At 61.2% G+C, this 57,233-nt stretch carries 48 protein-coding genes and 1 tRNA gene (1 of these 49 running past the window's edge); 22 read left to right on the top strand and 27 right to left on the bottom strand.

Going from position 1 to position 57,233, the window contains the following annotated elements; all coding sequences use genetic code 11:
* Positions 1-167: the 3' end of a TIR domain-containing protein gene (locus tag AAEZ08_RS20700; protein WP_500125050.1), read on the top strand. It extends 724 nt beyond the left edge of the window; the window shows 167 of its 891 coding nt (coding positions 725-891); its start codon lies beyond the left edge, outside the window; the stop codon is at positions 165-167.
* A gap of 350 nt (positions 168-517) precedes the next feature.
* Here AAEZ08_RS20700 and AAEZ08_RS20695 read toward each other — a convergent pair whose 3' ends face one another.
* Together AAEZ08_RS20695 and AAEZ08_RS20690 are read right to left on the bottom strand one after the other, a co-directional pair.
* Positions 518-1,453: a hydroxymethylglutaryl-CoA lyase gene (locus tag AAEZ08_RS20695; RefSeq protein WP_014820607.1), complete on the bottom strand. Its 936-nt coding sequence runs from the start codon at positions 1,451-1,453 to the stop codon at positions 518-520.
* Between the two features lie 201 nt (positions 1,454-1,654).
* Positions 1,655-2,857: a CaiB/BaiF CoA transferase family protein gene (locus AAEZ08_RS20690; RefSeq protein ID WP_014820606.1), complete on the bottom strand. Its 1,203-nt coding sequence runs from the start codon at positions 2,855-2,857 to the stop codon at positions 1,655-1,657.
* A gap of 176 nt (positions 2,858-3,033) precedes the next feature.
* On the opposite strand from AAEZ08_RS20690, the gene AAEZ08_RS20685 reads away from it, so the two are divergent.
* The 3 genes from AAEZ08_RS20685 (at position 3,034) to acs (ending at position 7,418) form a co-directional block, all read left to right on the top strand.
* Complete coding sequence (locus tag AAEZ08_RS20685) at positions 3,034-3,933, top strand: LysR family transcriptional regulator (RefSeq protein WP_014820605.1); 900 nt, start codon at positions 3,034-3,036, stop codon at positions 3,931-3,933.
* A 146-nt stretch (positions 3,934-4,079) separates the two neighbouring features.
* Positions 4,080-5,078, top strand: a complete 999-nt coding sequence (locus AAEZ08_RS20680) for a TRAP transporter substrate-binding protein (protein ID WP_234175081.1) — start codon at positions 4,080-4,082, stop codon at positions 5,076-5,078.
* Between the two features lie 384 nt (positions 5,079-5,462).
* Positions 5,463-7,418, top strand: coding sequence for an acetate--CoA ligase (acs, locus tag AAEZ08_RS20675; RefSeq protein WP_500125049.1), 1,956 nt, complete (start codon positions 5,463-5,465; stop codon positions 7,416-7,418).
* Between the two features lie 106 nt (positions 7,419-7,524).
* On the opposite strand, the gene AAEZ08_RS20670 is transcribed toward acs, so the two are convergent.
* Both AAEZ08_RS20670 and AAEZ08_RS20665 read right to left on the bottom strand, forming a co-directional pair.
* A complete protein-coding gene (locus AAEZ08_RS20670) occupies positions 7,525-7,887 on the bottom strand; it encodes a YgaP-like transmembrane domain (RefSeq protein WP_181067309.1) in 363 nt (120 codons plus the stop codon).
* 292 nt (positions 7,888-8,179) lie between these two features.
* Positions 8,180-10,213 (bottom strand): S9 family peptidase, encoded by a 2,034-nt coding sequence (locus tag AAEZ08_RS20665; RefSeq protein ID WP_500125048.1) that lies wholly within the window; start codon positions 10,211-10,213, stop codon positions 8,180-8,182.
* 439 nt (positions 10,214-10,652) lie between these two features.
* Between AAEZ08_RS20665 and fadB the strand changes: the two genes are divergently transcribed.
* From fadB to AAEZ08_RS20640, 5 genes are all read left to right on the top strand, one after another.
* Positions 10,653-12,800, top strand: a complete 2,148-nt coding sequence (gene fadB / locus AAEZ08_RS20660; protein ID WP_500125047.1) for a fatty acid oxidation complex subunit alpha FadB — start codon at positions 10,653-10,655, stop codon at positions 12,798-12,800.
* An 18-nt stretch (positions 12,801-12,818) separates the two neighbouring features.
* Complete coding sequence (gene fadA / locus AAEZ08_RS20655) at positions 12,819-13,994, top strand: acetyl-CoA C-acyltransferase FadA (RefSeq protein ID WP_003285577.1); 1,176 nt, start codon at positions 12,819-12,821, stop codon at positions 13,992-13,994.
* Positions 13,995-14,128: 134 nt separating this feature from the next.
* Positions 14,129-14,362 carry a DUF1653 domain-containing protein gene (locus tag AAEZ08_RS20650; protein ID WP_003285576.1) on the top strand — a complete coding sequence of 78 codons (234 nt, stop codon included), beginning with the start codon at positions 14,129-14,131 and terminating at the stop codon, positions 14,360-14,362.
* A gap of 289 nt (positions 14,363-14,651) precedes the next feature.
* Positions 14,652-17,255 (top strand): type I DNA topoisomerase, encoded by a 2,604-nt coding sequence (topA, locus tag AAEZ08_RS20645; RefSeq protein ID WP_102819838.1) that lies wholly within the window; start codon positions 14,652-14,654, stop codon positions 17,253-17,255.
* A gap of 136 nt (positions 17,256-17,391) precedes the next feature.
* Entirely contained in the window at positions 17,392-17,910 is a 519-nt protein-coding gene (locus AAEZ08_RS20640; RefSeq protein WP_003285572.1) for a DUF6586 family protein, read from the top strand.
* Between the two features lie 16 nt (positions 17,911-17,926).
* On the opposite strand, the gene AAEZ08_RS20635 is transcribed toward AAEZ08_RS20640, so the two are convergent.
* Positions 17,927-18,766, bottom strand: coding sequence for a DMT family transporter (locus tag AAEZ08_RS20635; protein WP_003285570.1), 840 nt, complete (start codon positions 18,764-18,766; stop codon positions 17,927-17,929).
* 215 nt (positions 18,767-18,981) lie between these two features.
* On the opposite strand from AAEZ08_RS20635, the gene AAEZ08_RS20630 reads away from it, so the two are divergent.
* Positions 18,982-19,218 (top strand): hypothetical protein, encoded by a 237-nt coding sequence (locus AAEZ08_RS20630; RefSeq protein ID WP_058064459.1) that lies wholly within the window; start codon positions 18,982-18,984, stop codon positions 19,216-19,218.
* A gap of 74 nt (positions 19,219-19,292) precedes the next feature.
* Here AAEZ08_RS20630 and sulA read toward each other — a convergent pair whose 3' ends face one another.
* Together sulA and lexA are read right to left on the bottom strand one after the other, a co-directional pair.
* Positions 19,293-19,769 (bottom strand): SOS-induced cell division inhibitor SulA, encoded by a 477-nt coding sequence (sulA, locus tag AAEZ08_RS20625; RefSeq protein ID WP_003285565.1) that lies wholly within the window; start codon positions 19,767-19,769, stop codon positions 19,293-19,295.
* Positions 19,770-19,780: 11 nt separating this feature from the next.
* Positions 19,781-20,389: a transcriptional repressor LexA gene (gene lexA, locus AAEZ08_RS20620; RefSeq protein WP_482693359.1), complete on the bottom strand. Its 609-nt coding sequence runs from the start codon at positions 20,387-20,389 to the stop codon at positions 19,781-19,783.
* Between the two features lie 207 nt (positions 20,390-20,596).
* Here lexA and AAEZ08_RS20615 point away from each other — a divergent pair, with 207 nt between their 5' ends.
* The 8 genes from AAEZ08_RS20615 (at position 20,597) to AAEZ08_RS20580 (ending at position 27,570) form a co-directional block, all read left to right on the top strand.
* Positions 20,597-21,304: a TetR/AcrR family transcriptional regulator gene (locus tag AAEZ08_RS20615; protein WP_058064458.1), complete on the top strand. Its 708-nt coding sequence runs from the start codon at positions 20,597-20,599 to the stop codon at positions 21,302-21,304.
* Between the two features lie 39 nt (positions 21,305-21,343).
* The gene (locus AAEZ08_RS20610; protein ID WP_058064457.1) at positions 21,344-21,868 is read left to right on the top strand and encodes a L,D-transpeptidase; all 525 of its coding nucleotides are present in this window, start codon (positions 21,344-21,346) and stop codon (positions 21,866-21,868) included.
* Between the two features lie 15 nt (positions 21,869-21,883).
* The gene (gene nagZ / locus AAEZ08_RS20605; protein WP_483032031.1) at positions 21,884-22,882 is read left to right on the top strand and encodes a beta-N-acetylhexosaminidase; all 999 of its coding nucleotides are present in this window, start codon (positions 21,884-21,886) and stop codon (positions 22,880-22,882) included.
* A gap of 23 nt (positions 22,883-22,905) precedes the next feature.
* A complete protein-coding gene (locus AAEZ08_RS20600) occupies positions 22,906-23,643 on the top strand; it encodes an S-methyl-5'-thioinosine phosphorylase (RefSeq protein WP_500125046.1) in 738 nt (245 codons plus the stop codon).
* Between the two features lie 149 nt (positions 23,644-23,792).
* Positions 23,793-24,290, top strand: coding sequence for an LEA/WHy family protein (locus AAEZ08_RS20595; RefSeq protein ID WP_036992184.1), 498 nt, complete (start codon positions 23,793-23,795; stop codon positions 24,288-24,290).
* 7 nt (positions 24,291-24,297) lie between these two features.
* The gene (locus AAEZ08_RS20590; RefSeq protein ID WP_482693351.1) at positions 24,298-24,486 is read left to right on the top strand and encodes an SEC-C metal-binding domain-containing protein; all 189 of its coding nucleotides are present in this window, start codon (positions 24,298-24,300) and stop codon (positions 24,484-24,486) included.
* A 7-nt stretch (positions 24,487-24,493) separates the two neighbouring features.
* Positions 24,494-24,955: a DUF2489 domain-containing protein gene (locus tag AAEZ08_RS20585; RefSeq protein ID WP_003285555.1), complete on the top strand. Its 462-nt coding sequence runs from the start codon at positions 24,494-24,496 to the stop codon at positions 24,953-24,955.
* A gap of 77 nt (positions 24,956-25,032) precedes the next feature.
* Positions 25,033-27,570: a penicillin acylase family protein gene (locus AAEZ08_RS20580; RefSeq protein ID WP_500125045.1), complete on the top strand. Its 2,538-nt coding sequence runs from the start codon at positions 25,033-25,035 to the stop codon at positions 27,568-27,570.
* A 19-nt stretch (positions 27,571-27,589) separates the two neighbouring features.
* Here AAEZ08_RS20580 and tsaA read toward each other — a convergent pair whose 3' ends face one another.
* Together tsaA and trpB are read right to left on the bottom strand one after the other, a co-directional pair.
* A complete protein-coding gene (gene tsaA, locus AAEZ08_RS20575; RefSeq protein WP_003285552.1) occupies positions 27,590-28,297 on the bottom strand; it encodes a tRNA (N6-threonylcarbamoyladenosine(37)-N6)-methyltransferase TrmO in 708 nt (235 codons plus the stop codon).
* A 109-nt stretch (positions 28,298-28,406) separates the two neighbouring features.
* Positions 28,407-29,615, bottom strand: coding sequence for a tryptophan synthase subunit beta (gene trpB, locus AAEZ08_RS20570; RefSeq protein WP_482693347.1), 1,209 nt, complete (start codon positions 29,613-29,615; stop codon positions 28,407-28,409).
* A 402-nt stretch (positions 29,616-30,017) separates the two neighbouring features.
* On the opposite strand from trpB, the gene AAEZ08_RS20565 reads away from it, so the two are divergent.
* The 3 genes from AAEZ08_RS20565 (at position 30,018) to betA (ending at position 35,338) form a co-directional block, all read left to right on the top strand.
* On the top strand, positions 30,018-32,084 hold the full coding sequence (locus AAEZ08_RS20565) for a choline transporter (RefSeq protein ID WP_500125044.1): 2,067 nt from the start codon (positions 30,018-30,020) through the stop codon (positions 32,082-32,084).
* Positions 32,085-32,177: 93 nt separating this feature from the next.
* Complete coding sequence (betB, locus tag AAEZ08_RS20560; protein ID WP_500125043.1) at positions 32,178-33,650, top strand: betaine-aldehyde dehydrogenase; 1,473 nt, start codon at positions 32,178-32,180, stop codon at positions 33,648-33,650.
* Between the two features lie 14 nt (positions 33,651-33,664).
* Positions 33,665-35,338 (top strand): choline dehydrogenase, encoded by a 1,674-nt coding sequence (gene betA / locus AAEZ08_RS20555; RefSeq protein ID WP_427701766.1) that lies wholly within the window; start codon positions 33,665-33,667, stop codon positions 35,336-35,338.
* A gap of 121 nt (positions 35,339-35,459) precedes the next feature.
* Here betA and rimO read toward each other — a convergent pair whose 3' ends face one another.
* On the bottom strand, positions 35,460-36,782 hold the full coding sequence (rimO, locus tag AAEZ08_RS20550; protein ID WP_003285545.1) for a 30S ribosomal protein S12 methylthiotransferase RimO: 1,323 nt from the start codon (positions 36,780-36,782) through the stop codon (positions 35,460-35,462).
* A gap of 265 nt (positions 36,783-37,047) precedes the next feature.
* Between rimO and AAEZ08_RS20545 the strand changes: the two genes are divergently transcribed.
* On the top strand, positions 37,048-37,704 hold the full coding sequence (locus AAEZ08_RS20545; RefSeq protein ID WP_003285544.1) for a hypothetical protein: 657 nt from the start codon (positions 37,048-37,050) through the stop codon (positions 37,702-37,704).
* Positions 37,705-37,731: 27 nt separating this feature from the next.
* On the opposite strand, the gene AAEZ08_RS20540 is transcribed toward AAEZ08_RS20545, so the two are convergent.
* From AAEZ08_RS20540 to AAEZ08_RS20460, 17 genes are all read right to left on the bottom strand, one after another.
* Positions 37,732-38,802, bottom strand: a complete 1,071-nt coding sequence (locus tag AAEZ08_RS20540) for an acyltransferase family protein (RefSeq protein WP_500125042.1) — start codon at positions 38,800-38,802, stop codon at positions 37,732-37,734.
* A gap of 22 nt (positions 38,803-38,824) precedes the next feature.
* Positions 38,825-39,823: a glycosyltransferase gene (locus AAEZ08_RS20535; protein WP_500125041.1), complete on the bottom strand. Its 999-nt coding sequence runs from the start codon at positions 39,821-39,823 to the stop codon at positions 38,825-38,827.
* An 86-nt stretch (positions 39,824-39,909) separates the two neighbouring features.
* A complete protein-coding gene (locus tag AAEZ08_RS20530) occupies positions 39,910-40,119 on the bottom strand; it encodes a hypothetical protein (RefSeq protein ID WP_102819828.1) in 210 nt (69 codons plus the stop codon).
* A 406-nt stretch (positions 40,120-40,525) separates the two neighbouring features.
* The gene (locus AAEZ08_RS20525) at positions 40,526-41,731 is read right to left on the bottom strand and encodes a glycosyltransferase family 4 protein (protein ID WP_003285538.1); all 1,206 of its coding nucleotides are present in this window, start codon (positions 41,729-41,731) and stop codon (positions 40,526-40,528) included.
* A gap of 68 nt (positions 41,732-41,799) precedes the next feature.
* Positions 41,800-42,837, bottom strand: a complete 1,038-nt coding sequence (locus AAEZ08_RS20520; protein WP_181067294.1) for an acyltransferase — start codon at positions 42,835-42,837, stop codon at positions 41,800-41,802.
* A gap of 53 nt (positions 42,838-42,890) precedes the next feature.
* Positions 42,891-43,997: a glycosyltransferase family 4 protein gene (locus AAEZ08_RS20515; protein ID WP_058064442.1), complete on the bottom strand. Its 1,107-nt coding sequence runs from the start codon at positions 43,995-43,997 to the stop codon at positions 42,891-42,893.
* A 179-nt stretch (positions 43,998-44,176) separates the two neighbouring features.
* Positions 44,177-45,490, bottom strand: coding sequence for a hypothetical protein (locus AAEZ08_RS20510; RefSeq protein ID WP_500125040.1), 1,314 nt, complete (start codon positions 45,488-45,490; stop codon positions 44,177-44,179).
* A gap of 24 nt (positions 45,491-45,514) precedes the next feature.
* Complete coding sequence (locus AAEZ08_RS20505) at positions 45,515-46,813, bottom strand: hypothetical protein (protein WP_500125039.1); 1,299 nt, start codon at positions 46,811-46,813, stop codon at positions 45,515-45,517.
* Positions 46,707-48,017 (bottom strand): glycosyltransferase family 4 protein, encoded by a 1,311-nt coding sequence (locus AAEZ08_RS20500; protein ID WP_102819821.1) that lies wholly within the window; start codon positions 48,015-48,017, stop codon positions 46,707-46,709. The genes AAEZ08_RS20505 and AAEZ08_RS20500 overlap by 107 nt, the downstream gene beginning before the upstream one ends.
* A gap of 60 nt (positions 48,018-48,077) precedes the next feature.
* A complete protein-coding gene (gene rfaH, locus AAEZ08_RS20495; protein WP_500125038.1) occupies positions 48,078-48,587 on the bottom strand; it encodes a transcription/translation regulatory transformer protein RfaH in 510 nt (169 codons plus the stop codon).
* Positions 48,588-48,642: 55 nt separating this feature from the next.
* Positions 48,643-49,386 carry a WbqC family protein gene (locus tag AAEZ08_RS20490; protein ID WP_181067291.1) on the bottom strand — a complete coding sequence of 248 codons (744 nt, stop codon included), beginning with the start codon at positions 49,384-49,386 and terminating at the stop codon, positions 48,643-48,645.
* Between the two features lie 22 nt (positions 49,387-49,408).
* Entirely contained in the window at positions 49,409-51,619 is a 2,211-nt protein-coding gene (locus AAEZ08_RS20485; protein WP_500125037.1) for a polysaccharide biosynthesis tyrosine autokinase, read from the bottom strand.
* A gap of 49 nt (positions 51,620-51,668) precedes the next feature.
* Positions 51,669-52,601 carry a glycosyltransferase family 2 protein gene (locus AAEZ08_RS20480; protein WP_181067289.1) on the bottom strand — a complete coding sequence of 311 codons (933 nt, stop codon included), beginning with the start codon at positions 52,599-52,601 and terminating at the stop codon, positions 51,669-51,671.
* Entirely contained in the window at positions 52,570-54,132 is a 1,563-nt protein-coding gene (locus AAEZ08_RS20475) for a lipopolysaccharide biosynthesis protein (protein WP_500125036.1), read from the bottom strand. Before AAEZ08_RS20475 ends, AAEZ08_RS20480 begins: the two co-directional genes overlap by 32 nt.
* A gap of 23 nt (positions 54,133-54,155) precedes the next feature.
* Positions 54,156-55,337 carry a DegT/DnrJ/EryC1/StrS family aminotransferase gene (locus AAEZ08_RS20470; RefSeq protein WP_500125052.1) on the bottom strand — a complete coding sequence of 394 codons (1,182 nt, stop codon included), beginning with the start codon at positions 55,335-55,337 and terminating at the stop codon, positions 54,156-54,158.
* Positions 55,338-55,412: 75 nt separating this feature from the next.
* On the bottom strand, positions 55,413-56,171 hold the full coding sequence (locus tag AAEZ08_RS20465) for a hypothetical protein (protein WP_500125051.1): 759 nt from the start codon (positions 56,169-56,171) through the stop codon (positions 55,413-55,415).
* Positions 56,172-56,911: 740 nt separating this feature from the next.
* Positions 56,912-56,988 (bottom strand) — tRNA-Met (locus AAEZ08_RS20460).
* Positions 56,989-57,233 lie beyond the last annotated feature (245 nt).

The raw sequence follows: 57,233 nt of genomic DNA, 5'->3' as shown, positions 1-57,233 counted from the left end.
TCAAATGCAAAGATGATGATAGAATTATGTTCATTCGATTCGATAGTGCAGAAATAGATGGCTTATTTTCAATTGATGGCTATATTGATGCGAGCAAATTCTCAGAAGAAGAAGTTGCTCGGTTTATCCTGGAGCGCATACAGCTATCATCTAATATAAATGCCTAGAAGTTATCTCTGTGTTCCTCGAGCAATTGAAATTGCTGCCAGATTGCTAGGAAGGCAGCCCTGATAATTTTATGCTTTGCTGGAATTTTGGGGGTCGAAATGATCCTGCAGTGTCCTGGCTAGTCTGTAGTTCGTGCAGCAGGGGCCAAGCATTCAAACGATCACAGAGATAATCATTGTCTTATCGGCCTTGTTCTGCTGCAGGTCTCGCCTGTTCCGACAGTATTGCTTCACAACAAGAACCATCACCTCATTGTTCAATCCTGCCGTAAGGGGCGGCCTTGCGTTGTGCCAGTTCCGGCTTAAACACCGCTCATGCCGCCACCGTCCAACAGGCGCTCCAAATGCGGTCAAACGCCGGCTTCCTGCATCCACTTCGGTTTCGGATAACGGCGATCGGCCTTGCCGGCCTTGAGTACCGCGCCCGGCACGTCGTGGCCGACTAGTTGGGGCAGGTCGGCGGCGCATTGCAGCAGGCGATCGAGATCGACGGCGGTGTCTAGGCCCATGCGCTGGAACATATGCACCAAGTCCTCGGTACAGATATTGCCGCTGGCCCCGGGTGCGTAGGGGCAGCCGCCGAGTCCGCCGAGCGAGGCATCGAAGCGGTCGATACCGGCGTTCAGCGCTGCCAGCGCGTTGGCCAGGCCCATGCCGCGGGTGTTGTGGAAGTGTGCGGTGAATACTGCCTGTGGCCAGCTGTTCAGCACTTCGCGGCAGATGCGCTCGACCTGCGCCGGGTCGGCCATGCCGGTGGTGTCGCAGAGGGTGATGCCCTGCACGCCGATCTCCAGCAGGCGTTGCACCAGCTCATAGACGCGCCGCACGGGCACGTCGCCCTCGAAGGGGCAGCCAAAGGTGGTCGATAGCGAGGCGTTGATGAATACGCCACTGCCGCGAGTGACTTCGATGATTTCGCGGAACTGCACCAGCGACTGTTCGGGCGTCATGCGCAGGTTGGCCAGGCCGTGGGTATCGCTGGCCGACATCACCAGGTTGATCTCGTCCACCTCGCAGGCCAGCGCGCGCTCGCAGCCCTTCACGTTGGGTACCAGTACGGTGTACTCGACGCCCTCCACACGGCGGATGCCGCGCATCACGTCCTCGGCGTCGCGCAGGTTGGGGATGGCCTTGGGCGAGGTGAAGGAGGTGACCTCGATCTTCGCCAGCCCGGTTTGCGAGAGGCGGTCGATCAGGGCGATCTTGGCTTCGGTCGGCACGAAGTTCGCTTCGATCTGGAAGCCGTCGCGGGTGGCGACTTCCTGGATATACAGGCGTTTGCTCATGGGAGTCCTGTCGGTTGTGCCTGGGCGTAGGGTGGACGACGCTTTACCCATCCACCGTCGTGGCTTGCTGGCTGGTGGACAAGCTTCGCGTTGTCCACCCTACGTAGAGCTGTAGTTCGTAGGGTGGATGACGCTCCACCCATCCACCGTTTCGGGAATGTCGCGGTGGATGAAAAAGGCGTCATCCACCCTACGTGGCGTTCAGATGATCCCGCGTTCGCGCAGGCCCTGGCGTTGTTCTTCGGTGAGGCCGAGGCCGGCCAGCACATCGTCGGTGTGTTCGCCCAGCTGCGGGCCGCCTTCGCCGATGCGTCCCGGCGTGCGCGATAGCTTGGGCAGCACGCCCGGCACCTTGAGCGGGCCGGCAAAGGTCTGCACCTGCTCAATCATCTGCCGCGCCAGGTAGTGCGGGTCCTTGACGATATCGGCGGCGGTGTAGGGATAGCCGGCCGGCACGCGGGCGCCCTTGAGCGCTTCGATCACCTCGTCGCGGCTGTGCTGGATGGTCCATTCGCCGATGGCGGCATCGATCAGCTCGGCGTGCTGGGCGCGGCCGTCGTTGTGGGCGAAGCTCGGATCATCGGCGAGGTCCTGGCGGCCCATCAGGGTCATCAGGCGCTTGTAGATGCTGTCGCCATTGCCGGCGATCAGGACGTAGGCGCCGTCGTTGCACAGATAGGAATTGGACGGGGTGATGCCGGGCAGGGCACTGCCAGCCGGCTCGCGTACGTAGCCGAAGGCGTCGTATTCGGGCACCAGGCTTTCCATCATGGCAAACACCGACTCGTACAGCGCCACGTCGATCTCCTGGCCCTGGCCGCTACGGTTGCGCTCCTCCAGGGCGAGCAATACGCCGATCACCCCATACAGCGAGGACAGCGAATCGCCGATGCTGACGCCGACCCGCACCGGCGGCTGGCCCGGATAGCCGGAGAGGTGGCGCAGGCCACCCATGGCTTCGCCGATCACGCCGAAGCCGGGTAAGTCGCGATAGGGGCCGGTCTGCCCGTAGCCGGAGATGCGCAGCATGATCAGCCGAGGGTTGAGCTTCGACAGCTCGTCCCAGCCCAGGCCCCATTCTTCCAGCGTGCCGGGGCGGAAGTTCTCCACCAGGATGTCGGCTTCGGCCACCAGCTGGCGAACGATCTGCTGGCCTTCCGCGGCCTTGAGATCCAGCGTCACCGAGCGCTTGTTGCGCGACTGCACATGCCACCAGAGCGAGGTGCCGTCCTTGAGCTTGCGCCACTTGCGCAAAGGGTCGCCGACCTTGGGCGGCTCGATCTTGATCACATCGGCGCCGAACTCACCGAGCAGTTTGCTGGCAAAAGGGCCGGCGATCAGCTGGCCCATCTCGATCACCTTGAGGCCCTGCAGCGGCAGGTTCTTGTCTGTCTGTTCGCTCATCACGACACCTGTGCCGGTTGATTCATGGTGCCGAGCATGACCGACGCTTCGGCAGCGGACAATTGGCCGTTGGGCAAGTGAGGTTTCGCGCCTCACGAAGGCTAAGACGAAAGGCGCTTTGAATAGTGGGCGTGTAGCGGCGCATGCTTCGTCTACCGCGAATACGGGAATCCACTATGCGCCGCATTGATTTCATCACCCTACGCCTGTTCGTCGCCATCGCCGACGAGCGCAGCCTGACCCGTGCCGCCGAGCGCGAGCACCTGGCGCTGGCGGCGGTGAGCAAGCGCGTCAGCGACCTGGAAGGGCAGCTCGGCGTCAGCCTGCTCTATCGCCAGCCCAAGGGCGTCGAGCTGACGCCGGCCGGCCACGCGCTGCTGCATCACGCGCGCAACCTGCTGGACAACCTGCAACAGCTGGACGCCGACTTGAGCGAGTTCAGCCAGGGCGTGAAGGGCCATGTGCGCATCCACGCCAATACCTCGGCGGTGATCGAATTTCTGCCCGAGGACCTGAGTACCTTCACCCGTCAGCACCCGGAAGTGAAGATCGACCTGGAGGAGCGCGTCAGCAGTGACACCCTGCGCGCCCTGCGCGAGGGGCTGACCGATATCGGCATCTTCGCCGGGCACATGCCGGCCGGGGACCTGCAGGTGTTTCCCTACCGCGAGGATCGGCTGGTGCTGGTGACGCCACGAGAGCATCCGCTGGCCGGGCGTGCAGAAATTGCCCTGCGCGATGCCGCCGGCTTCGATTTCATCGGCCTGCAGCAGGACGCCTCGCTGCATGCCCTGCTGCAGCAGTCGGCGCAACAGATGGGTACGCCGCTGCGCCTGCGCATCCAGGTACGCAGTTTCGAGGCGATCTGCCGGATGATCCATACCGGCATGGGCATCGGCGTGCTGCCCGAGCAGGTGGTGCGCAACTACCTGCCGGCGCTGGACGTGGCCATCGTGCCGCTGAGCGACGCCTGGGCGCGACGCGAGCTGAAGCTCGGCGTGCGCAATCTGGAAAGCCTGTCGGCGACTGCGAGGCAGATGCTCGAACACCTCACCGCTCGCGAAGGCAATGTCTGAAGAAGCGCGCCGGGACGTGTGATTACGCTGCTGCCTTCGCCAATCACGAAGTCGCGCTTGGCCAAATAGCAATTCAGTCCGCGGGGGGCGGCGGGGTAGAGTCGGACCAGCTGCATGGCTCAAACAACTACAAAACGGAGCTCCCCATGGCACGACTCACCCGTGGCATTACCCGTCTGCTCGCCGCTTCGGCGCTGTTTACCGCTCTCGGCGCCCAGGCCGATCCGATCCTGATCAAGTTCTCCCATATCACCGCCGACAGCACGCCGAAGGGCCAGGGCGCGCTGATGTTCAAGAAGCTCGTGGAAGAGCGCCTGCCCGGCCAGGTAGAAGTGCAGGTGTTCGCCAACTCCTCGCTGTATGGCGACGGCAAGGAGATGGAAGCGCTGCTGATGAATGAGGTACAGCTGCTGGCGCCGGCACCGTCGAAGCTCGAGCAATACACCAAGCAACTGCAGCTGTTCGACCTGATGTTCCTGTTCGACGATATGGCTGCGGCGCAGCGCTTCCAGCAGTCGGACAAGGGCCGCGCCATGCTCAAGTCGATGGAGGACAAGGGCATCACCGGCCTGGCCTACTGGCTCAACGGCATGCGCCACTTCACTGCCAACAAGCCGCTGCGCGAGCCGGCCGACGCCCGCGGACTGAAATTCCGCGTGCAGCCCTCGGACCTGCAGGCCGCCCAGTACACCGCCCTGCGGGCAGTACCGCGCAAGATGGCCTTCGCCGAAATCTATCAAGGGCTGCAGACCGGCGTGGTCAATGCCCAGGACAATCCCTGGTCGAACATCTACAGCCAGAAGTACCACGAGGTGCAGAAGTACATCACCGAGTCCGGTCACGGCATCGGCAACTACCTGCTGATCACCAACACCAGGTTCTGGAGCGGCCTGCCGGCAGAGGTGCGCGGCGAGCTGGAAGCGATCATCGACGAGGTCACCGTGGAGGTGAACCGCCAGGCCGAGGCGCTGAACGAGAAGGCCAAGCAGGGCGTCATCGACTCGGGCAAGAGCGAGATTCTGGTGCTTACCGACGAGCAACGCGACAAGTGGCGCGACGCGGTGCAGCCGGCGTGGAAGAAGTTCGAAGCCGATATCGGCAAGGACCTGATCGAGGCCGCGCGCGCAGCTAACTCTGCGCCCTGAGGCAAGCCCGCCAATGGTCTGTTAGACCAATGTGCAGTTTCGGCCACGGCGCTGGCTGCACAGAATGGCGGTGTCTATCTGCGTGATCGGACAAGTGTGTATTGCAACCGGATGGTTGACCGAGCGGCCCCTGAGGCCGCTTTTTTTTGCCCGCAAAACACGTCCGCGGGTGTCGGGGCCGTAGCATTCAGCTACGCAAAAGCTCTGGCAAATGGCGGCAGTGCACACGCCATGCGGTGAGGCGCGGTCTATGCTTGAGCAAAGCCGATACGCCATGGGTGGCGTGCTTGGCTGGAGTGCACCGTCTGACAGGCGCTGGGTTGGTCATTGGGTTCGCCTGCTGGACAGGGTTCTGCATACCAACAAGACAGACGAGGAACTGCCATGAGCGCTGCGTCCGTATATCCGGTTCGGCCCGAGGTGGCCGCTCAGTCACTGACCAACGAAGCCAGCTACAAGGCCATGTACCAGCAGTCGGTGATCAATCCCGAGGGCTTCTGGCGTGAACAGGCGGCGCGGCTGGACTGGATCCGGCCTTTCACCGAGGTCAAGCGCACCTCCTTCGACGATCACCATGTGGACATCAAATGGTTCGCCGATGGCACGCTCAACGTCTCGGCCAACTGCCTGGATCGGCACCTGGCCGAGCGCGGCGATCAGCTGGCAATCATCTGGGAGGGCGATGATCCTTCCGAACACCGCGAGATCACCTACCGCGAGCTGCACCAGGAAGTCAGCAAGTTCGCCAATGCGCTGCGCGGTCAGGATGTGCACCGCGGCGACGTGGTGACCATCTACATGCCGATGATTCCCGAGGCTGCGGTGGCGATGCTGGCCTGCGCGCGTATCGGCGCGATCCACTCGGTGGTGTTCGGTGGCTTCTCCCCGGAAGCGCTGGCCGGGCGCATCATCGATGGTCAGTCGAAGATCGTGATCACCGCCGACGAAGGCATTCGCGGCGGCAAACCCGTGCCGCTCAAGGAGAACGTCGACGAGGCGCTGACCAATCCCCAGACCAGCTGTGTGAAGAAGATCATCGTCGTGCGCCGCACGGGTGCGGACATTCGCTGGCACTCGCATCGCGACATCTGCTACGACGACCTGATGCGCGTGGCCGGTGAGGTCTGCGCACCAAAGGAAATGGGGGCCGAGGAGCCGCTGTTCATCCTTTATACCTCCGGCTCCACGGGCAAGCCGAAGGGCGTTCTGCATACCTGCGGCGGCTATCTGCTCTATGCCGCACTGACCCATGAGCGGGTGTTCGACTACCGCCCCGGGGAGGTCTATTGGTGCACGGCCGATATCGGCTGGATCACCGGGCACAGCTACCTGATCTATGGTCCGCTGGTCAACGGCGCGACGACGCTGATGTACGAAGGCGTGCCGAATCATCCAGACGTTACCCGCATCGCCCGGATCATCGACAAGCATAAGGTGAACATCCTTTACACGGCGCCCACGGCGATCCGCGCCATGATGGCCGAGGGGGCCGCGGCGGTGGAGGGGGCCGATGGCTCCAGCCTGCGTCTGCTCGGTACGGTGGGCGAACCGATCAATCCCGAGGCATGGCACTGGTATTACGAAACGGTCGGCCACTCGCGCTGCCCCATCGTCGATACCTGGTGGCAGACCGAGACCGGCGGCATCCTGATCAGCCCGCTGCCAGGGGCGACCGCACTCAAGCCGGGCTCCGCCACGCGCCCGCTGTTCGGTGTGGTGCCGGGGTTGGTGGACAACCTCGGCAACCTGCTCGAAGGCCCTGCCGAGGGCAATCTGGTGATCCTCGACTCCTGGCCGGGGCAGATGCGCACCATCTACAAGGACCACGACCGCTTCGTCGACACCTACTTCAAGACCTTCCGCGGCATGTACTTCACCGGTGATGGCGCGCGCCGCGACGAGGATGGCTATTACTGGATCACCGGAAGGGTCGATGACGTACTCAACGTGTCCGGACACCGCATGGGCACCGCGGAGATCGAAAGCGCGATGGTCGCCCATGCCAAGGTGGCCGAAGCGGCAGCGGTGGGCGTTCCGCATGCGCTGAAGGGGCAGGCGATCTACGTGTATGTGACCTTGGTCAGCGGCGTGCAGCCCACGGATGCGCTGCGTCAGGAGCTGCAGCAATGGGTGCGCAAGGAGATCGGGCCGATCGCCGTACCGGATGTGATCCAATGGGCCCCTGGGCTGCCGAAGACGCGTTCCGGCAAGATCATGCGCCGGCTGCTGCGCAAGATCGCAACGGACGACTACGACGCGCTGGGCGATACCTCGACTCTGGCCGATCCTGGTGTGGTCGATCAGCTGATCGAGGCTCATGAGGCGGTGAAGAAGCGCTAAAGGAGAGGGCGAGCGGAGCTTAGTAACGCTTTACCCGTGAGCCTGCGCCCGGCGGCCATGCCACGACTCGCCGGGCTCAATGTTCCGCGCTTGAATGGGCGCGGGATCAGACGCCGGCAGGCGGGCTTTTCAGGCTGTCATTGCCGGTTACGGTAGTGCCGTTGGTGGCTGCCGCGGCGTTGGCCTGCAATTGCTGGCGATCCTTTTCCGAGCGTTCGAACGGCATGTGGTGCGAGCGGCCTTCGGCCATGCCGGCCTGTTCGTTGATTTCATTGAACACGCGCTTGGCCTCGCAGTGCCCGGTTACGCCACGGGACAGCGCCAGGCCGCCGATACCCAGCTGCAGCAGTCCGCCCAAACCGCCGCGGCTGAGGCCCTTGGCAAGTAAATACAGCCCGCCGGCCAGGGACATGGCGCGCTCCCAGCCGTGGACGTTCTGATTCTGGTGGTTCGAGGACTTGTTGTTCATGGGTGGCTCCGACGAGGACATTCTCAATGAATGACTCTCGCCAGCGCAGGCTGTTCGGTGCCGCAGGTCGGCATCTGGCGGAAACGCCGTTGAAGTGGCTGTTGTGGGAAGCCAAACGGACGCCGGGAGGAGGGAGCCAGGGCGCGCCAATGCGCGGGAACGGTCCTGACCGCGAATCGTGAAAGTGCGACGGACGAACTTCGCGACCAACATCGGCGCGGGGCAGCCGTGCTTCACGGCTGGCCCCGAGGCTGAATGTCTAGCGCAACCCGACAGGCCGCGCGAGAGCGTGCTAAGCCGCCATGCCGAATACCTTGAGCACGAAGGCGTACTCCAGCGCCACGTCCTTGAGCGCCTGGTAGCGCCCACTCATGCCGCCGTGCCCGGCACCGAATTCGGTCTTGAGCAGCAGCAGGTTGTCGTCGGTGCGGGTGGCGCGCAGCTTGGCGACCCACTTGGCGGCTTCCCAGTACTGCACGCGGCTGTCGTTGTAGCCGGCCACTGCGAGCAGTGCGGGGTAGGCCTGGGCGCGGATATTCTCGTAGGGCGCATAGGCCTTGATTCGCTCATGCACCTCCGGCTGATTCGGGTCGCCCCATTCGTCGTACTCGGTGACGGTCAGCGGCAGGTCGGCGTTGAGCATGGTGTTGAGTACATCGACGAAGGGCACCTCGGCGACGGCCGCGCCGAACAGCTCCGGGCGCATGTTCAGCACCGCGCCGATCAGCAGGCCGCCGGCGCTGCCGCCGCTGATGGCCAGGCGCGGCGAGGTGGTGTAGCCGTCGGCCAGCAGCTGCTCGGCACAGGCGATGAAGTCGCTGAAGGTGTTCGGCTTGTGTTCCAGCTTGCCGGCGCGATACCAGGCTTCGCCGAGATCGCCGCCGCCACGCACATGCGCGATGGCGAAGACGAAACCGCGGTCGAGCAGCGACAGGCGCGCATGGGAGAACCACGGGTCGAGGCTGTGCCCATAGGCACCGTAGCCATAGAGATAGAGCGGAGCCGGCTTGCCGAAGCTGTCACGCCGGCCGACCAGGCTGATGGGAATCTGCGTGCCGTCCTGGGCGGTCGCCCAGATGCGTCGACTTTCATAGGCGTCCGCATCGAACGGGCCTTCCACCGGTGTTTCTTTCAGCACTTCCTGCGAGCCGTCGACCAGCGTCAGCTGACGGACTTGTGCCGGTCGGTTGAGCGCTTCATAGCGCAGGCGGATCACCGTGCTAGTGAACTCCAGCGAATTCTGTACGTGCAGGCTGTAGGCCGCATCGGGCAGCTGCAGGCGATAGGGCTGCACGCCCTGCGGCCGCACCTCGATCACTGGTAGGCCGCTTTCGCGCAGGGTCAGGGTGATCGCCTCGGCGTTCAGGCTGACATCCTCGAGCATCACCGCGTCGTCATGCGGGACCAGTTCCTGCCAATGCTCCCGCTCGGGCTGCGCCTCGCTGGCGAGATAGAGGGCGAAGTTGATGCCAGCCTGATTGCTGCGGATCAGCCAGCTCCACTGACCTTCGTGAAGGCCATGATCGGGAAAGTACTCGTGGTCTTCCTGGCGTGGTGCCAGGCACGTCCATTGACCTTCCGGCTCGTCCGCCGACAGCACCCAGGCTTCGCTGGTGGTCTTGCTGTGGGAAAGGATGACCAGCTGGCGCTCGGAGCTGGCGCGGTAGCAATGCACGAAGAAGCGCCCGTCCGGGTCGTGATAAACCTCGTTGCTGCCGGTTTCTCCGAGGCGATGGCGGTAGACCTTGTGCGGACGGTGGGCGTCGTCCAGTTCGCTGTAGAACAGCGTCTGGCTGTCGTTGGCCCAGGTCATGCTGCCGTCGCAATCGTCGAAGGGCAGGGCGGTCACGTCGCCGCTGGCGAGGTCCTTGACGAACAGCCGGTAGATCTCGTCGCCTTCGCGGTCGAGGCTGTAAGCCAGCTTGCTGTGGTCTTGACTGACGCTGAACGCGCCCAGGGAGAGGAAGCCGCCGCCGGCCAGCTCATTGGGGTCGAGCAGCAGCTGTTCGGCGTTCTCGTCAACTGTGAGCGAGCCATCGACCGGGCGCGGGCAGCGATAGTGCCGCGGGTATTCGTCGCCAGCCGTGGTGCGCTGGTAGTACAGCCATGGCCCCCAGGGCGACGGCAGGGAGAGGTCGGTTTCGCGGATGCGGCCCTTGATTTCCTGGAACAGCGTCTCGCGCAGTTCGGCCTGGTCGGCGAGCTGTTCTTCGAGATAGGCATTCTCCGCCTTGAGGTATGCCAGCACGTCTTCGGCATCGCGATTCTCCAGCCAGCGGTAGGGATCGGTACCGGTGTCGGCGCGGGCGATGGGGGCGTGGGACATGTAGTAACTCCGGATTTGGTTCGCGGCCGGTAGGCCGGTGATGGCAAAGAGCGAGATGCGCCAGTGTAACTGCTCGGCTAGGTCTACGATTGACTCGGTGGGTACGGTGCGGTTTCAGCCAGTCGGCCAGCCCGAGCTTGCGATCATCGAGGCAGTGAATGCAGCACGATGGCTGCAGTCGATAATGACCCGACGGTCGCGAAATGTCCGCTTGCAGGTGGCTTTCGGTTAGGCAAACCAGCTGATTGACAATGCTGAGCTTTTCCCCGAAGGTGTGCCGACCCAAATCAAACGGGCGTATGAATCGAGCGTTTGCCAGAGCAGATGCCGGTCACCCGGATTATCGTGTCGGTGGGTGTCGTTCGCCGCAAGGCGCGGCCGAGTAGGGCCGAAGACGTGAGACACGTAACGTTCAGCTTCCATACCTGGAGATCAGTTGATGATTTACGAAGGTAAAGCCATCACGGTTAAGGCTCTTGAGAGCGGCATCGTCGAATTGAATTTCGACCTCAAGGGTGAGTCCGTCAACAAGTTCAATCGCCTCACTCTCAACGATCTGCGCCAGGCCGTCGATGCCATCAAGGCTGACGCGTCGGTGAAAGGCGTCATCGTTACCAGCGGCAAGGACGTATTCATCGTCGGCGCCGACATCACCGAATTCGTCGACAACTTCAAGATGGCTGACGAGGAACTGGTCGCCGGCAACCTCGAAGCGAACAAGATCTTCAGTGATTTCGAAGACCTGGGCGTACCCACCGTGGCCGCCATCAACGGCATCGCCCTGGGTGGCGGTTTCGAAATGTGCATGGCCGCCGACTATCGCGTCATGTCCACCGCCGCCAAGGTCGGTCTGCCGGAAGTGAAGCTGGGCATCTACCCGGGCTTCGGTGGCACCGTGCGCCTGCCGCGCCTGATCGGTGTGGATAACGCCGTCGAGTGGATCGCATCCGGCAAGGAAAACCGCGCCGAAGACGCGCTCAAGGTTCATGCAGTCGATGCCGTGGTCGCTCCGGAGAAGCTGCAGGCCGCTGCACTGGATCTGGTCAAGCGCGCCATTTCCGGCGAGCTGGACTACAAGGCCAAGCGTCAGCCGAAGCTGGACAAGCTCAAGCTCAACGCCATCGAGCAGATGATGGCTTTCGAAACCAGCAAGGCCTTCGTTGCTGGCCAGGCCGGCCCGAACTATCCGGCCCCGGTCGAAGCCATCAAGACCATCCAGAAAGCCGCCAACTTCACCCGTGACAAGGCCGTCGAAGTCGAGGCCGCCGGCTTCGTCAAACTGGCCAAGACCTCGGTTGCACAGAGCCTGGTCGGCCTGTTCCTCAGCGATCAGGAGCTGAAGAAGAAAGCCAAGGCCTACGACAAGCAGGCGCGTGACGTGAAACTGGCTGCCGTACTCGGCGCTGGCATCATGGGTGGCGGCATCGCCTACCAGTCGGCCGTCAAGGGCACGCCGATCCTGATGAAGGATATCCGTGAAGAGGGTATCCAGATGGGTCTGGACGAGGCCTCCAAGCTGCTCGGCAAGCGTGTTGAAAAAGGTCGTCTGACCGCTGACAAGATGGCTCAGGCGCTCAACGCGATCCGCCCGACCATGTCCTACGGCGATTTCGGCAACGTCGACATCGTCGTCGAAGCCGTGGTCGAGAACCCGAAGGTCAAGCACGCCGTGCTGGCCGAGGTGGAAGGGCACGTTCGCGAAGACGCGATCATCGCCTCCAACACCTCGACGATCTCCATCAATTACCTGGCCCAGGCGCTCAAGCGTCCGGAAAACTTCTGCGGCATGCACTTCTTCAACCCGGTACACATGATGCCGCTGGTGGAAGTGATCCGTGGCGAGAAGACCAGCGAAGTGGCTATTGCTACCACCGTCGCCTACGCCAAGAAGATGGGCAAGAGCCCGGTCGTGGTCAACGATTGCCCGGGCTTCCTGGTCAATCGCGTGCTGTTCCCGTACTTCGGCGGCTTCGCCCGCGCTATCGCCCACGGTGTCGACTTCGTTCGCGCCGACAAGGTGATGGAGAAGTTCGGCTGGCCCATGGGCCCGGCTTATCTGATGGATGTCGTCGGCATGGACACCGGCCACCACGGCCGTGACGTGATGGCTGAAGGCTTCCCGGATCGCATGAAGGACGACACCCGCACGGCTGTCGACGTCATGTACGAGGCCAACCGCCTCGGCCAGAAGAACGGCAAGGGCTTCTACGCCTACGAGATGGACAAGAAGGGCAAGCCGAAGAAGGTCGTCGATGCCGAGGCCTACGAGCTGCTCAAGCCGATCGTTGCCGAGACTCGCGAGCTGTCCGACGAGGACATCATCAACTACATGATGATCCCGCTGTGCCTGGAAACCGTGCGCTGCCTGGAAGACGGCATCGTCGAGACCGCTGCCGAAGCCGACATGGGCCTGATCTATGGCATTGGCTTCCCACCCTTCCGTGGTGGTGCGCTGCGCTACATCGATTCGATCGGCGTCGCCGAGTTCGTCGCGATGGCCGACAAGTACGCCGACCTGGGCCCGTTGTACCACCCGACCGCGAAGCTGCGTGAGATGGCTGCCAACGGCCAGCGCTTCTACGGTTAATCGAGGGAGAGAGAATTCATGAGCCTGAATCCAAGAGATGCAGTCATCGTCGACTTCGGTCGCACCCCGATGGGGCGCTCCAAGGGCGGCATGCACCGTAATACCCGCGCTGAAACCATGTCCGCACACCTGATCGACGGCGTGCTGGCGCGCAACCCGAAGATCGACCCGGCCGAAGTCGAGGACGTGATCTGGGGCTGCGTGAACCAGACCCTCGAGCAGGGGTGGAACATCGCCCGCATGGCTTCGCTGATGACGCGTATCCCGCACACCAGCGCCGGCCAGACCGTGAGTCGCCTCTGCGGTTCGTCCATGAGCGCCCTGCACACTGCCGTGCAGGCCATCCAGACCAACAACGGTGACGTGTTCGTCATCGGTGGTGTGGAGCACATGGGCCACGTCAGCATGATGCACGGCGTGGACCCGAACCCGCAGCTGTCGCTGTACGCCGCCAAAGCGTCCGGCATGATGGGCCTGACCGCTGAAATGCTCGGCAAGATGCACGGCATCACCCGTGAGCAGCAGGACGCCTTCGGTGAGCGTTCGCACCGCCTGGCGCACAAGGCCACGCTGGAAGGCAACTTCAAGGATGAGATCATCCCGATGGAAGGCTACGACGAGGACGGTTTCCTCAAGGTCTTCGATTACGACGAAACCATCCGTCCGGACACCACCCTGGAAAGCCTGGCTGCGCTGAAGCCTGCGTTCAACCCGAAGGGCGGTACCGTGACTGCAGGTACTTCCTCGCAGATCACCGACGGTGCGTCCTGCATGATCGTCATGTCCGCCCAGCGCGCCAAGGATCTCGGCATCCAGCCGTTGGCCGTGGTTCGCGCCATGGCACTGGCTGGCGTTGACCCGGCAATCATGGGTTACGGCCCGGTGCCGTCCACCCAGAAGGTGCTCAAGCGCGCCGGTCTGACCATGGACGACATCAGCCACGTCGAGCTGAACGAAGCCTTCGCTGCACAGGCTCTGCCGGTGCTCAAGGACCTCAAGCTGCTCGACAAGATGGAAGAGAAGGTCAACCTGCATGGCGGCGCCATCGCCCTGGGTCACCCGTTCGGCTGCTCCGGTGCGCGTATCTCCGGCACCCTGCTGAACGTGATGAAGCAGAACAACGGTACGATCGGTATCGCCACCATGTGTATCGGTCTAGGCCAGGGGATCAGTACGGTCTTCGAACGCGTCTAACAGACAGATGCAAATGACTGCGCTAGGCTGACAGCCAATCTCGCTACTGAGCGGGAATATGATTGTCAGCCGGTGCATGGAAGCCGGGGCCTGGTGCCCCGGTTTTTCTTTTTTGTATTTGTGTGGAGGTAGGCATGCAGTTGCAGCCGGGGCGTTATCGCCATTACAAGGGGCCGGAGTATCGCGTGTTCGCCGTTGCGCGGCACTCCGAGACCGAGGAGTTTGTGGTGTTCTACCAGGCGCTGTATGGGGAACGCGGACTTTGGGTGCGCCCGTTGTCGATGTTCAGCGAGAGCGTCGAAGTCAACGGCGAAACGGTCCCGCGTTTTGCACTGATCGAAGCCGAAAAGAGTGTTTTTGAAGGCTGAGCTGGCATGCGGCCATCAGGCTCGCCCTTGACCTCACGTCCATCGCCACTATATATAGCGGTGCTTTTTAGGCAGAGCGAAAACCTCGACGTCTGGTTTATGGCATCGAACCGCTGCTCTGATTCGCACCAGACGGAGCCGAGCAGCACAAATTGTCCTGCCAGGTCGGCCCGTTCGCAAAACGCGCACTAACGTACGCCGATGCCTTGCCGATTAGCGCCGGTACGGGTATTCAAACTGTCGGAGGCGCCGCCTCTGTTCACCTCTAGATTCAGGAACTCTCCTCTCCATGGGTAAATCGCTGGTCATCGTGGAATCACCGGCCAAGGCCAAGACAATCAACAAGTATTTGGGTAACCAGTACGTGGTGAAGTCGAGTATCGGCCATATCCGCGACCTTCCCACCAGCGGTTCTGCCAACAAGGAGCCGGTCAAGCGCGGCAAGGCCGCGGCCGCCGAGGCGCCAGCGTTGTCGCCGAAGGAGAAGGCCAAGCGCCAGCTCGTCACGCGTATGGGCGTCGACCCGGAGCACGGCTGGAAGGCCAAGTACGAGATCCTGCCGGGCAAGGAGAAGGTCATCGAGGAACTGCGTCGTCTGGCCAAGGAAGCCGACACCATCTATCTCGCGACCGACTTGGATAGAGAGGGGGAGGCCATCGCCTGGCACCTGCGCGAATCGATTGGCGGCGATGACAGCCGCTACAAGCGCGTGGTGTTCAACGAGATCACCAAGAAGGCGATTCAGGAGGCGTTCTCCAAGCCTGGTGAGCTCGATCTGAACCGGGTCAACGCGCAGCAGGCGCGTCGTTTCCTTGATCGTGTGGTCGGCTACATGGTGTCGCCGCTGCTGTGGGCGAAGATCGCCCGCGGTCTGTCTGCCGGTCGCGTGCAGTCGGTGGCGGTGAAGCTGGTTGTCGAGCGCGAACGCGAGATCCGTGCTTTCGTTCCGGAAGAATACTGGGAAGTACACGCAGACCTGGCGAATGCTCAGCAGGCCAAGGTGCGCTTTGAGGTCGCGCGTGAAAACGGCGAAGCCTTCAAGCCGCTCAACGAAGCGCAAGCCACTGCTGCACTGGATAAGCTCAAGGGCGCGCACTACAGCGTCAGCAAACGCGAAGACAAACCGACCAGCAGCAAGCCCTCGGCCCCCTTCATCACTTCGACCCTGCAGCAGGCGGCGAGCAATCGCCTCGGCTTCGGCGTGAAGAAGACCATGATGATGGCTCAGCGCCTGTACGAAGCCGGTTACATCACCTACATGCGTACCGACTCGACCAACCTCTCCGCTGATGCGGTCGGCATGGTGCGCGGTTTCATCGAAAGCGAGTTCGGTGACAAGTACTTGCCGGAGAAGCCGAACGTCTATTCGAGCAAGGAGGGCGCCCAGGAGGCGCACGAGGCGATTCGCCCGTCCGACGTCAACATGCGGCCGACCCAGCTGTCAGGCATGGAGCGTGATGCCGAGCGCCTCTATGAGCTGATCTGGCGCCAGTTCGTTGCCTGCCAGATGCCACCGGCACAGTACCTGTCCACCAGCGTGACCGTCGCTGCCGGCAATTTCGAGTTGCGCGCCAAGGGCCGCATCCTGAAGTTCGACGGCTACACCAAGGTCATGCCGCAGCAGAGCAAGGCCGGTGAGGATGACGTCTTGCCAGAGATGAACAAGGGCGACGACATGAAGCTGCTCAAGCTCGACCCGAGCCAGCACTTCACCAAGCCGCCGGCGCGCTACTCCGAAGCCAGCCTGGTCAAGGAGATGGAGAAGCGCGGTATCGGCCGGCCGTCCACCTACGCCGCGATCATTTCGACGATCCAGGACCGCGGCTACGTCTCGCTGCACAACCGCCGTTTCTATTCGGAGAAGATGGGTGACATCGTCACTGAGCGTCTGTCCGAGAGCTTCAACAATCTGATGGATTACGGCTTCACTGCCGGCATGGAAGAGCATCTCGACGACGTAGCCCAGGGCGAGCGCGACTGGAAGCACGTGCTGGACGAGTTCTACGGTGACTTCCGCAAGAAGCTCGAGGTTGCCGAAGCCAGCGAGAACGGCATGCGTGCCAACCAGCCGACCCTGACCGATATCCCCTGCAAGGTCTGCGGTCGGCCGATGATGATCCGTACCGCTTCCACCGGCGTGTTCCTTGGCTGCTCCGGCTACAGCCTGCCGCCGAAGGAGCGCTGCAAGTCGACGGTCAACCTGATCCCAGGTGACGAGATTGCGGCCGATGACGAGGGCGAGTCCGAATCCCGCGTGCTGCTTGGCAAGCACCGCTGTCCGATCTGCAGCACCGCGATGGATGCCTATCTGCTCGACGAGACGCAGAAGCTGCATATCTGCGGCAACAACCCGGATTGCTCCGGCTACGAGATCGAGAAGGGCCAGTACCGCATCAAGGGCTATGAAGGTCCCAGCCTGGAATGCGACAAGTGCGGCAGCGAGATGCAGCTCAAGACCGGCCGTTTCGGCAAGTTTTTCGGTTGCACCAATGCCGAGTGCAAGAACACCCGCAAGCTTCTGAAGAACGGTGAGGCCGCGCCGCCGAAGATGGATGCGGTGAAGATGCCCGAGCTCAAGTGCGAAAAGGTCGATGACACCTACGTGCTGCGTGACGGCGCTTCCGGGCTGTTCCTGGCTGCCAGTCAGTTCCCGAAGAATCGCGAAACCCGCGCGCCCCTGGTGCGTGAGCTGATTCCGCACAAGGACGAGATCGATCCCAAGTACCACTTCCTGCTCGATGCGCCGCAGAAAGATCCGGAAGGCCGCTTTGCGGTCATCCGCTTCAGCCGCAAGACCAAGGAGCAGTACGTGCAGACCGAAGTGGACGGCAAGCCGACCGGCTGGAAGGCGTTCTACGACGGCGGCAAGTGGAAGGTCGAAGACAAGCGCTGATTTCGCTGCGGTCGACCACTCAGCGGGTCGGCCGGAAGGCGCGCGTTCTTCAGATCGGCTGACGCTTCGTCAGCCGATCTGGTGCGGCAACCTGTGAAGGTCCATTCTCTGTTCATCTTCTTTCGGAGGGCACGCCATGGCTCACGAGCTCTACACGCGCACCAATCAGAAGATCTTCTTCGCCGGCTTGTCACTGGAAAGCTGGCGCAAGGCCGAAGAGTCTGCGTCGATGAATTCTCAAGGCATGATTCAGGCTGAGCGCGAGGCTTGCCTGTTCCACCTCTACGGTGCCTTGCTTGGACTGTGCCATGAAATCGCTGGTTACTACCGATCGCCCGGTGCGGATGCGCCGATGGTCGAGGCGTTTCTAACCCGTAGCGTGCTCGAGGCTGCGCCGAGCCCGGAGCTCGCCGAATTGCTGGAGTTGTCGGAGCAGCCAAGCACCTGGCTCGGACAGTTGCTTGCTGCCTACAAGCAGCTTTTCCAGCCGCCACGCGCTCCTGCCAAGGCCAAGACCGATCCGCGGCAGCCGCTGATCGAGGCAGTCAGTGTCGAGGATGAAGTGCCGCCGCTGTCGCGTGTCGAGCTGGAAGCCTGGCGACAGAACCTCAAAGGCCTGGCGTTGCGTTTTCGTGAGTCGCTCACCGAGTGGTGACAGCGGTGCCGCGGTATCAGCTGCGGTGCCTGATGCTCAGGACCATGGCGATGCCGCCGAGAATCGCCGCGCCTGAGATAATCAGCGTTGCCGTTAGCGCTTCATTCAGCAGCACAGCCCCGGCAATGGCGGTGAGTAGCGGAACGCTGAGCTGCACGCTCGCCGCCTGTATTGCCACAAGACCGGGCAGCGCTGCGTACCAGATGGCATAGCCGACGCCAGATGTCAGCGCCCCGGAGAGCAGGGCGTACATGATTCCTGGCGCATCCCATTGCTGCTGGCCAAGCATCACCAGACAAAGCACTGCAGCGAATGGCACGGCCTTGATGAAATTGCCCGCAGTTGCTGCCAGAGGATTGCTCGCGCCCCGTCCGCGCAGCGAATAGATGCCCCAGGCAACACCGGACAGCAGCATGAGCAGTGCCCCATCCAATGCTGGTGCACGGCTTCCCGGCAGTAGCAGGATCAGCAACCCACTCAACGCCAGCAGCAAACCGCCAATCTGCCCGCCGCTGAAGCGCTCGCCGCGCAGCAAGCCCCACGCAAGCATGCTCAACTGCACTGCGCCGAATAGCAGCAGGGCGCCCGCTCCGGCATCCAGATTGATATAGGCATAGGAAAAACTGGCCGCGTAGACGAACAGCGCCAGGGCGCTCAACCAGTCGCCGCCTGCTGATTGTCTGGTCTTACCGATCTGTAACAGAAGCCAGAGCGTGAGTGCTCCGGCAAGGATCCGTAGACCGGTAAAACTGGCAGGGTCGATGGCGGTGTCCCGTAAGGCGATACGGCAAAGTATGGAATTGCCAGCGAAGGCCAGCATGGCCAGAGCGGTAAGCAGAAGTATGCGAGTGGTCATGCGCAAGTCCTTATTGCGAGGCACGGCGTGCACGCGCTTTTTTCAGCGCATGCTACGTGGCACTGCCTCATGTGCGTACCGTTTTCTGGAAGTGGATGGTTTGATTGCGCTCGCAGTGCATGCGTCGATGGGCTGCATCGGTTCTGCGACTCAGCAAAGGCTGCCCAGAGACTGGTCGGCTGTTACAATGGCGGCCTTTCACGCGGAGCTGATCCATGCCTACATCTTTTCTGGAAATCGTCGAGCTACCGGACGGGCGCATCGTGCTTCGTCGTGCCGAGGACGAAGAGGTGCTGGTCACGTTGGATTTCTCCAGCGATGCCAAGGCGTTCCTGCAGGGGCAACACGTCGAGATCGCCAAGGCGATGTTCAACGTCGGCGTTCAGATGGCTGGCCGTATGTCGGAAGGTGATTTCGAGCGTGACGATGACGAGCCGCGTGTTCTGCACTGAGCGTGCTGGAACTCGTACGCAGTACCGTCAGGACCCCATAAGCGATGTAACGGCACTTCCCTGTGCTCTGTCGCTCAGCATCCCAGGCGAATATTCAAGCTCTGCGCATCGCCCAGGCTCGCTGCAGCACGGAGCTTGCTGCGGGTCGCACCATTGAGCTGATCAAACCAACTGACCACGGTATGGCTGCAGCCTGAAGCCAGAGCCTTGCAGGCAAGCTCCAGCGCGCCTTCCGCGTCGCGTGGTTGCAGCAGGATGATCCGTTCGCGATTCAGGCCGCATTTACGCAGCCAATTCTGCGAGAGGAAAGCGGGCGGAGCGATAAGCGTCAGCCACCGACTGTCTGTCGCATCACCGAGTTCACGCAGGACTGGAGCGAGCAACAGGTGGCAGTGTTCGCTGCTGCCGCTCAGGCTCAACTCGCTCAGGTGTTCCTTTTCCTGCTCGGGCTTGGTGCGTGGTTTAAGACTGCCGAACGGCGCCAGGCTTTGCGCTATGACGCCGTCGAACAATGAAAGTTGGGGCCGGGAAGTGCTGGTCTGGTACTGCATGAACCTTCTCCTTAGCGGCGTATGACGCCGACACTCAAGCCTTCTATCACCAGTTCCTGCTGTTCGAGGTCCACCTCGATGGGCGCGAACTCGGGGTTCTCCGCCAACAGCCAAATCTTCTTGCCGTCACGCTTGAAGCGTTTCACCGTGACTTCGTCGCCAATGCGAGCGACTACGATCTGGCCGTTGCGCGCTTCGCGGGTGGTGTGCACAGCGAGCAGGTCGCCGTCGAAGATGCCGATATCCTTCATGCTCATGCCATGCACGCGTAGCAGATAATCGGCACGCGGATGGAAAAAGCCTGGGCTGATCTGGCAGGATTCCTCGACATGTTGCTGCGCCAGAATCGGCGCGCCAGCTGCAACGCGGCCGATGATCGGCAGGCCATTCTCGGATGCGGCGGGTTCGAAGTCTGGAATACGTATCCCGCGGGACGCGCCGGGCGTCATCTCGATAGCACCTTTGCGGGCAAGGGCCTTGAGATGCTCTTCGGCAGCGTTGGGCGACTTGAAGCCGAGTTCCTGAGCGATCTCTGCGCGAGTGGGCGGATACCCATTGTCTTCCAGGCAGCGCTTTATGAACGCGAGGATTTCCGTCTGGCGAGGCGTCAGCTTGATCATGTCGGTCTCTGTTCTTTTATACAGTGACTGGGATTATATACAGTGATCAGGCCTTGGCAACGAATGTTTCGAGCGCGCAGTTACTCCGCCCCGCTGGCGACATGACGCGTCTGCGACAATGACGCTAGTGCCACAAGGCGTTTCGTGGTTGACTTGCCGGTCGGTGAAACGTAAGTTTCAAACAGTTGTTTGTCTTTCGGAGGGGGCATGGCGCAGTCGGAAACAGTTGAGCGCATTCTTGATGCAGCGGAACAGCTGTTCGCAGAAAAAGGCTTCGCCGAAACCTCGCTTCGCTTGATTACCAGCAAAGCTGGGGTCAACCTGGCTGCGGTGAACTATCATTTCGGTTCGAAGAAGGCTCTGATCCAGGCCGTTTTCTCGCGATTTCTCGGTCCATTCTGCGCCAGCCTTGAGCGCGAATTGGATAGGCGTGAGGCGTTAACCGATAAAAAGGACACGCTCGAAGAGTTGCTGGAGATTCTTGTCGAGCAAGCCTTGGCGGTGAAACCGCGTAGCGGCGATGATCTCTCTATCTTCATGCGCCTTTTGGGCCTTTCTTTCAGCCAGAGTCAGGGCCATTTGCGACGTTATCTGGAAGACATGTACGGCAAAGTGTTCCGCCGCTACATGCTCAAGGTGCATGACGCAGCCCCGGCCATTCCACCTATCGAACTGTTCTGGCGCGTGCATTTCATGCTGGGGGCCGCGGCATTCAGTATGTCCGGTATCAAAGCGCTGCGCGCGATTTCCGAGAACGACTTCGGCGTCAGAACATCGATCGAACAGGTCATGCGCATGATGGTGCCGTTTCTCGCAGCGGGTATGCGCGCCGACAGTGGTATCGATGACACGACGCTGGCCGCGGCTTTACCGATCGGGCGGCGTAACGCGGTGGCCATTCCGGCAAAGGCTTGATCTACAAGCCTGCCGGCTGATCGGCTAAGCTAGCCGCCCATGGTATCTCTCGATCTTCTGCATATCTCTATTGCTGATCAGCAACTCTACGGTTTCGCTGGCGGGCGGCTATGTCTGCGTTTTCCTGTTTCCACCGGACGCAACGGCGTCGGTGAGCAGAATGGCTCTGGCTGCACGCCACGTGGCATGCATCAGGTGCGTGCGCGAATCGGTGACGGCCTGCCTGCGGCAGCGGTTTTGCGAGGGCGGCGCTGGACCGGCGAGGTTTGGTCTGCGGCCCTTCACGATAGCTTTCCTGGGCGAGATTGGATCCTGACTCGTATCCTCTGGCTCAGTGGGTGTGAGGCGGGAGTCAATCGAATGGGGGCGGTCGATACGTTCCGCCGTTACATCTACATTCACGGCACTCCTGATTGCGAGCCGATGGGCGTGCCTCTTTCTCACGGCTGCATTCGCATGCGCAACGCCGACCTGCTTCAACTCTTTCCATTGGTGCCGCCTCACTGTGCGGTGAGCATCGACGAGGCGTCCTGTCCGAACTGGGTCGCCGCCGAACTCGAATAAGGATCCCTTCTGCCTATGCACGGTTCACTGATGCTGGACATCGCCGGTACCTGGCTGACTGCCGAGGATCGGCACCTGCTACGCCAGCCCGAGGTGGGCGGGCTCATTCTGTTTGCGCGAAATATCGAGCATCGGCGCCAGGTCGATGAACTGTGCCGCTCGATCCGAGCTGTTCGGCCGGACTTGCTCTTGGCGGTGGATCAAGAAGGCGGCCGCGTGCAGCGGCTACGCCAGGGCTTCGTAAAGCTTCCGCCGATGCGTGAACTGGCACGTTGCACCGATGCCCCGCGGCTAGCCGAAGCCTGCGGTTGGGTGATGGCGACTGAGGTGCTGGCTGTAGGGCTGGATTTCAGTTTCGCGCCGGTTCTTGATCTCGACCATCAGCGCAGCGCAGTGGTGGGAACGCGAGCATTCGAGGGTGATCCGCAGAATGCTGTGGTGCTGATCGACGCTTTCATCCGTGGGATGCATGCTGCTGGCATGGCGGCCACTGGAAAGCACTTTCCCGGTCATGGTTGGGCCGAGGCGGACTCTCACGTTGCCATCCCCGTCGATGAGCGAAGCCTCGAAGAGCTGAGCGGCTGTGACTTGATTCCCTTCCGGGCACTTAGCGGCAGCCTGGACGCGATCATGCCTGCGCATGTGATCTATCCTCAGGTCGATGACCAGCCCGCGGGCTTTTCGCGACGCTGGCTGCAGGACATTCTGCGTAGCGAGCTCGGCTTCAAGGGCGTGATATTCAGTGATGATCTGTCGATGGCCGGTGCGCATGTCGCCGGGGATGCGGCTGACCGGATTCAAGCTGCCTTGGCTGCTGGTTGTGACATGGGGCTGGTGTGCAATGATCGGGCGGCAGCGGAGCTGGCGTTGGGTGCGCTACAACGCCTGGGCGCTACACCTCCCTCTGCGCTTTCTAGCATGCGCGCTCGTAGCGAATACGCGGTGGATTACAAGCAGAACCCTCGTTGGCTGGACGCCATGGGCGCGCTGAAGGCCGCCGATCTGATCGCCTGACTTTTCTCTTTCAAGGATTACCCATGACAGTCCATGCCATCATCGGCGGTACCGGCCTGACTCAGTTGAGCGGTTTCAAGATGCAGCGCGCGCAGCTCATCGATACGCCTTATGGGCGTCCGTCCTGCGAGATTCTGCGTGGCGAATACGGTGGGCGAGAGGTGCTGTTTCTGGCCAGGCACGGGCATCCGCATCGCATTCCGCCGCATCAGGTGAACTATCGCGCCAATCTGTGGGCATTGAAGCATGCCGGCGCCGAAGCGATCCTCGCGGTCAATGCAGTGGGCGGCATTCATTCGGCCATGGGCACAGGTCATTTCTGCGTACCCCATCAGATCGTCGATTACACCTATGGGCGCGAGCACACCTTCTTCGAAGGCGATATCGACCACGTAACCCATATCGACTTCAGCTATCCCTATGACGAAGCACTGCGCGAACGCTTGATCGGCGCGTTGGCCGCCGAGGGTTATGCATTCAGCAGCCACGGCGTGTATGGCTGTACGCAGGGGCCGCGTCTGGAAACCATTGCGGAGATTGCCCGCATGGAGCGCGATGGTTGCGATATCGTCGGCATGACTGGCATGCCAGAGGCCGCTCTGGCTCGCGAGCTCGATCTGCCTTACGCCTGCCTGGCCCTCGTGGTGAACCCGGCGGCGGGAAAAGCGGCCGGGGTAATCACCATGGCGGAGATCGAGGCTGCCCTTGCGGCTGGCATCGGCAAAGCGCGGCTGGTACTCGCCAGGGTTCTCGGGAATTGACAGCTTGTTGCGCAGGTGCACCGCGGTACTGCTGCGTTCATCTGAAACAACGTTGTCATATTGCGGCATGAGACTGGTATTTTTTGCGGCGGACACCATTGCGGCAAGCATGCCGCTTGCTACACTTGACCGTCCTTTGGAGTACCGGAATGTTTTGCCAGGCACACACAATAAGAATTCTTAGAACGGTCGTGTTGCTGACGCTGCTTGGCGGCATGGCCGGTTGTTCGACCTGGTTCTCAGGGAATTTCAAGGATCCCAAGGTCGAGCTCACCAAAGTCGATATCATCAAGGCAAGGTTGCTCGAGCAGCAGTTCATGCTGCGCTTTCGTATCGACAATCCCAATGATCGTAGCCTGCCAGTTCGCGGGCTCATCTATACCGTTCATCTCAACGATGTAGAGCTGGCCAGCGGCGAGTCCAGTGGCTGGCTGACGGTGCCGGCCAATAGTTTCGAATACTACGAGGTTCCGGTGCATACCAACCTGTGGCGGCACATGAAGTACATTGTGCGACTGCTGGAGAAGCCCGACCGTCCGATCAGCTATCGCCTGGCCGGCGAGCTCAAGACTGGTTTGATGGCGGGGCGGCGCGTGCACATTTCCACAGATGGCGAGATAATCCCGGGCAACTTTATTCCGGAGTAGTACCCAGATGAGTCAAGAACCCCACGTGCATGGTCCCGACTGCAATCACGATCACGGCCATGACCACCACCACGTCCACGGGCCGCATTGCAATCACAGCCATGAACCTGTGCGCAATCCGCTGAAGGACGTTGGTCGCAACGATCCTTGCCCTTGTGGCAGCCAGCAGAAGTACAAGAAATGCCACGGCGCTTGAGCCTGTCATGACCTTGGCTCTCGGTCTGCTCGTCGTCGCCGCGTTGCTTATTGCTGCGTTAGGCGGTTATGCGCTCTATCTCTGGCGCCGTGTATGGCGCAATGAGCATCAGCAGGTGGAGGCCCGGGCGAAGCAGCAGGCGGCGTTGGCAGAGGATCTGCGGATACTTGCCAGCTGCCTGCTGGACGGACAGTTGCCGCTCATTGAAGGCGCCATTCGAATCAAAGTGCTGCTCGACAATTATGACGTGGCGCTGGGGCAGCATCCCCGTTGCCAGGTATTCCAGCAGCTATTCGAGGCCACTGAGCAAGTGCCAACCCATGCCGCCTGGAAGGCGCTGGACAAGCATGAGCGGCGCCGGCACGAGGCGCAGTTCAGCGCGCTGGAGTTGCAACACAAGGCCGAGGCACGGCGTTCGGCGCGTTGGCTGCTCGACGAAGCGTTGCCAAAATCGCGTGACGCGGCCTGATAGACCGATCTTCTTCGCTGTACACCCTCTAAGCTGTTAGCACTCTTTTCTCTTGCAAGCTCGCACAGGAGTCCTAGATGTCTCTGCGTCTGTCGTTCGCAATGGTTCGCCTGACGTTGGGGGCCGCGCTCGGCCTGGCCGGCCTCGGCGGTTGTCAGGCCTATCTCGATAATCGCTATAGCGCGAGCCTGCCGCCGGCACAGGGCATTCAACCGCTGACCGGGCTTGCGGGCAGTGCGAGCATCCGGCGCAACTCGCTGGGTATGCCGCTGATCGAAACCTCATCGTTCCATGATGCGCTGTTCGCGATGGGCTACATCCATGCGACTGATCGTCTGAGCCAGATGGTCAGCCTGCGGTTGATGGCGCAGGGGCGCCTGGCGGAAATGGTCGGGCCGGGTGTGCTGGAGACCGATCGCTTCATGCGTGCAGTCAATCTGCGTCAGAGCGCTGAGCTGCTCTATCGCGAATCCTCGCCGCGGATGAAGAAGTTCTTCGAGGTCTACGCCCGCGGGGTCAATGCTTACCTGTATCGCCATCAGGACAGGCTGCCGATGGACCTCGCCGAGTCCGGCTACAAGCCTGAGTACTGGAAGCCTGAGGATTCGGTGCTGGTGTTCTGTTTGCTCAACTTCGGCCTGTCTCAGAACCTGCAGGAAGAGGTTGCCGCACTGCTGCTGGCGCAGAAGGTGGGTAGCGACAAGCTGGCCTGGTTGCTGCCGATCTACCCGGACGAGGCGTTGCCGTTTGCTGAAGCCGAAAAGCTCAAGGGCCTCGCTCTGAGTGGATCAGTGCCCGGGCTGGCGGCAATCGAGCAGGCAGCGCAACACTTGGCGGCGTTAACTCCCACTGACATGGCTGCCTCCAACAACTGGGCTATTGCCGGTAGCAACACCCGGAGTGGCAAGCCGATTTTGGCTAACGACACGCACTTGCCACTGTCGATGCCTTCGTACTGGAATTTCATGCAGATACGCGCACCGAAATTTCAGGCGGCGGGCGTCACTATCGCCGGCGTACCTGCGGTTGTGGCCGGCTTCAACGGCAAGCTCGGCTGGGGCATGACCATGGTCATGGGTGACAACCAGGATCTGTTTCTCGAGCAGATCCGCCGCGAAGGCTCGCGTCTGATGTATCTGGCCGATGGCAAGTGGCTGCCGGCCCGCGAGCGGCACGAAACCTACTTCGTCAAAGGCGAGCGGCCGATTCGCGAGACCATCTACGAAACCCGCAATGGGCCTCTGCTGAACACGGCGCTCGGCGAGCGCAAGCACCCCTTGCAACCGCTACAGCTCCGCAGTGGTTACGGCCTTGCGTTGAAAACCACGCAACTGGAGGCCGATCGCACGCTCGACGCCTTCTTCGACCTGTCCCGCGCGCAGTCGGTGGATCAGGCCTTCGAGGCGACCCGTGAAATTCGTGCAACCGCGCTGAATCTGGTTTTTGCCGATCAGCAGGGAATCGGTTGGCAGGTCACCGGACGTTTCCCAAATCGTCGCGAGGGATTGGGGCTGGTGCCGTCGCCGGGTTGGGACAATCGTTATGAATGGGACGGCTTCGCTGATCCGATGCTGCATCCCTACGACCAGGATCCTATCCAGGGCTGGCTGGGCACCGCCAACCATCGCAGCGTGCCGCGTGGTTACGGAATGCAGCTTTCCAACTCCTGGTATGGCCCCGAACGCTATGAGCGGCTGGCGGAGTTGGCGGGGCGGGGCAAGCACGACACCCGCAGCACCATCGCGATGCAGTACGACCAGATCACGCCGTTCGCCGCCAAGCTCAGGGTAATGTTCGAGGCGCCGGGCATGGCCGAGCCGCTGCGCAAGGCAATCGATGCGCTGCCGGCCAGTGAGCAACACAAGGCGCGAGAAGCGCTGGATCGGCTGATGGCCTTCGACGGCAAGCTGGCTGCGGATTCGGCCGATGCCGCGCTGTATGGCGCTTTCCTGCACGAAAGCGCACGGCAGATCTTCCTTGATGAGCTAGGGCCGGAAGATACGCCGGCGTGGCGTGCGCTGGTGCAGACGGCCAACACGTCCTATTCGGCGCAGGCGGACCATTTGCTCGGACGTGAAGACAGCCCGTTCTGGAACGACCAGCAGACTGCGCAAACCGAAGACAAGCCAGCGATTTTGGCACGCAGTCTTGCTGGTGCCGTGAGTCTGCTGGAAGGCCGCCTGGGCAATGATCGCAGTGCGTGGCAGTGGGGCAAGCTTCACACGGCCAGCTGGACCTCTGGCGCAACGCAGCTGGCGCCGCATATGCCGGCCAGCCAGCGGAGCAAGATCAACGCCATCGGTAGCTACCTCGACCGTGGCCCCTATGCCATGGGTGGCGATCACAGCACTCTGAATGCCTCGGCCTACAGCATGGGGGCGAACTTCGATACCTGGCTGATCCCGGCGATGCGCATCATCGTCGACTTCGGCCGCGACGAGCCGATGATCGGTCTCAACAGCTCGGGCCAGTCAGGCAACCCGGCCAGCCCGCACTACGCCGACGGTATCGATGCATGGATGAGGGCGCAGTACATGAGCTTCCCGTTCAAGACGGAGAATCTCGACAAGGTCTACGGCACGCAGCGCCTGTTGCTGACACCTGCTGGTAAATGACGGGAGCGCCGCACCGGCATCAGGCCGGTTGCGGCGCTGCTGGCGCTACTTCCAGAACGCGGATCACGCCTGGCGCAGGGTAGTGCCAGCGTACGTCCACATCCCATAACTGCGCGCCGTAACGCCGTTCGGGCTCCGGCTTCTGATAGGCCGGGCGCGGGTCCTGCGCCAGGCACTGTTCGATGAGTTCGACCAGAGGCTCGCCCAGGCGCAGTGCTTCGCGGCGGGCTTGCAGCAATCCCGATTCCGACCATTGCACCTCGATCAACTCTGGCGCATCGGCGGCCATGTCGTTGCGTGCGTCAGGTAGCGCATCGGCGTAGGGCACGTAGGGTTTGATGTCCAGCACCGGGGTGCCGTCCAGCAGGTCGATGCCGGAAATGAACAGTCGTCCCGGCTCGACCTTATCCAGCCTGACCACCGACTGACCGATGCCATTGGGTCTGTGCGTTGCTCGCGTGGCGAACACGCCAACCATGCGATTGCCGCCCAGACGTGGCGGGCGAACCTTGAGGCGGGGTTTGCTTTCCAGCGCCTGATGGAAAAGAAATAGCAGCCACACGTGGCTGACCTGCTCGAGCCCGGCTACCGCATCACCACTGTCGAACGGCGGCAGCAGTTCCAGCACGCCACGTGCGGCTGGCGCCAGGCTGGGCTGGCGGGGGATGGCGAACTTCTCCTTGAAGCAGGAGCGGACGTAGCCGATAGGCGAGACGCTGTGATCCATTACACGGGCCTGGAAGCAGTCGGGCGGCTGCGCATCTTAACCGCTATGGCCGCCTGTTGCGTTTACGCCCGGCCGACGCGCATATGCACTGTCGGCCCGCGCTGATGTGTTACAGGCCGAGCAGGTTGGCGACGTAATCGGCGTCCTTGTCGCCGCGGCCGGAAAGGTTGACCAGGATATGGCTGTCCTTGCCCAGCGTCGGCGCGGTGCGAATCGCCCAGGCCACGGCATGGGCGCTTTCCAAGGCAGGGATGATGCCCTCCACACGCGATAGAGTCATAAAGGCATCCAGGCATTCCTGGTCGGTCGCGGTCTGGTAGTTCACCCGGCCGATGTCCTTGAGATAACTGTGCTGTGGGCCGACACCGGGGTAGTCCAGACCGGAAGCGATGGAGTGCACCGCAGACGGGTTGCCATCGGCATCCTCCAGCACGTAACAGGCCATGCCATGCAGTTCGCCTGGCTTGCCCTTCGTCAGCGTGGCCGAGTGGCGGCCTGGCTTGTCCAGGCTTTCGCCGGCCGGCTCGATACCGACCAGCTCGACGGCGGCATCTTCGAGGAAGGCGGTGAACATGCCCATGGCATTCGAGCCGCCACCGACGCAAGCAACTACGTGATCGGGCAGGCGGCCATGTTTGGCGAGGAATTGCTCACGGGCCTCGGTGCCGATGATTGACTGGAAATCGCGGACCATCTTCGGGAACGGATGCGGGCCGACCACCGAGCCAATGGCGTAGATGTAGTTGTGCGGGTCCTTCAGGTATTCCTCGAAGGCGCTGTCCACCGCTTCCTTGAGGGTGGCGCCGCCGCGGGTGACGGCGATCAGCTTGCAGCCGAGGATCTTCATCTTGGTGACGTTGGGATGTTCCTTCTCGATATCCACCTGGCCCATGTGAATCTCGCAGGGAATACCCACCAGCGCGCAGGCGGTAGCCAGGGCAACACCGTGCTGTCCTGCGCCAGTCTCTGCGATGACCTTCTTCTTGCCCATAAACTTGGCCAGCAGGGCCTCGCCGAGGCAATGATTGATCTTGTGTGCGCCGGTGTGGTTCAGGTCTTCACGCTTCAGATGGATCTGCGCACCGCCGAGCTGCTCAGACAGGCGCCGAGCATGGAAGATTGGACTTGGCCGACCCACATAGTCTGCGAATAGCGACGCCAGTTCCTGCTGAAAGTCCTCCCGTTGACGGATTTCCTCGTAGGCAAGGTTGATGTCGTCCATCGCCTGCTTGAGGTGTGGCAGCACCAACTGGCCGCCATACGGGCCGAAATATCCGTTGGCATCGGGCATGGCGTTGAAGCGTGGATCGGACGACATAGGAACATCTCTGCTATTGAATTTGGCTGATCATATGCCACCTCATTTGCAGCTGAAAACGCAGTGGCTTAACGCTTCAGGGATCTGCTTCATAACGCCCTGAATCGGTGACTGCCGAGTCGGAGCGGGGCGCGCAGATATCGCCGGCTTTGACGTAAATTCGCGAATTTGAAGCTTATCGTGTAGGATGCGCGCCGACTTCGCCATTATGGGAGCAGAATTCAAACTTGTTTTTTTGTCGGCAGCCCCTTGCCGACGGGCATAGCCGTCATCAGTACGGCTGCTATGCATGCCCAACCCGCCATTGGTGCGCACCAATCTCAAGAGATTTGCCCGCTACCTGCCGCAATACGTCGCACCGCGATGTCGTAAAAGCCAGAACAAGTTCAGGAGATAGAACTGATGAACGAGGCTGAGCTCTCGCCCAATGATTCCGAAGCGCCCGCTGACCGGATCAATCCCGTAGTTTTCTACGGTTCCGCAATCGCCATCGTGTTGTTTGCCGTATGGACGATGTTCTTCACCGATCGCTCGCTGGCGATCATCAACACGGTACTTGGTTGGATTTCCAATTCATTCGGCTGGTTCTACTTTCTCGCCGTGCTGCTCTACCTGCTGTTCGTAGTGATCGTGGCGACCAGCCGTTACGGCAAGATCCGCCTCGGGCCGGATCATTCCAAACCCGAATTCAACGTGGTCACCTGGGCGGCGATGCTGTTCTCTGCCGGTATCGGCATCGACCTGCTGTTTTTCTGCATCGCCGAACCCATCACCCAGTTTCTCGAACCGCCGGTGGGCGAGGGCGGGACCACCCAGGCCGCGCGTCATGCGATGGAGCTGACCTTCCTGCATTGGGGCCTCTCTGGCTGGGGCGTCTATACGCTGGTCGGCATGTCGCTGGCCTACTTCAGCTTCCGCCAGGGCTTGCCGCTGTCGATTCGCTCCTCGCTGTACCCGATCTTCGGCAAGCGCATCTATGGCCCCATCGGCCATACCGTCGATACCGCCGCGGTGCTTGGCACCATCTTCGGTATCGCCACCAGCCTGGGCATCGGCATCATCCAGCTGAACTTCGGCCTCAACTATATCTTCGGCATACCTGAGGGCACGCTGACCCAGGCGGTGCTGGTGGTACTGATCGTGGTGTTCTCGGCCATTTCGGCGGCCACGGGCGTGGAGCGCGGCATTCGCCGGCTTTCCGAATTCAACATGCTGTTGGCGGTGTTGCTGCTGCTGTTCGTCCTGGTCGTCGGCGACACGGTGTTCCTGCTCAATGCGCTGGTGATGAACGTCGGCGACTACTTCTCCAACTTCATCAGTCTGTCGCTGGACACCTACGCCTACCGCCGGCCGACCGACTGGCTGAATGCCTGGACGGTGTTCTTCTGGGCCTGGTGGATTGCCTGGGGGCCGTTCGTGGGCCTGTTTCTGGCGCGGATTTCCCGCGGCCGCACCATCCGCGAGTTCGTCATCGGCACGCTGCTGCTGCCGCTGGCCTTCATGATGGCCTGGATGTCGATCATGGGTAACAGCGCCATCGAGATGGTCATGGGCGGTGCCCTCGAATTCGGCCAGCAGGCGGTGAGCAACCCCGGTTCGTCGATCTATCTGTTCCTGCAGAGTCTGCCGTGGGCCGGCCTCACCACCATCGTGGTGACCATCCTCGCGATCGTCTTCTTCGTCACCTCCGGCGACTCCGGTTCGCTGGTGCTGTCGAACTTCACCTCCATCCTCAAGGATGTGAACAGCGATGCGCCGGTGTGGATGCGCATCCTCTGGGCGGCGATCATCGGCATTCTCACCCTGGCACTGCTGATTGCTGGCGGCCTGACCGCGCTGCAGGGCACCGTGGTGATCATGGGGCTGCCGTTCTCCATCGTTCTGCTGTTCATGATGTACGGGCTGTTCAAGGCATTGCACGTCGAGGGCGTCATGGTCGACAGCTACCAGAAAAGCCTGTCCGGCTACCTGTCCGGGCGCGCCACGCTGGAACACACGCAGATGAACTGGAGTCAGCGGCTGTCGCGGGCGATGAGCTTTCCCAGCCGTTCGCAGATCCGTCGCTACCTGAAGGACGTGTGCAAGCCGGCGATGGAGGAGATTCAGAAGGCGCTGGGCGAGAAGGGCGTGCCGGTGGAGATCGTCGAAGGCGAACCGGGCAACGAGCACCTGGCGCTGCACGTCAATCTGGGCAGCGAGCAGGACTTCACCTACCAGATCTGGCCAGTGCGCGGCACCATGCCGTCCTTCGCCCTGCGCACGCAGAGCAGCAACGCCGACTATTACCGGCTCGAGGTGCATCTGCGCCAGGGCAGCCTGGGCTACGACCTCATGGGCTACTCCCGGCGCCAGCTGATCGAGGACATCCTCGACCACTACGAGCACCACATGCACTTCCTGCATCTGCAGCGCGAGAACGGCGGTGGTGAAAGCGGCATGCCCAACCCAGGCGCGGCGCCGACACCCTGACCCAGCACGCCTCGGGCGATCCCCGAGGCGTTCCATTCATGTCGCGGCAGCGTCGATCCGCTGCCGCCACGAACAGTACGAACGAGGTAGAACATGGCCCGTTTCCCACGGCAGCAACTCTATATCCATGGCGGCTACGTCGACGCCAGCAGCAATCAGACCTTCGAGAGCATCAACCCGGCCAACGGCGAAGTCCTGGCCGAAGTGGCGGAGGCCGGTGCGACCGACCTGGAACGCGCCGTTCAAAGCGCCGAGCAGGGCCAGCGCATCTGGGCGGCACTCACCGGCATCGAGCGGGCGCGAATCATGCGTCGCGCGGTCGATCTGCTGCGCGAGCGCAACGACGAGCTGGCGCTGCTGGAAACCCTGGACACCGGCAAGCCGCTGAGCGAAACCCGCAGCGTTGACATCGTCACCGGCGCCGACGTGCTGGAGTACTACGCCGGCCTGGCTCCGGCCATCGAGGGCGAGCAGATTCCGCTGCGCGACAGCAGCTTCGTCTATACCCGGCGCGAACCGCTGGGCGTGGTGGCCGGCATCGGCGCCTGGAACTATCCCATCCAGATCGCTCTGTGGAAGGCGGCTCCGGCATTGGCCGCCGGCAACGCGATGATCTTCAAACCCAGCGAAGTCACCTCGTTGAGCGCGCTCAAACTGGCGGAAATCTTCAGCGAGGCTGGGCTGCCCGATGGCGTGTTCAACGTGCTGACCGGCAGTGGTGCCAGTATCGGATCGCTGATCACCGAGCACCCACGCATCGCCAAAGTGTCTTTCACCGGAGGCGTGGCCACCGGCAAGAAGGTCATGGCCAGTGCGGCGTCGTCGTCGCTGAAGGACGTGACCATGGAACTGGGCGGCAAGTCGCCGCTGATCATCTGCGAGGATGCCGATCTGGACCGCGCGGCCGATATCGCGGTCATGGCCAACTTCTTCAGTTCCGGCCAGGTGTGCACCAATGGCACCCGGGTGTTCGTGCCGGCCGGTCTGAAAGCGGCATTCGAGGCCAAGCTGCTGGAGCGTGTGCAGCGCATCCGACTGGGTGATCCGCAGCAGGAGGAAACCAACTTCGGTCCGCTGGTCAGCTTCGCGCACATGAACAACGTGCTCGACTACATCGCCAAGGGCAAGGCCGGCGGTGCGCGGGTGCTCTGTGGTGGCGGGCGGGTGACTGAAGGCGAATACGCCAAGGGCGCCTTTGTCGCACCGACCATCTTCAGCGACTGCAGCGACGACATGACCATCGTGCGTGAAGAGATCTTCGGCCCGGTGCTGAGCCTGCTCGAATACCAGGACGAGGACGAAGTCATCCGCCGCGCCAACGACACCGAGTACGGCCTTGCCGCCGGCGTCGTCACTACCGATCTGGCGCGGGCGCACCGCATCATCCATCGCCTTGAGGCTGGCGTCTGCTGGATCAATACCTGGGGTGAATCGCCGGCGCAGATGCCAGTCGGTGGCTACAAGCAGTCCGGCATCGGCCGCGAAAACGGCATCGCCTCGCTGGCGCACTACACCCGGGTCAAATCGGTACAGGTAGAGCTGGGCGAGTTCGCCTCGGTGTTCTGAGGGAGGTTTGAACCATGGAATATGACTACATCATCATCGGCGCCGGCTCGGCGGGTAACGTGCTGGCCGCGCGCCTGACCGAGGACGCCGACGTCAGCGTGCTGCTGCTGGAAGCCGGCGGCCCGGACTATCGGCTGGATTTCCGCACCCAGATGCCCGCCGCACTGGCGTATCCGCTGCAGGGCACGCGCTACAACTGGGCGTACAAGACCGACCCCGAGCCGCACATGAACAACCGCCGCATGGACTGCGGTCGTGGCAAGGGCCTGGGCGGTTCTTCGTTGATCAACGGCATGTGCTACATCCGAGGCAACGCCCTGGATTACGACAACTGGGCCAAGGCACCGGGGTTGGAGGACTGGACCTATCTCGACTGCCTGCCGTATTTCCGCAAGGCCGAGTCGCGCGACATCGGCCCCAACGACTACCACGGCGGCGACGGCCCGGTCAGCGTGACCACACCCAAAGCCGACAACAACGAGTTGTTCCACGCCATGGTCGAAGCGGGCGTGCAGGCGGGCTTCCCGCGTACCGATGACCTCAACGGCTACCAGCAGGAAGGCTTCGGCCCGATGGATCGCACCGTGACGCCGCAGGGCCGGCGCGCCAGTACCGCTCGCGGCTATCTGGACCAGGCCAAGGAACGGCCGAGCCTGACCATCCACACCCATGCCGTCACCGACCGTGTGCTGTTCGAGGGCAAGCGTGCCGTCGGCGTTCGTTACCTGCGCGGCCGCGAGCAGCCACAGGTGGCTCGTGCGCGCCGTGAGGTGCTGCTGTGCGGCGGCGCCATCGCCTCGCCGCAAATCCTGCAGCGCTCGGGAGTTGGCCCTGGCGCGTTGCTGAAGAAGCTCGGCGTCACGCTGGTGCAGGAGCTGCCCGGCGTCGGCCAGAACCTGCAGGATCACCTGGAGATGTACCTGCAGTTCGAGTGCCTGAAGCCGGTGTCGCTGTACCCGGCGCTCAAGTGGTGGAACCAGCCGGCGATTGGCGCCGAGTGGCTGTTCCTCGGCAGCGGCATCGGTGCCAGCAACCAGTTCGAGGCCGGCGGCTTCATCCGCAGCAGCGACGAGTTCGAATGGCCGAACATCCAGTTCCACTTCCTGCCGGTGGCGGTCAGCTACAACGGCAGCAACGCCCATGACGGCCACAGCTTCCAGGCCCACGTCGGCTCGATGCGTTCACCCAGTCGCGGTCGTATCGAGATCCGCTCCACCGATCCGCGGGTCGATCCGAGCATCCTGTTCAACTACATGGCCCACGAGCAGGACTGGCGCGAGTTCCGCGATGCCATTCGCCTCACCCGCGAGATCATCGCGCAGCCGGCGCTCGATCCCTACCGTGGTCGCGAGCTGAACCCGGGTGTGGAAGCGCAGAGCGATGCCGAGCTGGACGCCTTCGTCCGCGAGCATGCCGAGACGGCCTATCACCCGTCCTGCTCGTGCAAGATGGGCACGGACGACATGGCCGTGGTGGACGGGCAGGGTCGCGTGCATGGGGTGGACGGGTTGCGCGTGGTGGATGCTTCGATCATGCCGCAGATCATCACTGGCAACCTCAACGCCACCACCATCATGCTGGCTGAGAAGATCGCCGACCGGATTCGCGGTCGCGAGCCGTTGCCGCGCAGCACGGCGAGCTACTACGTCGCCAACGGCGCACCGGTGCGGCAACCGCCGCAGCGTTGACGCGTTCGCCGTCAGGTGGTGGAAAAGGCTTCGCTGTTTTCCACGCTACGCTGCCGAGGACGAGTCGTGCAGAAATGAAAACGCCCCGCAGAAGCGGGGCGTTTTCGTATCGCGGATCAGCTCAGATCACTTCGGCCCAGAGGTCGTACTCGTCGGCGTGGGTGACGCGCACGCGGACCTTGTCGCCCGGCTGCAGCGATTTCTCGCTGTCGATGTAGACCATGCCGTCGATCTCCGGGGCGTCGGCCCAGGAGCGGCCGATGGCGCCGTCCTCGTCCACTTCATCGATCAGCACGTCCAGTTCCTTGCCGACCTTCAGCTGCAGGCGCGCGGCGCTGATGGCCTGCTGATGCGCCATGAAGCGGTCCCAGCGATCCTGCTTGATCTCGTCCGGTACCGGCTCGAGGCCCATGACCTCGGCCGGCGCGCCGTCCACCGGCGAATACTGGAAGCAGCCGACGCGGTCGAGCTGGGCTTCGGTCAGCCAGTCCAGCAGGTACTGGAAGTCTTCCTCGGTCTCGCCGGGGAAGCCGACGATGAAGGTCGAGCGAATGGTCAGCTCGGGGCAGATCTCGCGCCACTTCTTGATGCGTGCCAGGGTCTTGTCTTCGAAGGCCGGGCGCTTCATGGCCTTGAGCACCTTCGGGCTGGCGTGCTGGAAGGGGATGTCCAGGTACGGCAGGATCCTGCCGGCGGCCATCAGCGGGATCACGTCGTCGACGTTCGGGTACGGATAAACGTAGTGCAGGCGCACCCAGACGCCCATCTTGCCCAGCTCCTCGCACAGCTCGAGCATGCGCGTCTTGACCGGCTGGCCGTTCCAGAAATCCAACTTGTACTTGAGGTCGACGCCATAGGCGCTGGTGTCCTGGCTGATCACCAGGACTTCCTTCACGCCGGCCTTGACCAGGCGCTCGGCTTCGCTGAGCACATCGCCCACCGGACGGCTGACCAGCTTGCCGCGCATGGACGGGATGATGCAGAAGCTGCAGCTGTGGTTGCAGCCTTCGGAAATCTTCAGATAGGCGTAGTGACGCGGGGTGAGCTTGATGCCCTGTGGCGGCACCAGGTCGACGAAGGGGTCGTGCTCAATGTTTGGCGGCACCACTTCATGTACCGCATTGACCACCTGCTCGTACTGCTGCGGGCCGGTAACCGCCAGCACGCTGGGATGCACGCCGCGGATGTTGTTTTCGTCCACGCCCATGCAGCCGGTGACGATTACCTTGCCGTTCTCGGCGATCGCCTCGCCAATGGCGTCCAGCGATTCGGCCTTGGCGCTGTCGATGAAACCGCAGGTATTGACCACCACCACATCGGCATCCTCGTAGGACGGCACGATCTGGTAACCCTCCATGCGCAGCTGGGTGAGGATGCGTTCAGAGTCGACCGTTGCCTTGGGGCAACCCAAGCTCACGAACCCGACTGTTGGCGTTTTGCTCATCGACTTTGAACCTCGAAAACCGCGTATGAAAAAGGCGCGCGAGTATATAGAGCTGAGCATTTTTTAGCCAGACTGGAGGCGTCAGCGCTCGACCGTTCAGCGGTTCGTCGCTCCTTTGCTAAGGCCGCGAGCGAGATGCCATGGCGATCTGGCTGGACTAACCTCCACATCCCTTTGGCCCTATGAGGAGGTCTAATTCGGGCCGTGTTGAATGGATGTCAAAACGCTATCATTGGCGTCTCATTAGACCGAGCAAAGGGACTTCATGAAAACGTTGCTATCGAACTGTCTGGCGATTGTGGCCGCCATAGGCTTGTGTACGGCCGCAATCGCCGAGGATGCGCTATTCAAGGAGCATATATATGGAGCGCCGTTCAGCACTTACAGCAATCAGGCAGGCTATTACGATTGTTCTGCAGAAATTGGCGCCACCGCACTGTGCGTGGATGACGTCAAGTTCGTAGGTCACTCTTTTACCGCAGCCTTACTGTTTTCCGGCGAGAAGCTTTATATGGTCAGCCTGCTGTCGAGTTTCGAGCAGCAGGCCTACGTGCAGGCGGTCGCTGCGCTGGCTAAGTCCTTCGCCCTCGTTTCGCTGGCCGACGCCAACTCGCAGCTAGATCTTCTTGATCTGGATCGTCAGAACAACCGGCAGGATTTTGCGGCCAAGTTGTCGAGTTACGAAAGTGTGGCCGCTAACGCGGGCAACCTCACCTACACCTTCATTGAAGGCCTGGATCGGGCGAAAAAGCACCCCAATGTCACGACAGCAGTAGCCGCCGCCAAGGACAACACCCGTGCTGCTGAACTAGTGATAATGGATGATGGTGCAGACTCGATACTTGCGATCCGCTTCTCCTTTCCCAAGCTGGAGGCAAGAAAGCTCCAGGACGCGCTCGCCAGTCCGGTAGAGGATTTCTAGCTGATCCATGCGGCCGCATACTTCCTCTCAGCGGTTTGCCGCCGCAACTGCATTCGCAGCGAGGCGTCGCCGGCGAGGCAGATAGCGTTTGAGCGCCAGCGCCGGTGATTCGATCAGATGCCAGGACAACGCGGCAGCGATAAAGCTGGCGGCGAAGGCCAGGAGCATGAACGGTATCAGCGGTAGCTGGCCGTCGGTCCAGTGCATGATCAGCTGCTGGATCGGAAAGCTGAAGATATACAGGCCGTAGGAGAAATCGCCCGCCTTGCCGAACCCGGCCAGCCGCGGTATGCGCAGCTGGGCGAGGTATAGCGTGAGGTAAGGCAGGGTCAGCACGTGCACCAGCTGCCAGTATTCGCTGCGTGCACTGAGCACGTTCACGGACACCAGCAGCGCGACGAGCTTCCAGTTCCATACGATGCGTTCGCGGTACAGATAGAACGCTACCCCCGCGTAGAAGAACATTCCCAGCCGAGTGACTTTGCGCAGCAGATCGGCTTGCATCTCGTAGGCCGGTATGAGGTGGAAATGCACGGCCATCATCAGTGCCAGACCAACCAGTGCGGCACTGCGCCCGAAGACCTTGAGTAGCCCCAGCGTCATTACCGTGGCGTACATCAGTACTTCGTAGGGCAGTGTCCAGAGAGAGCCGTTGACCGTATTTGCAAACGGGTTGGACTCGAACACTCCTGGCAGTCGGAACTCGGTAATCAGCAGCATGTTGCCCAGGTAGTTCCAGGTACCCGGTGCCGCTATGTAATCACCCAGCGACCATTCGGTTGCCAGTGGGCCGACCAGCAGTACGGCGAACAGCACCGACACGATCAGCGCAGGAAAAATGCGCAACGCTCGTTTGGCGGCGAACTCCAGCACGCTGTGACTGTTCAGCCAGGATGCTGCAATGAGAAAACCGCTCATCACGAAGAACACGTGTACGGCGATGTCCGCCGAGTCATAGCTGCCGCTGAACAGGCGCAGCGGTTCCTGATGCGCCTGGCCTGAGAGTCCGTAGGCGTGACCGAACACCACCATCGCGGCGGCGAAAAAGCGCAGGAAATCGAAATTGTTGTCTCGGTTCGCCAGGGTGGGCGCGGACATTGGAACCTCCTTGTGGGTGTGGTCAACGCAGCGGGAATGTCCGGCTCATCCCAAGCGTGCGGCTCTCGCCGTCGCGGATGGCCTGTTTGATCAGCCGCAGCCGTTCCGGCGCCTGCTGGCGGCGCGCGACATGGTGCAGTAGGCCGAGAAAGATCAAACGGTTCAGGCGGTACAACCAGGGCGACGCTGCCCAGACATAGGTGTCGAACCAGGCTTGGTTGCGGGCGGTGTAGTAGGCGCGGAAATCGGAGTCGCCTAGCAGGAAGGCCTCGTAGATGTTGCGAGTGTGGGCCTTGATGTTCCACGACAGCTCCAGCTCGTCGATCAGTGCGTCGGTGACCAACCGCAGGCGGCCTCCTTTTGCTGTGATACGCCGGGTGTACTCGGTGTCGTCGGCATACAGCACCAGCTCGCGCAAAGGCACTCCGATCGCCTGATACAAGCTGCGATGCGCGAGCATGCCGCCGTACGGTGCGAACGGCAGATCCATGGCCCGTGGTGGCGTTCCTTGCGGTTTACCCCATGGCAGACGGCGCCAGATCTTGTAAGGCAGCTGTGCTATGTGGAAGCCGAAATAGCTGGAGCGCGGCTGAATGGCAAAACGCTGTGGCACACCGCGAGCGATGTCTTCCTGCTGACTGGGCCGAAAACCCAGAACGGCAGCTCGATTAAGCCCTACGTCCTCACCCAGCAGCGCCAGCTCCTGGTGAAGCAAGCGAACGGCTGATGCAGTGGGCGCGTTGTCGTCGTCCATCATCCAGATGTACTGCGCACCTTCGGCCAGCGCCGCCTCCAGTCCCACGGCATAGCCGTTAGCGGAACCGGTGTTTTGCTCGAGTTGGATAACTTCGACTTGTCCTGGCCAGCGGCTGGACAGCTGTTCAAGCGGTGCGCTGGAGGCGTTGCTCACCACCACCACGCGAGTGATCTGCTCGAAGGCGAAAGCCTGCTCGATCAAACGCCTCAGGTAGGCCATGCGGTCACCATAGGTGACGGTGACGATCGTGGTCTGTGGCTTCATGGTCGGTTCGTCTGTGCCGATGTCGACCGCTTGCGCGGATTGGCTGCACGTTTTTGCGCATGCTGAGTTCTGCACGGGGGATCTCCTCAGCTCTGTTCTTGAGTGGTGAGCGGCGGGCAAAGGGACTGCGTTTCGGACGCCAGGTCTTCATCGTTCGGGCTGAAGAAGGCGTGGAAGATGCGAATGAATCCATTACCCGAGGGGCTGCCAGGTGCGCTAGGAGCGGGAATGAGTTCGGTGTAGGAGTAGCCATCGGCCAGAATCAGCGATGTTCTGGATATATCTTCTGTGCTCATGCTGTGGCTCCTGAGTAGCCGGGCGCTGCGATGCCCTGATCAGAATGAATAGCGCCTGCTGTCCACTGGCGGGTACCAGAATGAAGTGGAGGCCGGCTCGGCAAACCGATGTTTCTGCTGGCCTGATGCCGCGCCGTCATGCTGCTCGGCCTGGGCCGAGGCACAACACTGCGGGGAGCTGGCCGATGTCTGGCTAAATGCGATGACGCTGGTGCTTCCCGCAGCATCGCAGGTGGTGGTATGGCTGGCCGAGAAGGCGGGTGTAGCGATCAGAGACTCCGCTACCGCCGTAGCGCTCGCAGGCTCCGTCATTACAACGAGAGCGAACCCGAGAGCGCGGGTCGCTCTCATCCACTTCTTTACTGTGTTCATCCTTGAAACCTCGTAAGTGAATGTATGGGCGCTTTTACGGGTGCTTGATGGGTACCACCGCCGCCGGATAGATCGGCGCGCTCGGTGGCGGCGAGGAGATGAGGGCAGGGTGTTCGTAAGCCCTGGCCTCGCGTAGCCGCGCTTCGACGAAGGCGCGGATCTCCTGCTCGAAACGTTCGCCGGAAAAGCGCTCGGCATTGCTGCGGCAGTTGGCGGCGCTGATGCGCGAGCGCTGGGCTTCGAATTCGGCAATGGCGGCGACGATCGATTGGGTGGTCTGTTCCGGGTAGAACACGCCAGTGGGCTCGGGGTGATCGAGGCCGCGCACGGTTTCCAGCACGCCGCCGCGACCATAGGCGATGACCGGTGTGCCACAGGCCTGTGCTTCGATCGGTGCGATACCAAAGTCTTCTTCGGCTGCGAAAACGAATGCTTTGGCGCGCTGCATGTGCCGCAGCAGCATCTCGAAGCTCTGGTACCCAAGCAGGCTGACGTTGGGGCCGGCTGCTTCGCGAGCCTTGTCCATTTCCGGCCCGGTGCCAATCACGATCAGGCGTTTGTCGGGCATCGCCGAGAAGGCCTCGATGATCAGCGGAATCTTTTTGTACGGCACCATGCGCGAGGCCGTCAGATAGAAGCTTTCCTTGGCCTCGTGCAGGGTGAAGTGGCGGGTGTCGACCGGTGGATAGATCACAGTCGACTGGCGCCGGTAGCTCTTGTTGATGCGGCGGCCAATGAACTGCGAGTTGGCGATGAATTCGTCGACACCGCTGGCGGTACGCTGATCCCACATGCGCATGTAGTGCAACAGCATGCGCGCGAGCTTGGCCTTGATTCCGCGCTCCAGGCTGGCTTCGTGCAGGTACTGATGTTGCAGATCCCAGGCATAGCGAATCGGCGAGTGCACGTAGCTGATATGCAGCTGGTTCGGGCCAGTCAGCACGCCCTTGGCCACCGCATGGCTGCTGGAAATGATCAGGTCATAGGAGGACATGTCCAGCTGCTCGATGGCCAGAGGCATCAGTGGCAGGTACTTCTGATAATGAGTGCGCGCCTTCGGCAGCTGCTGAATGAAGGTGGTCTTGGCGCGCTTGCCGCCAAGATGAGCGCGGTCTGCGTCGGAAAGAAAATCGATGACTGCGAACAGGTCGGCTTCCGGCCAGACGGCGCAGAGACTGGCGAGCACCCGTTCGGCGCCGGCATACGTCACCAGCCAATCGTGAACGATGGCAACTTTCATGGATGACATCCTTGATCGAAAAATAAAAGTGAATGGCGTTGCCGCCATACAGAATGAAGCGCTGCGTTTTAACGGCTATGCAGGCGTACCAACGGCAGCAGCTCGTGCTGACCGGTGAGGCGTTTGCCGGCGTGAGCGAGCGGCTGTTCGAGCAGGTGGCGGCAGAGCAGGGCGCTGCCCAGCGCCAGTACCAGGCCAAGTACTGTGCCGGCGAGACTGGCGGTAGACCCGGTCAGGCCGAGCGAGTGGGTTAGCAGTTCGCTCAGCCGGTGCATTGCCGGCAGCAACAGATAGAGCGAGTAGCTGAGGCTGCCGAGCCAGACGAGCAGCGGAGTTCGTAATGGCAGGCGACTGGTGAACAGCAGCAAGGTCACGGTGGCCAGCGCATAGCTGAGCAGATCCCGAGGCCCGACCGTGGCGCCCGCTGACCAACCGGCAAGGAAGATGACCGGCATTACCAGCAGGTAAAGCCGCAGCGTATAGCGCGCATATTCGCGGGCGCGCCTGCGGGCATAGCTGCTGCTTTCGAGCTGAGCCTCGTACCAGAGCGATGCAAAGAACATCAGTGACAGCACCAGCGGCAACGTCACCGGTAGCGCTGTGCCAATCAGCTGCTGTACCAGCGCGAGCAGCAACGCGGCGGCCAGCAGAACGAGTGCGCAGCCTGCCCGCAAGCTCACGCTGTGCAACAGTCCAAGCAGCCGCAGCATCAGGCAGAGTGCGTAAAACAGCAGGACTGGCGGTAATGCCCCGTAAGCACCGATTGTTTCGAATGCGACGCCCGCGGTTGCCGGGGCCACGCCCGGCAACCAGGCCGGGCTGGTCGGCAGCACGATGGCCGTTAGCAGAACGGCCAGCAGATAGACGGGCAGCAGGCGCAACAGACGGCGAATGATGAAGCCCCGCTCGGCGTCGACACTGACATGCAGGCTGGCCGGAACGACGAAGCCGCAAGCCAGCAGAAACCACAGCTGCGCCACAAGCCCAGGGTCCACCACGTGTCGCAGCACCCAGGAGCCGGCCAGCAGTGGCACCAGCAGCGTCTGGAAAATCAGAAGTATGGCTGCGCTGCCGCGCAGCGCGTCTATATGCGTCAACCGTTCCATGGTCCCGCCTCGCTTGGTGAGAGGTTGAAGGTCGATAAGCGCTTGGCTCGCCGTTAAGGGCGATCCGGTGACCAGGCGATGAACGTTGGCGGGTTGGCCTTGCCCATCAGAGCCTGATCGATCAGCTGCGATACCGTCTGTGCCGAGCGCTTCCAGGAATAGCGCTCGGCATTTGCCAGGCCCAGGGTGCGCAAGTCGTCGCGCAGCCGGCGGTCCTGCAGCACATGGCGCATGCAACGGGCGATGTCCTCGATATTCAGCGGCTCGAAATAGAGCACGCTGTCGCCGAGCACCTCGGGGATCGAGGCGGCCCGTGCTGCGATCACCGGGCAGCCGCAGGCCTGCGCCTCCAGTGGTGGGATGCCGAAACCTTCGTACAGCGAAGGGAAGACGAACGCTGTCGCGCCCTGGTATTCGCGTACCAGCTGCTCATCGTTGAGTCGGCCGAGTACTCGCACCCGCGGCTCGCCGCTAACGCTGCAATCGCTGCCAGAAAACACCGAGTGCGAATCGCCGACGATGTGCAGCTCCACGTCATCGAAGCCTTCGAGGCTGAGGAATGCTGCGACCATTCGTGTGAAGTTCTTGTGCGCATTCGGTGAAGACACGGCTAGCAGATAGGGCCTGCCGTTGTGCTGGCCCGCCGTGTTGACCGGCGGGTGGAACTTCGCTGCCACCGCATTCGGCACCACGCAGATTTTCTCGCTCGGGTAGCCGTAATAGCGGGCAATTTCCTTGCGCGAGAAATCGCTGACGGTGATCAGCGCCTTGATCCGCTTGAGCAGCAACGGCGTAAGGCCTTTGTAGAGGCTGCGGAAAGTACGCGAATAGCTCTCCGGGTGGCGGACGTAGGTAATGTCATGATGCGTGGCAATCTGGTTGCGGTAGATCAACGGCGCGGTGTTACACAACGACAGCAGTGGCGGATGCCCGTTACGCGCCAGCCACAGCGGCAGATCAAGTTGCTCCCAGAGGTGCCCACGATTACGGCCGATGCGGCGCACCTCCAGACGTTCGGCGCTGGCGCGCGAATGGATGTCGTGAGGGGCGACGAATGTCAGGTCTTTGCGCATGGCAGCAAGCTCCAGACAGACCTGTTCGGCAAAACGTTGTACGCCGCGGGTTTCCTGAGTCAGGAAACGAGCGTTGATCACAATCATGAGCGGCTCTCCTTGCGGGAAGGTGCGTCGTTATCAGAAGCGAGGATGACGAGAGGTCATTGCGCCGCGGGTGAGCAGCGACGCAGAGTCAAAGCAGAGTGGTCAGCGCCGTGATGACTGGGTTGTCATACGCGCCTGGAATGCGGCGGACGGAGGTGCAAGCAGTTCAGTGATTTCACTCAACCTTCGTGCGGCACAGCCCGCAGGCTGACGATCTTCGGGAATCCCGTCAGCTCAACCGTGGCGCTGCAGCCACGATCTTTGCCTGGACATTGCCACTCGGTGCTGGTGGTTACTCGTCCGTGCTGTGGCTGTGCGGTATCGATCAGAGCGACCCGCCCAGCATCCTGCGTGCTGGCTTGCAGCTCGACCGAGCGCGGTTTACCAGCGCTCCACGCCACGATCAGTTCTTCGTCGCCGCGGGCAAAGCGCAGCATCACCACGTCGCCCCTCGCGTTCTCTTCACGTCCAACGAAGGCGTACTGGCTGACGATCTCGCTGATGGCGCTGAGTACCAGGTATGCCGGCTTCAGTGTGAAGTCCTGCCGAACCAGGCCGAAGTTGTGCTCTCGCTCGGTCTTGTCGGTGCCGTCGTTTCTGAAGTCGTACCACCACATGCCCTTGATACTGGGGAGCGTTTTGGCGAGGAAGAAGCTGCGGGCGAGATAGGCGGCCTGCAGGGTCTCGTCGATGCCGCACGCGCCCTGATGCGACGGCCAGGCCATCTCAGTCAAATAGAGCGGCACTGGGCGTCCGGCAGCGCGGGTCAGGTCCTTGTCGACCTCGGTCATCCATTCGATCCAGGCTTCAGGTGTGTTACGTCGCCAGCCTCGGCAGTGCACGTAAGGGTGCAGTGACAGGCCGTCCACCGATTGCATCAGCCCGTTCTCCAGCAGACGCAGGGCGAAGCCGGATTCGATGCCCTGGGTGGTCACGGCACCAGCGAGCACCTTCGCATTGGGCGCGCGCTGGCGGATGATGCCCGAGGCATCGGCGATTAGCCGTGCGTAATCCTGGGTGAACTCGGGGTCGCGCGGATCTTCGACGTCCCATTCGTTCCAGATCTCGTAATAGGCCACCTGGCCCTTCAGCTCTTCAGTGATGAACTCGACATAGTGGTTGAAAGCTGCTCTGACCGGCTCGGTGCGGGGCTTTTCTCCACCGCCGTAGTGCGAGTTGCCATAGCCGAGGATGAACTGGGTGCTCAGCCCTTGAGCGGCGGTTGCCTTCAGATAACGGTGCCAGTGCGGTTCGATCTTCAGCTGCCCAGGCCTGCGCTCCACATAGGCCCAGTGAGCATCAGTGCGCACGGAGGTGATGCCAGCGTCGCGCATCATCGCGTAGGCACGGCCGCTGGGGTCGCCCTTGTGCAGCTCATGGGCACAGACGCCGACCACGAAAGGCTCCTCGATGGTCTGGGCCGGCGCAAATGGGGCAAGGCCTAGCAGGCCGCCCAGCAGCAGGGCGTTGAGCGGGGTAGAGCGCTTCGTCATGTGGATCATCCGTGAAGGTAGGTCTCAGGTCAGGTGCTGCAACTCGGGCAGCCGTTGTGCCGCCAGGTTGTTGCTCGGGGCGCGAGCCGGGGTCAGCACGTGGGAGATGGCCAGGCCCAGGAAAAGCGTGGCGATGGACACCTCCAGTACATCCGTGGCCCAGGCGACCAGACAGATGCAGAACACGATCGGCAGCAGGGCACTGCGCAGCCGCGGGCCACGTTCATGCAGACGCAGCATGAGTGGAAAGGTCAGCAGGTAGAGCAGCACGCCGAATACGCCGAGCATTCCCCACAGGTAAAGCGCGGTGCTGTCGGCGATGCTAAGCAGTTCGAGCCCCGGCAATGGATAGACTTGGCCGGCACTGCCCACGGCACCGAACCCCGCGCCCCACAAGGCCCAGCCCTCGCGGGTGATGACTTCGATGAAGTTCGGCCAGCTGTTGATCAACCGATCGGCAAAGGAGGCCAGTAGGGTGCCGTTGTTGGCTGCATTTGGGTCCAGGCTTAGCACCAGGCTGGCCATAGGCAGGGCGAGGCCAACCAGCACTGCAACGAGAAAGGCCGTCGCACTGGCAAAGCGGTAGGCGGTCAATATCAGCATCAACAGCGTCAGTACGTACGCTGCGGCAGTGGATTTATTGGTGGTCAGCACGATGCCGATCAGGGCGGCGATGTAGAGCAGTACGCGTAGTAGCCGCGAGCGCGTGAATGCGGCGATGAACAGGCTGTAGATCGCGATCATCACCGACAGCGCGGTAGACATGCGGGCGAAGCCGCCGATGCGGTCGATGTCGTCGAATGCCCAGGAGCGGTTGGCGCTCAGTTCCACCTCGCCGACCATGTAGCTGTAGCCTTTCCAGGGCACGTTGGTGAGCATGTCCAGGGCAATGCCGACAAAGCTGGCGATCAGACAGAAGCCGATGATCCGCCGCAGGAGCGCCAGCCGTAACTCCAGATGCCGGCCGCAAATAAGGCCGAACAGCAATGGTATGTAGATGAACAGGCTGAAACCGATGTTGGCCAGCTCCGCGCCGTGCATCAGTGCCAACTGGGCGGACGTGATAATTCCCAGCAGCACCAGCCAGAACGCCGGCCAGCCGCGATAGCGCAAAAGCTCCAGGCCCAGCGCGATCAGACAGGCAACCTTGGGCAGGTACAGCAGCCAGGATATTCCGGCCATGTCGAAGTAATAGCGCAGCGCCCCGGAAAAGGTTTCAGTCAGCAGCAGCGAGGCGACGACCAGCGTCAACAATGTCGGCTTGTCGAAGGCCAACGGATTCGAGTCGCGTCGCCGCGGGGTAATCAGCAGGCTCTGGTTCATGGTGGATTCTCGTTCCCTGAAGTGTTTCACGCAGGATGGTCTGGTACTGATCCAGCATGCGTTCCATATCCAGCAGCGGCAGTACGCTGGCCCGCGCCTGGCTGGCGAGCCGCTGCCGCAGTGCGCCGTCGATGTAGAGCCAGAGCATGGCGATGCCGAGTGAGTCGGGGTCATCGGGTGAGCAGAGCAGGCCATTGCATTCGTCGCGGATGATCTCTGGCAGCCCGCCCATGTTGCTGGCGATCACCGGCAGGTGGTTGGCGCAGCCTTCGACGGCTACTAGGCCGAACGGCTCGGCCCACAGCGACGGCACCACCAGCACATCGATGCTCTGCATGAAGGCGTCGCTGTCGCAGTAGCCGAGAAAGCTGACCTTGGTTGGATCGGCCATGGCCTTGAGCTTGGCCTCGTATTCCAGCTTGCCGCGCCCGGCAATATCCAGCCGGGCATCGATTTCCAGTCGCTGGAACTGCTCGATCAGCCAGCCGACGCCCTTGTTCTCCGAGAGTGTGCCGATGTACCCGAACCGCAGCGGATGGTTGCTGCGTTGCTTTGGATTGCTGTCCTGGCCAGGATTGGCCGGCGTGCAGTTATGCACCACATGGCGGCGGGCGTGGCTGAAGTAGCCTTGCGTGGCGATTCGTTCGAGCACGAAGCGGCTGACACCGACCACGGTGGCAACTTGCGCCGACGCACCGGCGTGGCCGAGGCGGAATACCGAGCACAGGCCGCACTGGCGCTGGCAGCACTTGCCGCGATTGAACATCGTGTCCTTTGGGCAGAGCAGGTACAGGTCGTGCAGCACCTGAACGATGGGCAGCCCCGCAGCGGTGATTTCGTCCCAGGCGGAAATCGACCAGCCGGTGAGGTTGTTGCTGACGACGATGTCGGGTCGCTCCTGCTCGATCACGTCGCGTACGTAGCGGCGCATGTCGCTGTTGTAGCGGTCGCGGTAGTGCCAGCCTAATCGGGCAACACGGCTCGGGCGCTGCTGGGTGTAATGCCAGTAGATGTTGGCCAGGCCGGCGCGATAGATCCGCACGCCTGCCTGAAGCTGCATGTTCAGTCCGGCATCCGGACCGGTCGCCAGTACCGCTACCTCGCAACCACGACGCTGTAGTCCCTCGGCCAGGTGGCGGAGGATGACTTCCGCGCCGCCGCCGACATGCGGGGCGTAGAACGCATTGAGGAATAGGATCTTCATCGGTTGGCTCGCTGATTGATCCTGTCAGGCTGCTCGGAGGCGCCGAAGCGCCTCGCCTGGTCAGGAATAGCACTGGAGATAGCGGGTGGGCACCCGGACTTTCTGTTCACGCTGCAGCAGGTTGAGCAGGATGACGGAACGCTCCTCGCCGTCGCTGCTGACGAAAATCGCTTCGATCTCACTGAAGCTGCCGCCACTTAGCTGTACCCGATCTCCGGGTGTGAACGGCCTGGCCGGCGTGTTCTGCTCCTGGGCGAGGCGCTGTCGCAACTGCTCGATCAGCTCGTCGCGTACCGGTGTGGGCTGGCCGCCGAAGCTCACCACACGACTGACGCCGCGGGTGGAGCGAATCGGGTACCAGTTGTCATTGATGCAATCCAGGCGGATGAACAGATAGCCCGGAAACAGTGCTTCGCCGGTCCTGAAGCTTGATGAGCCGCGCAATGGCGGCGGCGCTTTGATCGGCCGGTAGCACTCGAAGTGCTGGCGCAGCAGGTGTTCCTCAGCGCGTGCTTCCTGGCGTGGCTTGGTCTGGATCAGATACCAGCGGGCTGTAGTGTTGGTTGTCATAACGAGTTCCTTCCCTGAATTGGCCTGCCTCAATCCGATGACAGGCTGAATGTCGTCACGCCGGTGCCAGGGTTGCTCTTTTTTCGTGACCCTCGACCACGCTGAAGCACTGCAGCAGGTCCTTGAGCGCCTCGCGACTGTTGAACATCAGCACGTCGATGATCGACAACGACGGTACGAATGGATGCTTGAGCTGCGGATAAGCGATGTCGTCCATTCGCAGGAAACGCAGCAGCAGCCCGTCAGCGCGGAAGCGGGCCGGGCAATAAAGATCCATGCCGCCAATGGGGTTCAGGTAGAGCTCGCCGTCCATGCGGTGTGTGATCTGGATGACCCTGTCCTGCATCTCCATTTTGGCCGGCAAGCCAAGGCTGGAGCCGCGATAGATTGGCGTACGGATATTCATGTAGGCGCAGAGGCAGCGCAGGGCGTTCTCGGTAAACAGCGCCAGGTTGCGTTCCGGGCACTGGAGGATCCCGCGAATCAGCGGCAGCACTGTGTCGCGTTGCGGAGCCTTGGCATAGCAACGCTCGAGCGTCGTCATCAGCGCTTCGGCCTCCTTGTCGAAGTCGTCGCAGAGCCAGCGCTGATTGATGTGCTCGGTTTGGTGACCTTTCTTCAGTGGGAACGTAATCAACTTGGGCTGGCCGTTGACCAATATCCGGTTGCGATTCATCCATGAGCCTTTGACGAACTGCAGGTCGTCGCCCAGGACGAATACGTCGCTGAGCGCGATGAGTTGAAAGTAGCCCAGGTATGGGAATAGGTAAGGCTGCATCATCGAGACGGTTCTGAGCACAGTGCACCTCCTTGTCTGACGTTCAGGCTTGCTGGGTGTAGGTGTAATAGCCGTAGGCACCGCTGTCATAAGGTGACGTCGATGCCTTGCGCTTCACGGCGTTGAGAATCACGCCCTTGAGGATCACGCCGTTCTGCGCGAGCCGGCGTTTGGATGCATCGATCTGCGAGCTCGTGCTGAGACCGAAGCGAGCTACCAGCAGGTTGGTACCGGCCTGCTGCGCAACGAGCACCGCATCGGTGACGGCCAGCACGGGCGGCGTATCGATGATGATGAAGTCGTACAGCTTCTCTGCCTCCCTGAGCAGGCGGGAAAAGTTGTCGTGCATTAGCAGCTCGGACGGGTTTGGTGCGGAAAAACCAGCGGATATGAAATGCAGATTCTTCTGCTCGGTACGGTTGCTGACTTCCGCCAGGCTCAGGCCACTGGCCAGCGCATCCGAGAGTCCGTGGCGTGGTGCCATGCCGAACAGGGTATGCAGGTAGCCGCGACGCATATCGGCATCGATAAGCAACACGCGCTGTCCGGTCTGGGCGATGACGGCGGCGAGGTTGCTGGACACGAACGACTTGCCCACCGCAGGGGTTGGGCTGGTGATCATCAGCACCTTGTTGCGCGCCTCGAGCATGGCGAACTTGAGGCTGGTACGCAGGCTGCGCAGCGATTCGACGGCCAGGTCGGTCGGCTCGGTGAGGCTGAGCAGCCGGGTTTTGCCGTCGCGGCTCTTGCGGCTGCGGTTCAGCTGATCCTGCGAAGCACTGTAGGGCAGGCCGGCATAGACCGGCACGCCTAGCTTCTCGATCACATCCGGGCTTTCCACACCGCGGTAGAACGCCTGGCGCAGCAGAATCACTGCCGCCGAGGCGAGCAGGCCGACGAAGATCGCGATGGCCACCACCAGTGGTTTGACCGGTTTGGAGGGCTTCTCGATCATCGAGTAGGCGTTGTCGATGACGCGCACGTTGCCGATCGTGCCGGCGCGCAGGATGTCCTGCTCCTGGGCCTGGTTCATCAGCAGCGTGTAGGTTTGGGTCGTGACTTCCATGTCACGTTGAAGGCGCAGCAACTCCTGCTGCGTCATGGGGAGAGCGTCGACCTTCTTCAGCAGCTGAGCTTTCTGCGCCTGCAGCTCGTTCATCTGGGTCATCAGTGTCCGGTAGGTCGGGTGTTCGCGGGTATAGAGGCGGTCGTACTCCACGCGCTTGAGAGACAGTTCGGAAACCTGTGTTTCCAGGGCGACGATCTGATCCAGCACGCCTTTGGTCTCGATGCTGATGTCTACGGACTTGGAGCTGGTCTGGTAGGCGTTCAGCGCCGCCTCGGCTTTTTCCAGTTCCTTACGCACCTGTGGCAGCTGCGAGCGCAGGAACTCAAGGCGCTGGGCCGCTTCAGCCGAACTGCGCTGGATGTTTTGACTGACGTACAGGCGGCTGATTTCATCAAGCACCCGGTTGGCCAGTTGTGGGTCGGGATCTTCCAGGGACATGTAGATGATCCCCGAGTCCTTGCCGGCTTCGCCGACTTTCAGGCGGTTCTGGTAATCCAGCGCGGTGGTCTGCGGACGATTCCTGACCAGCAGGAATTCGGTGCCGGGGCGCGCCTGCAGGTTGGCGACCTGCACCTTGAAGCCTTGGCTCTCAACAGCCTGGTTCACTTGGCCACGCAGGAGCAGCTGCTGCTCGTCGTCATACAGGCTGTAGTTGTCTGCATTGCCGGCCACCAGTGTGAGCTCCATGCCCAGATAGGCCTCCGGAACATCGAGCTGGAATACGTCGAGCTTCTCCCCGCCCCAGGCGTACCCAACCAAGCCGAACAGCGGAGCAGCCAGGGCACCATCGGTCGCGGGGTCATGTCTGCGAGCCAGGTAGCTACCAATGAGCGGGAAATGCCGCGGCTTCGCCACGATATAGAGCTTGAGCTCTTCTACTGCCTTTCCCAGCACCGCGCGGGATTTGAGCAGTGAGATTTCGGTGACCGCCTGGGACACCGAATCTGGCCGGGCCGATATTTCCGGCACGCCGGTGATCGCGGCTTTTTTCGGTTCGATCTGGATCATCGCGGTTGCCTGATAGATCGGGGTAGCGATCAGTGCGTAGGCGACACCCAGCGCGGCGAATAGCCCGGTAATGGCGATGATCAGCGCCTTGTGGTCGAAGGCAGTGCGCATTATTCCGGCGAGATCGATGCGGTTGTCCGCGTCATATTCCAGCGAAGAGCGGGTCAAGGCAGTCATTGGGGTCCTTCCTCATGGTGCGAGTTTGCAAAGAAGCGGGGCGGGCTGGTCAGCTCCTGGCCAGCCGTGGGCTCAACCGGCGCAGCAGGTTGAGGCTGATGTTCTGGGCGATCGTCGAGAGCGCCTGGATCTTGCTGAACGGCGAGATCAGCGAGAGGCACTCGCCGAACACCTGGATCAGGAAGTACTCGTAGAGCGCGTTGTTGCCGATGCAGTTGTAGTAGCGCGCCAGCGAGTAGTGGGCGTGCATGGCCATCTGGATGCGTTGCCGGCTCGGCTGCATGGAGAAGATGCCGCCCTCGTGCACGCGGTAGGCGGCGGGGCTAATCTCTTCCATGAACTTGCCCTTGCCGTAGGCGCCGAGCAGCGACCACCAGCAGATATCCAGCACTTTCACGCCGAGCAATTCCGGCGGCAGTTCCTGGATAAGGTTGCGAAAGCACACCGTCAGCGTCGACAGCGGACGGCCCTGCATCAGTTCCAGCGCGGTGGCGTCCTTGCGCAGCTTTCCGGTGAGCTGCGGGCTCTGGATGATGCCCTGGCTGTTGAACATGAATGCATCGTGAAAGGTGATCACGTAGTCACGATGCTGCTCGAGAAAGTCCACCTGCTGCTGCAGTTTGGTCGGGTCGGTCCAGTAGTCGTCGCCTTCGCAGTAGGCGATGTACTTACCCCCCGCACGGGCGAATAGCCGCATGCTGAACGGCTCGCCAAGGCTGAACTGGTTCTGCGTCTGGTAGATCGGCTTGATGATGCTTGGGTAGCGTGCCGCGTAGTCGGCGATGATCGCGGCGGTGGTATCGGTCGAGGCATCGTCGTGAACGATCACCTCGAAAGGGAAATCCGTTTCCTGCTGGAGAAAGCTCTCCAGCGCCTTCCTGATAAACGATGCATGGTTGTAGGCCAGGCAGACGATGCTCAGCAGCGGTTCGGTCTTGCCGCCCCAGCTTTCAATCAAGGCTTGCTCGCTCTTCAATTCCATTTTTGGATGCTCGCTTGGTGATAAGGAGGTAAAGCGTGAGTAAAAGCGGCTTCGAACTGGCAGCGACCAGCAACAGACAGATCAACCCGCTCACGGCCAGCGCCACGATGATGTCGAAGCGGTTATCGCTGGCGATCAGCGCAAACAGAGGCTCGCTGATTGCCAGACCGAGTACGGTCGCTGCGGTGATCCGCAACATGTCGCGTATCCAGATGCTTTGCAGGCCGGGCGCGAAGCGTCGGTGCACCACTGGAGGCCAGACCGCGAAGGTCGCCAGGCGCAGAAAGAACCACGCCAACGCAGCCCCGTAGGCACCGTGGGCAAGGGCTGCGTAGATCACGATCGGCACACTGATGACGGTGGAGATCACGCTGTACCAGATGTGTAGCCGCAGCTGCCCATAGGCGTATTGCAGGTAGAACTGGAATGCGCTGACTGCCATCAGGGCGCTGCCCGGCACATACCAGAACAGCATGCGCTCGCTCCATTCGGCAGCGGCCGCGTCGCCGGTCCAGGCAAATATCAATGGCTGTCCGTGCCAGGCAATTACTGCCGCCATCGGAAATAAAACACTGCAGACGAAGCGGCTGGCGTTGAGATACAGCCGTTCCATGTCAGCGATCCGTCCTTCGGCCACCAGTACAGTCATGCGCGGCAGCAACGTCTGCACTAATGGATTGGTCAGGGTCATTATTCCGGTGGTAATCAGCGCCACCAGTGAAAAGTATCCGTACTCCCTGAGCAGCAGCACCTTGGAAAGCAGCACCTTGTCCAGCTGCGTCAGTACGATCCATAGCAGCGAGGTGAAACACATACCGCCAGCAAACGGCAGGATCGGTCGGACGACTCTCCAGTCGATTCCGGTAAACAGCCTAGGGCTGGACAACTGGACGTAGGCTTTGCTGGCGAAAGCGAGCGTCTCTACCAGGGCAACTGCGCTCTGAAAGAGAAAGAAGTCCAGCGGGTCTTGCGAGATGTAGGCGACCAGAAACAGCCCGCCGAAATAACGCAGGGTGGCGATCAGCATGTTCGCGGCATTCAGCCAGCCATGCAGCTCCACGCCCTGCAGGCCGCTCTTGTACAGCGTTGCATATAGACGCAGGCCGACCATCAGGCCCATCAGGCTGATGCACTGCATGATGGTTCCGGTGCTGAGCTCACGAGCCTGTAGCCACGTCTGTGCGATCCAGCCGCTGGCGAGAAAAATAGCCGCGCACGTGGTCAGTACGATCGGCAGCAACAGAAGTTCGAAGGAGCGCAGTAGACGCCCGGCGGGCCCCGGTCCGGCCATCAGTTCGGCTTGGCCCCTATAGTGCGCCACCTGGCGCACCAGTGCCGGCGACATCCCGGCATCAAGTAGCTGCAGCCAGGCTTGAAGCACGGCGAAGAAGCCGATCAGGCCATACGCCTCTGCTCCCAGATGCCCCAGATAGAAAGGCAGAATCAGAATGCCGATCAGCAGGGCGTAGGCCTGGCCAAGGTAATTCAGGCCGGTGTTTCGGATCACCGATAGCCGCTTGGGATCTGACATAAGCTGTGAGTAGCCTCGATAAATCAGGAAATGTGTTTGCACTCCGTAGCGGATATGGGCTCGGCGACGCCGAGCATCCCGAACGCTTCGACGAACGGCTGAAACAGCGTACGGCTCGACTGCGAGCTGTGAACCGACTCCTGAATCAGTGTCTGCACGACCATCTCCTGCACCTTGCGCGGCAAACCTGGATAAATCGGCAGGCACATCACCCGGCGGCTCAGTGCGCGGGAGCGGGGCTGCGGCGTCTGTGGTTGCAAGTGCTCAAGCGTGTCCAGCGAGGGGTAAAAGTAACGCCGCGGATTGATACCGTTTTCATTCAGCTGCGAGCGGCAGCGCAGAAGTTGGTTTTCGTCATCGAGTGCGATAGGGAAATAGCTGTAGTTGCATTGAGATTCGGGTTGTAGCAACTGCAGGTCGAAATGGTCGCCAAGGCGTTTTTCATAGCGTCGACCGATCTCGGCGCGGCACTCGAGAATGAGTTCGATGTCATCGAGCACGCACATGCCCATGGCTGCGGAAAACTCATTGAGCTTGGCATTGATGCCAATGCCTTCGATCTGATCGGTGTCGACGATGCCGAAATTACATAGCAGCCGTACCCGGTCGGCCAATTCGTCGTCGTTAGTGACGATGGCTCCGCCCTCTATGGTGTGAAACAGTTTGGTGGCGTGAAAGCTGAGGGTGCTGATGTCTCCCCATTTGTAAACGGACTGTCCTTTATGGCGAACGCCGAACGCATGTGCGCCGTCATAAACAACCTTCAGGTTGTGTATACGCGCAATCTGCTCGATACGCTCCACATCACAGGGATTGCCGAATACATGGGTGGCAACTATGGCGGATGTGTCCTGTTGTATATGGCGCTCGATCTGGTTCGGGTCAAGATTCCATGTGGCCGGATCAATGTCGGCGAAGATCGGTTTAATGCCTTCCCACTGTAGCGAGCTGGTGGTGGCCACGAAACTGAACGGAGTGGTAATTGCACTGCCATTGATTCCAAGTGCCCGATAGGCAATCTGTAGTGCAATGGTTCCGTTGTTGGTGAGAATGATGTTCCTCACTCCCAGATAATCTTTCAGTCGTTGCTCGAGGGCGGTTACAAGTGGCCCGTTATTGGTGAGCCAGCCAGTGTTGTAGATTCGGTCGATATAAGCTTTGAATTTGTTTTTGCTGCCCAGGTAAGACTTGGTGACATTTATCATGGTGATTTCCTTATCGAGGCTTTCAGCCATCCGGCTGTTATTCAGCACGCGCGCTCATGAGAGCAGCACGCTCACTCAAACCGGCTGGTGGGCACCAATCACACTGGCGCGCCGTGCTCTGCGCTGGTTATGCCTTAGGATCATTCGAGTAAGCAGGCTCCCGGCATGCGGATCACCGAAGTGGAATATCGCGGTTGCGCGTAGCTTCGCCGGATCGCAAGGCTCGTTGGCATGCAGCGATCGATAGCCCCAGAACAGGTAGAGATTGCCTGGCACCAGTTGCAGGCGCTGCGGCTTGAGAAGACCGATTGCGATCGCTCGAGTAACCAGCTTCCGGCTTAGGCTGTTCTGCAGCAATACCTTCTCCAGCACGTTGAACAGCACGTATTTGCGGACTTTGCGAAGGTTGGGAAACAGCAGAAGATCACCGCGTTCCTCGCCTTCACGCGGTATCTCAACCGGAAGCAACGCGGTAACCAGCGAGGCGTCAAAGTGAAAACAGTTCGACTCCTTTCGTCCCGCTTGACCTTGCACGCAGCGCATAACCAGATAAATGCGGTTGCTGTGAGCGGCCATACCTGCACCGATCCGATAGATGTCGGCCAGCAAAGCCCTGAACTCCGGCGCGGCACTCAGTATGAGTGAGCCGGATATTTGTTCTCCGTCGTGAATCGCGAAATACTCCCCGCGATGCCGTTGCGCCTGGTCAAACACCTGCTCACGCAACTCAATTAATTGATTGCTGTTCAGATAACCGGGCAGGCAAGCGAACCCTTTTCGATTTATCTCCCAGGCAATCAGCGCTTTATCCTGAGCTTCCAAGCTATGAAACATGGACACGATAGTTCTCCCTGTGATTGCGTTTTCTGCTTTTTATTTTGGTAAAGCTACCGCCACCGGCATGCTAAGCCGCTGCAGGTTACTTGCTGCGTAATGCTTGCCTTTCAGCAGTAGAACTTCTCGTCTATTCGAGTATCGCGAGATCGTGGAATGTTCAGGCAAAGCTACCGCACCCCGGAAACTATCCAGAGGCTTTATACGATACCGATGACGAACAAGCCTACATCGCTACTCTACGGAAGCGCTGCTAATCAGGCAGGGGGTTTAACTCTCGCGTCACAAAACTTGACCTGTCCAGTTGGTCTTAAACTGCTTTGCAACGTATTGCTCCCTGTTGTGAATAGATATCCGTCATAACGTGAACCAAGTCAAGCTAGCGAGCCAAAAAAATGTTGAATTCAGCCATGCCTTGTCAGTCGGGCGCGTTAACATATTGAATTATATTGATTTTTGATTTAGAGGCTGACCCATGATGACTATCATGGGCCGTTATAGTGAGCGTTAAAATTAGCTCCAAGGTGAATAAGAACTCGTCGCCTTACTGGGTCTTTAGTATCGATTGCATAAACGGGAGGCTTATTATTCCGAGGGCATTAGGCAACTACTCTTGGAAAGAGTTAATTCTATGAATGCTTGGGGGATTCGACCGTTAGTCGAAGGGCGCGCACCTGCTGGGGCGGCAAAGAAGACGCTCAAACGAAAAAGGCCACTCGGTTGAGTGGCCTTTTCGTATTTGGTTGCGGGAGCCGGATTTGAACCGACGACCTTCGGGTTATGAGCCCGACGAGCTACCAGACTGCTCCATCCCGCGTCTGTGGGGCGCATTCTACAGTCGGAACACTCGATGTCAATCGAAATGAATAAAAAAGGTTAATTTATTCAAAAGGTTAGCCCGGGTCGCGCGGAGAGGAGCTAGCCAAGGGGATGCGCTTTTTCAGGCGGCAAAAAAAAAGCCACTCATCTGAGTGGCTTTCAAAAATTGGTTGCGGGAGCCGGATTTGAACCGACGACCTTCGGGTTATGAGCCCGACGAGCTACCAGACTGCTCCATCCCGC

Origin of the sequence: Pseudomonas sp. E45-MNA-CIBAN-0222 (assembly GCF_040310405.1) — a bacterium.
GTDB lineage: Bacteria > Pseudomonadota > Gammaproteobacteria > Pseudomonadales > Pseudomonadaceae > Stutzerimonas > Stutzerimonas stutzeri_AC.
Note: the sequence above shows the minus strand (reverse complement) of the source record. Positions and strands in the feature narration are given on the sequence as shown.

Excerpts from the sequence above, each read along its gene's own strand:
- trpB (WP_482693347.1), bottom strand. The coding sequence starts at position 29,615 with ATGTCGTCCGATCCACGCTTCAACGCCATGCCCGATGCCAACGGATAT.
- AAEZ08_RS20635 (WP_003285570.1), bottom strand. The coding sequence starts at position 18,766 with ATGACCACTCGCATACTTCTGCTTACCGCTCTGGCCATGCTGGCCTTC.
- AAEZ08_RS20535 (WP_500125041.1), bottom strand. The coding sequence starts at position 39,823 with ATGAAGCCACAGACCACGATCGTCACCGTCACCTATGGTGACCGCATG.
- topA (WP_102819838.1), top strand. The coding sequence starts at position 14,652 with ATGGGTAAATCGCTGGTCATCGTGGAATCACCGGCCAAGGCCAAGACA.
- AAEZ08_RS20585 (WP_003285555.1), top strand. The coding sequence starts at position 24,494 with ATGACCTTGGCTCTCGGTCTGCTCGTCGTCGCCGCGTTGCTTATTGCT.
- AAEZ08_RS20665 (WP_500125048.1), bottom strand. The coding sequence starts at position 10,213 with ATGTCCCACGCCCCCATCGCCCGCGCCGACACCGGTACCGATCCCTAC.
- tsaA (WP_003285552.1), bottom strand. The coding sequence starts at position 28,297 with ATGGATCACAGCGTCTCGCCTATCGGCTACGTCCGCTCCTGCTTCAAG.
- AAEZ08_RS20485 (WP_500125037.1), bottom strand. The coding sequence starts at position 51,619 with ATGACTGCCTTGACCCGCTCTTCGCTGGAATATGACGCGGACAACCGC.
- sulA (WP_003285565.1), bottom strand. The coding sequence starts at position 19,769 with ATGCAGTACCAGACCAGCACTTCCCGGCCCCAACTTTCATTGTTCGAC.
- AAEZ08_RS20630 (WP_058064459.1), top strand. The coding sequence starts at position 18,982 with ATGCCTACATCTTTTCTGGAAATCGTCGAGCTACCGGACGGGCGCATC.
- AAEZ08_RS20650 (WP_003285576.1), top strand. The coding sequence starts at position 14,129 with ATGCAGTTGCAGCCGGGGCGTTATCGCCATTACAAGGGGCCGGAGTAT.
- lexA (WP_482693359.1), bottom strand. The coding sequence starts at position 20,389 with ATGATCAAGCTGACGCCTCGCCAGACGGAAATCCTCGCGTTCATAAAG.
- AAEZ08_RS20525 (WP_003285538.1), bottom strand. The coding sequence starts at position 41,731 with ATGAAAGTTGCCATCGTTCACGATTGGCTGGTGACGTATGCCGGCGCC.
- AAEZ08_RS20695 (WP_014820607.1), bottom strand. The coding sequence starts at position 1,453 with ATGAGCAAACGCCTGTATATCCAGGAAGTCGCCACCCGCGACGGCTTC.
- fadA (WP_003285577.1), top strand. The coding sequence starts at position 12,819 with ATGAGCCTGAATCCAAGAGATGCAGTCATCGTCGACTTCGGTCGCACC.
- AAEZ08_RS20690 (WP_014820606.1), bottom strand. The coding sequence starts at position 2,857 with ATGAGCGAACAGACAGACAAGAACCTGCCGCTGCAGGGCCTCAAGGTG.
- fadB (WP_500125047.1), top strand. The coding sequence starts at position 10,653 with ATGATTTACGAAGGTAAAGCCATCACGGTTAAGGCTCTTGAGAGCGGC.
- AAEZ08_RS20470 (WP_500125052.1), bottom strand. The coding sequence starts at position 55,337 with ATGATAAATGTCACCAAGTCTTACCTGGGCAGCAAAAACAAATTCAAA.
- AAEZ08_RS20685 (WP_014820605.1), top strand. The coding sequence starts at position 3,034 with ATGCGCCGCATTGATTTCATCACCCTACGCCTGTTCGTCGCCATCGCC.
- betB (WP_500125043.1), top strand. The coding sequence starts at position 32,178 with ATGGCCCGTTTCCCACGGCAGCAACTCTATATCCATGGCGGCTACGTC.
- AAEZ08_RS20545 (WP_003285544.1), top strand. The coding sequence starts at position 37,048 with ATGAAAACGTTGCTATCGAACTGTCTGGCGATTGTGGCCGCCATAGGC.
- AAEZ08_RS20610 (WP_058064457.1), top strand. The coding sequence starts at position 21,344 with ATGGTATCTCTCGATCTTCTGCATATCTCTATTGCTGATCAGCAACTC.
- AAEZ08_RS20565 (WP_500125044.1), top strand. The coding sequence starts at position 30,018 with ATGAACGAGGCTGAGCTCTCGCCCAATGATTCCGAAGCGCCCGCTGAC.
- acs (WP_500125049.1), top strand. The coding sequence starts at position 5,463 with ATGAGCGCTGCGTCCGTATATCCGGTTCGGCCCGAGGTGGCCGCTCAG.
- rfaH (WP_500125038.1), bottom strand. The coding sequence starts at position 48,587 with ATGACAACCAACACTACAGCCCGCTGGTATCTGATCCAGACCAAGCCA.
- AAEZ08_RS20590 (WP_482693351.1), top strand. The coding sequence starts at position 24,298 with ATGAGTCAAGAACCCCACGTGCATGGTCCCGACTGCAATCACGATCAC.
- AAEZ08_RS20505 (WP_500125039.1), bottom strand. The coding sequence starts at position 46,813 with ATGAACCAGAGCCTGCTGATTACCCCGCGGCGACGCGACTCGAATCCG.
- AAEZ08_RS20480 (WP_181067289.1), bottom strand. The coding sequence starts at position 52,601 with ATGGAATTGAAGAGCGAGCAAGCCTTGATTGAAAGCTGGGGCGGCAAG.
- AAEZ08_RS20580 (WP_500125045.1), top strand. The coding sequence starts at position 25,033 with ATGTCTCTGCGTCTGTCGTTCGCAATGGTTCGCCTGACGTTGGGGGCC.
- rimO (WP_003285545.1), bottom strand. The coding sequence starts at position 36,782 with ATGAGCAAAACGCCAACAGTCGGGTTCGTGAGCTTGGGTTGCCCCAAG.
- AAEZ08_RS20465 (WP_500125051.1), bottom strand. The coding sequence starts at position 56,171 with ATGTTTCATAGCTTGGAAGCTCAGGATAAAGCGCTGATTGCCTGGGAG.
- AAEZ08_RS20680 (WP_234175081.1), top strand. The coding sequence starts at position 4,080 with ATGGCACGACTCACCCGTGGCATTACCCGTCTGCTCGCCGCTTCGGCG.
- betA (WP_427701766.1), top strand. The coding sequence starts at position 33,665 with ATGGAATATGACTACATCATCATCGGCGCCGGCTCGGCGGGTAACGTG.
- AAEZ08_RS20530 (WP_102819828.1), bottom strand. The coding sequence starts at position 40,119 with ATGAGCACAGAAGATATATCCAGAACATCGCTGATTCTGGCCGATGGC.
- AAEZ08_RS20515 (WP_058064442.1), bottom strand. The coding sequence starts at position 43,997 with ATGATTGTGATCAACGCTCGTTTCCTGACTCAGGAAACCCGCGGCGTA.
- AAEZ08_RS20520 (WP_181067294.1), bottom strand. The coding sequence starts at position 42,837 with ATGGAACGGTTGACGCATATAGACGCGCTGCGCGGCAGCGCAGCCATA.
- nagZ (WP_483032031.1), top strand. The coding sequence starts at position 21,884 with ATGCACGGTTCACTGATGCTGGACATCGCCGGTACCTGGCTGACTGCC.
- AAEZ08_RS20640 (WP_003285572.1), top strand. The coding sequence starts at position 17,392 with ATGGCTCACGAGCTCTACACGCGCACCAATCAGAAGATCTTCTTCGCC.
- AAEZ08_RS20600 (WP_500125046.1), top strand. The coding sequence starts at position 22,906 with ATGACAGTCCATGCCATCATCGGCGGTACCGGCCTGACTCAGTTGAGC.
- AAEZ08_RS20540 (WP_500125042.1), bottom strand. The coding sequence starts at position 38,802 with ATGTCCGCGCCCACCCTGGCGAACCGAGACAACAATTTCGATTTCCTG.
- AAEZ08_RS20500 (WP_102819821.1), bottom strand. The coding sequence starts at position 48,017 with ATGAAGATCCTATTCCTCAATGCGTTCTACGCCCCGCATGTCGGCGGC.
- AAEZ08_RS20615 (WP_058064458.1), top strand. The coding sequence starts at position 20,597 with ATGGCGCAGTCGGAAACAGTTGAGCGCATTCTTGATGCAGCGGAACAG.
- AAEZ08_RS20595 (WP_036992184.1), top strand. The coding sequence starts at position 23,793 with ATGTTTTGCCAGGCACACACAATAAGAATTCTTAGAACGGTCGTGTTG.
- AAEZ08_RS20475 (WP_500125036.1), bottom strand. The coding sequence starts at position 54,132 with ATGTCAGATCCCAAGCGGCTATCGGTGATCCGAAACACCGGCCTGAAT.
- AAEZ08_RS20670 (WP_181067309.1), bottom strand. The coding sequence starts at position 7,887 with ATGAACAACAAGTCCTCGAACCACCAGAATCAGAACGTCCACGGCTGG.
- AAEZ08_RS20510 (WP_500125040.1), bottom strand. The coding sequence starts at position 45,490 with ATGACGAAGCGCTCTACCCCGCTCAACGCCCTGCTGCTGGGCGGCCTG.